Genomic DNA, 57671 nt, shown 5'->3' with positions numbered 1-57671 from the left:
GGGCGGGCGGCTGGCGGTGGGCAGTATCATGGGGGCTATGCCCACACTGGTCAGCGCCCTCGGGCGCTTGCGCCGCAAACAGCCGCAGCTGGCAGTGGAAATCGCCGAGAATACCAGCGCCAACCTGCTCGCCCAGCTGGACGAAGGGCGCCTGGACCTGGCCATCTGCCGGCCAGGGCTGGGCCGTAACGCGGCGGAATATGGCTTTGTCGAACTGACCCAGGAGCCGTTGGCGGTGGTCGCGCATCCGCAGCATCCGCTGGCCGGGGCGGCGGCACTCAAGATCAGCGACCTTAGCCATTATCGCTGGGTGGTTTATCCGGCCAACATGCCCATGCGCCAAGCGCTAGAACGCGAGTTGAGCGAGGCGGGGGTGGAGGTGTCACGGTATCCACTGGAGACCTTTTCCACCTTCGCCACCTTCATGCTGCTTGAAGATGACCCGACGTTGGTGGCAGTCATTCCCCGTGCGGTGGCGGCCTTTGCCGAGCAGCGCGGGTTGCTGGTGTCGCTGGCGGTGCCGCTCCGGGCGCTGAGCGAGCCGTTCGGCATCGTGCACCGGGTCGCGGCGCCGTTATCGCCTGCGGCACGATTGCTGGTGGAGGAACTGACGGCGGGTGAAGTGTGACGGTCCCCATTGATTTCCAGTCCGTTGCCGAAGCGCTGGCAGGGATAAGCGGCGGTTATCGGTGGATCAGTTCTTTTCATTATCGGTGGCCCTGTCCCGTCCTCTAGATTGCCCCGGCAGCGCCTGTCAGTCACCCCTGTCACCCTGATTGCATCAAGGAGCAAACCAATGGATCTAGGCATCACCGGCCGCTGGGCCATCGTCTGCGCGGCCAGCCAAGGCCTTGGCAAAGGCTGCGCCGAAGCGCTGGGCAAAGAAGGCGTCAACCTGGTCATCAATGCCCGTACCCAAGCCACTCTGGAGCAGACCGCCAGCGAGTTGCGCAGGGCCTGCCCGGGAATCGAGGTCCATACCGTGGCAGGCGATGTTGCCGATCCCAAGGTGCGCCAGGCGCTGTTGGCGGCCTGCCCGCAGGTCGACATTCTGGTCAACAACGCCGGTGGCCCGCCACCGGGGGACTTCCGTGATTGGGGGCGTGATGACTGGCTGAAGGCGCTGGACGCCAACATGCTCACGCCCATCGAGCTGATCAAGGCGGTGGTAGATGGCATGGCCGAGCGTGGTTTTGGCCGGGTGGTGAATATCACTTCCGGCGCGGTGAAGGCACCGATCGACATGCTGGGTTTATCCAACGGTGCCCGCAGTGGCCTGACCGGATTCATTGCCGGCCTGGCCCGGCAGCAGCGTCTGGCGGGCTGCAATGTGACACTCAACAACCTGTTGCCTGGGGCGTTCGACACGGCGCGCCTGCAAAAGACCTTGAAGGCTGCGGGTGGTGATGTGGAAGTCACTGCCCAGGCGCGGCGCAAGGCAATTCCGGCGTCGCGTTTTGGCGATGCCGCAGAGTTTGGCGCGTATTGCGCATTTCTGTGCAGCGCGCATGCCGGGTACATCACCGGGCAGAACCTGCTGATCGATGGCGGGGCGTACCCCGGAACCTACTGACGCCGTTGGCGCTATTGCTTGCAGTCGCCTTCGCCCTCATGCAGCGCCAGGCTCTGGCGCAATTGTTCAATCATGGCCGCGCGCAGCGCCTGCGGCGCCTGGATGCGGATCGACCCCGCCTGGGACAGCAGCCAGCCCATCAGCGCGCGGTTGTCGTCGACGGTGGCCACCAGCGCGGCGCCGCCACTAGCCTGCGGCGTCAGTTGCATATCGACGGACAGGGGGGATTGCTCCAGGCGGCGGGCCAGCGCGTCATCGACCCAGGCATAAAGTACGACGTGTGTCGGTGGGGTAAGTGCGTCGGGTTGCAGCTGCTGCGCTTCGCCCAGGCTCAAGCCCGGTTGCCAGTACCAGCCATAAGGCATGCCTTTACTGTTGCACTGAAGCGGGAACAGTGCGGCGAGCTCGACCAGGTCGCGCTCGACGGTGCGTTTGCTGGTGGTATGGCCCACGGTTGTCAGGGCAGCCTGCAACTGGGTGGAGCTCATTCCCGGGTGGCGGCCGGGCAGCAACTTGAGCAGTTGCCACTGGCGGGCGATGGTGTGGCGGGTCGGGTGGCTGGGCAAAGGGCTCGTCCTTGAGGGCAGGCACGAAGCCCGTCCGGATAGTGGCGTTTAGCTATTGCTCAGCATACCTTTTCCCGGAATGGGATCCAAGTTCTCGCACGCGCCCTTGGCTCGAGGCGTGGACGAGGCCTTTGTGGGAGATCGCCCAGCCCCTTTGACTGCGCCGTCGCGCAGAGAACTCAGCGTGCAAGCGGTCAGCGTACCCGGACAAAAAGGGCTGCCTTGCAGATGTATTACGTGCGACTCCGAACGCTTGCGGCCTGTTCAACCATAGGTTGAAACCTGACAGGGGTGTAATTGAAGTCTTTGGTTTTATAGATGTTTTTTTGCAAGATTTTGATTTTTGTGTATTGTTTGTCTTGTTGTGGCTTGGGTATCGTGCTGACGGTTCCGCTATACGCTTTTACGATTGTTCGGGTTATATCTGAAAAACGTTGGCCAAACGACAGTTGCCCGTTTGGTCCAGGTTCTCCAGAGTGACAAGCGATAATGTGTATTTTTTCGTAGCGCTCAAAGCTGATTTTTTGGGTGGATAGGTGTTCGTAAAGTGCATCTGCATCCATTCCGGCGACCTTGGAGTTTTCTCCGTCTGCATAGATAGTGAGCGTTTTCTTTTGCCAGAATCGTTTTCTGGATGTAAATACCCCCAAATTGTTCTCCCTCAGCAGAACCTTGCCTCGCATATGCCCCGTCGGATCAGAGGCATTTACAGGGTCCCCCGCCAGGTAAGCGTAGCAGTTGATACCACCAGCTCCGAATGGGCTCACTGAATCAGGGTTTGCGAATCTCATCAGCATTGGGTTGTAGCCGCGATAGCCGTTACCTAATAAGTAATATGAGGTAACAGGGTCGCAGTACTCTCCCTTGAACCCCGCAAGCATGCCCCCAGCCGCCTGAAAATATCCCCATGGACTGAAAACTACCCGTGCCGTGCTTTTGATGGTCAATAGCATCAAGGTCGAGCCTTTCACGTCACATGCTAGCAATTCTGTACGTTCGTTGCCCGATTGTTTATGTACAAAGAATAGAGCGTGAACGTTAGCTCGCAGAATCGAAGATGCACCGTTGTCTTGCAGGGTAGTGGTGATCTCATCATTGCTATATAGATATAACATTTCAGCGCTCCATTCCTTTGTTTTCTGGTTAATGATGGAGTCATTTATCTGATTCGAGCGTCATGCGCTACTGGTAAAAAAGCCAGGTGTTATTTCACCTTGCCATTGCGCCCCGCGGGGCGCTCCGGGGTGCATGGCTGGAAATGATGAAGTGCGGCGGGGAACCTTCGATATGAAGTAAGGGGAACAAACGAGGCGGACAGCGGCGCCCTTACAGGAAGGTGTGGCCCCAAACAGATGTGGAGCGGCTTTACATCCCACTCCGCCGCACATGCTTCACCAACACCTTCTCCAACAACTCCCACATCGCCGGGTCCGTACTGAACGCCACGTTGAACCGCATCCACCCGGTCGCCTTGGCGTCGACCATGAACAACTGCCCTGGGCCTAGCATGATGCCTTTCTCCAGCGCATCGTCCAGCAACGCGGCACTGTCGGGAATCGCCGGATGGCGGGTCCAGATGTACATGCCTTCATCCGATTCGGTGAACAATTCAAAGCCCAGTCGATGCAGATGCCGGCCAACTTCCTGATGCGCCTCGGCCAGGCGCTGGCGCAGGCGCTTGAGGTGCTTGCGCCAGCGCCCGTCGATGATCGCCGCATACACCACGCGCTCCATCACCTGCGAGGTGGTCAGGCCTGAGCGCATCTTCAGGTGCAGCAGTTTTTGCATCAGTTCGGGGTTGGCCAGCATGTAGCCGACCCGCACGTTGGGCGAAATGCTCTTGGAATAGCTGCCCACGTACACCACCTGCTGCAGATGGTCGAGGCTGGCCAGGCACGGCTGCGGCTCGGCGACCATGTCGGCGTACAGGTTGTTCTCCACCAGGCGGAAGCCATGCTGGCTAGCAAGCTGCAGCAGGCGGTGCAACTGCGGCAGCGGGGTGCGGGAGCACGTCGGGCTGTGCAGGTGCGGCTGGGTGAAGAACGCCGTCGGGCGGTGGTGGCTGAGCAGTTGCTCCAGCTGGTTCAGGTCGTAGCCGGCCGGTGTACGTGGCACGCCTACCAGGGTTGCGCCTTGGGTGCGCAGGATGCTCATGAGGTTCGGGTAGCCGGGGTCGTCCACCAGCACCACATCGCCTGGGCGCACCAGTGTGCGTGCGGCCAGGTCCAGGGCCTGGCTGGCGCCGTGGGTGAGCATCAGCTGTGCCGGGTTGGCGACGATCGACAGCTCTTGTTGCAGGTTCTGTGCGGTCAGTGCACGCAGCTCCATCAGGCCCATGGGGTCGCCGTACCCCGACAGCTCCAGCGGGCTGCCGGCCACCTGGCGCAGACCGCGGCGCAGGCCGTCTTCGTACATCCAGTCGTTGGGCAGCCAGCCGCACCCCGGTTTGTACGGCAACTGGCGGATTTCGAAAATCTGCTGCAGGTACCACTCGGAGTTGAACGTTGGTCGACTGGTGTCGGCCTCGGTGTTGTGCTGCTCCAGCAGTTCGCCCGCCGCACGGTTGACGAAGAACCCCGCATTGCCACGGCTCACCAGCAGCCCTTGGGCGACCAGGCGGTCGTAGGCCTCTACCACGGTGAAGGTACTCACCGAATAGCTTGCGGCAAAGGCGCGAATCGACGGGACCTTGGCGCCTGGCTTGAGGGTTTGGTTGTCGATCAGCTCGCGCAGCCCATCGATGATCTGGTTGACCAGCGGGGTAGAGGAGTCTGGATGTAATTCGAACATTCGGGGCCTTCAGGGTGCGTATCGCCTGGCGTCTGCAGGGTGTACTGCATGGGCGACCTATACAGTGCAGTGCGAGATTCATGCCACTGTGCATGGCTCTCTGCGTCGGACATTTTTACATTAGGTGTCGGATATCGCCACATAAAGCATGTTCAGTTCGCCTCAGGCAGTCGCCCTGGGGCGCGTCAGCAGGCCGCCATGGAAGGCCTGCGTGTGTAATTCACACCATCCTGCCCGCATTAGCACTGATGTACAGGTGAAATCGCCAGCCATCGGGGTTTCACAGTTTTCCTTGGATAAAAAGAAGCACGGGGTACACAACTGATGGACGCAACATCCACAACCACCACCGCGAAAAGCGGGCACGAGAGCAAGCTCAGTGCCTCGCTGAAGTCGCGCCACCTGACGATGATGTCGATCGCCGGGGTTATCGGCGGCGCCTTGTTCGTCGGTTCCGGCAGCGTGATCCACAGCGCCGGCCCAGCCGCTGTCCTGGCCTACCTGGCAGGCGGCATCCTGGTGGTGCTGATCATGCGCATGCTGGGTGAAATGGCGACTTCCTCGCCTGACACCGGCTCGTTCTCGACCTACGCCGACCGCGCCATTGGCCGTTGGGCCGGTTTTACCATCGGCTGGCTGTACTGGTGGTACTGGGTCATCCTCATGGCCTGGGAAGCCTATGTGGCGGGCAAGATCCTGCATGGCTTCTTCCCCGACGTCAGCGTCAACGTGTTCGTGCTGGCCACAACCCTGTTGCTGATCACCGTCAACTTCTTCAACGTCAAGCACTACGGTGAGTTCGAGTTCTGGTTCGCCTTGATCAAGGTGATTGCGATCGTCTGCTTCCTGATCGTGTGTACGGCTGCCGTGATGAACATCTGGCAGTTCGGTGAAGTGCGTGGCATCAGCCACCTCACCGCCGAAGGCTTCATGCCCAATGGCATCACCACTGTGATCGGTGCCTTGCTCGGGGTGATGTTCGCCTTCCTCGGCGCCGAAATCGTTACCATCGCGGCCTCCGAAGCCAAGGACCCGGCTGCGCAGATCGTCAAGGCGACCAACTCGGTGGTCTGGCGTGTGTGCCTGTTCTACGTCGGCTCGATCTTCCTGATCGTCTGCCTGGTACCGTGGAACGACCCGCACCTGGGTGTTTCTGGCTATGGCGCTTATCGCCGTACCCTGGAGCTGCTGGGGGTGCCGTATGCCGAGCTGTTGATGAACTTCGTGGTGCTGACTTCCGTGAGCAGCTGCCTGATCTCCGGCCACTACACCGCTTCGCGCATGCTGTTCTCCCTGGCCCAGCGTGGCGACGCGCCGTCGTTCTTCAAGATCACCCGCGCCGGTACCGGTGTACCGGTGTACGCGATCATGGGTTCGTGCGCCGTGGCCGTGGTATGTGCATTGATCAACTTCAGCGAGACCCTGCGCCCGAAAGACGTGCTGGACACCCTGATGAACACCACCGGCATGATCGCCCTGCTGGTGTACCTGGTCATCGCCTTCTCGCAGCTGCGCATGCGCCGCAAGCTGATTGCCGAGGGCAAGGAAGTACGCCTGAAGATGTGGCTGTTCCCGTGGCTGACCTACCTGGTGATCGCGTTCATCGTGGCTGCCCTGGTCACCATGGCCTTCATGCCTGACTACCAGATCCTGGTCATTTCCACCGGTATCGCTGCGGCGGTCGTGGTGGCGATGGGTGTGGTGCACCAGATCCGCTCTGGTAGCAAGCAGCACTAAGCGTCACTCGCCTCTGGAAACGGCCGGCTCCCTTGGGGACCCGGCCGTTTCGCGTTGTTGGGCCTGGGCTTTTTCTGCGGGCATGTGGAAACGCTGGTTCATCCACGGTGAACCGAGCAGGGCTGCCGCAGCGATCAGGGCCAGGATGGCGAGGGCGATGTAGGTCTTCACGGGCGTGCGCATGCAAGGACTGACTTCAAGCACAGGTGATCAGTTCCGGCGTAATCCGTTCGCAACCGTCCCGCCGGGCGACAGATGGCATATGCTAGGCACATAGTCCGCCCAAAGGAGCCGCACATGGCCTGGTCCGCCAACCAGTATTCCCTGTTCGAAGACGAACGCACACGCGCCGTACGCGACCTGATTGCCGCCATCCCGCCACGGCCGGTGCGCCACGCCACCGACCTGGGGTGCGGCCCCGGCAACTCGACCGAAGTGCTGCTGCAGCGTTACCCCGATGCCCAGGTGACGGCACTGGACAGCGACCCGGACATGATCGACAAGGCCCGTGAGCGCAAGCGGCTGTGCATCCCGCGTGTGCGCACGGTCATTGCCGACATTGCCGGCTGGACTGCCCCCGAGCCGCAGGACCTGATCCTGGCCAATGCCTCGCTGCAATGGGTACCTGACCACGCCTTGCTGTATCCGCACCTGGTGCGCCAGCTCAGCGAAGGCGCCAGCCTGGCCGTGCAGACCCCGGACAACCTTGACGAACCGGCCCACCGGCAGTTGCGCGAGATCGCAAGCCAAGGCCCCTGGGCGGCGAAGTTCGCCGACTTGCAGCTGCCGCCACGGCACAACGCGGCGTTCTACTACGATTTGCTCAGCCCGCTGTGCGCACGGGTGGACGTGTGGCGCACCACCTATCATCACCCGTTGGTGGGGGGCGCCGAAGCGGTAGTGGAATGGTTCAAGGGCTCGGCGTTGCGGCCTTATCTGGCCAGGCTTGATGAGCAGGAGCAGGCCGACTTCCTGCAGATGTACCTGCAGGCCATGCAGCGCGATTATCCGCCAGCCTCTGATGGCAAGGTCCTGTTGCCCTTCCCGCGGTTGTTCGTGATCGCTACCCGCTAGGGCGGCGCCAGCGCCAGGCCACGTAGCTGTAGATGCCGAGGTTCAGCGCCAGCACGAGGGTGCCCAGCAGCAGCTGGATCTGCGGGGTCAGGCCGGCGGGGTAGATCAGTTGCCAGACGTAGTGCTCGACGAAGCTGCCCTGGTAACCTGCGTCACCGGCGGCATTGCGCATGCGGTTTTCCCAGGTGGTGAGCGGGCAGCCCAGGTGCAGGCACTCCACCGCCAGGCCCCAGGCCAGGACCGGCAAGTGCAGCAACAGGGCAGGGCGCCAGCGCAGCACCAGCAGCCCGCCGAACAGCACCAGCAGGATGAAGGCCAGGTGCAGCAGCACCAGGGTGTCGGCGGCAAGGCGGTAGAGCATGGGTTGGGTGCCCGGGGATTGGGGTTATCCCAGCATAGTTGGGTTGCCTGATCTGGCCTACACCCCTTCCTCGACCATCTGCAGGAAAGTCGCCACCACCCGGCGCGTACGCTGCTCGCTCAGGCACACCAGGGTCTCGGTCAAATGCCGCTGGCAATCGACGATCGGCAATGCACACACCCGCGCATCGGCACCGAACTCCGCCGCCGACACCACGCCCACGCCAATGCCTACCACCACCGCTTCACGCGCCGCTTCCCGGCCTTCCACCTGGATCGCTGCGCGTATCCGCAGGCCGGCACGTTGCATCTCTTCCTCCAGCGTCTGCCGCGTCACCGAGCCGGGCTCGCGCAGCACCAGTGGCGTGTCGTCCAGGTCGGCCAGGCTGATCGAGCCACGGCTGGCCCATGGGTGGTTGTGGGAAACGAACGCCACCATCGGGTCACGACGCAGCGGCAGGCAATGCAGGCGCTCATCGTCGACATCGCGCCCCAGCAGGGCCAGGTCGGCCTGATAGCTGAACAGCCGCGCCAGCGATTCGTCGGTATTGCCGGTTTCGATCTTCACCTGGATGCCTGGATAGCGCTGGCAGAAGCGGGCGATCTGCGGCAGCACGTGCACCGGCGCATCCACTGCCAGCACCAGGCTGCCGGTCTGCAGCGCACGCGAGTCGTGCAGCAGTTCCTGGGCTTCGGCCTCGCAGGCGAACAGGCGCTGGCTGATGCCCAGCAGCCGCTCGCCAAGGTCGGTGAGCTGCACCGAGCGTTTGTTGCGGTGGAACAGCAATACGCCGAAGCGCTCCTCCAGTTTGCGTACCTGGTCGGACACCGCAGGCTGGGTAAGAAACAGCCTTTCAGCGGCGCGGGTAAAGCTGCCGTGCACGGCCACCGCGTGGAAAGCCTTGAGTTGAGCGTGGGAAACCGACATGACGACCTCAGTAACAAGCTGGGCTTATGTGTGTAATACGATAAATCGATTTTATTTATCTTACAGCAACTGTTTCCATGGATTTCAGCCCGACGCTGGCACCACGAATGCCGCCAAGGCCATGGCGCTCACACGGCGCCACCTGACCCGATGACAGCCTCGTCATCGCTGTGCGTAACACAAGAACAAGACAGGCGTTTCTTCACATTCTGCCGGCACACTTGAGCAAGAGGTCAGACTTACATGAATCAATCCCTAGCCGCGTTCAAACGCTGGCGCATTCAGATTTTCGCCATCACCTGGCTGGCTTACGCCGCCTTCTACTTCACCCGCAAAGCCTTCTCGGTGGCCAAACTGGGCATCGCCGAAGACCCAGGCTTCATGCTCGACAAGGCCGCCATGGCCAACCTGGATGCCATCTACCTGGCCGCCTATGCCGTGGGCCAATTCACCTGGGGCATGCTTGCCGACCGCTTCGGCCCGCGCGTGGTGGTGCTGGGCGGGTTGCTGATTTCTGCGGCGGCGGCAGTCGTGATGGGCAGTTACGCAACCTTCCCGATCTTCGCCACCTGCATGCTGGTACAGGGCCTGGCGCAATCCACCGGCTGGGCCGGCTTGTGCAAGAACATCGGCAGCTTCTTCCCGGCTTCGCAGCGCGGGCGGGTGCTGGGCCTGTGGAGTTCCTGCTATGCCTTCGGCGGCCTGGTGGCCTCGCCGTTCGCGGGCTGGTGGGCCTACACCCTGGTGGGCACCTGGCACGCGGCGTTCTTCTCCAGCGCGGTCGTGGTGGCGCTGGTGGCGGTGCTGTTCTTCTTCCTGCAGCGCAACAAACCCGAGGACGTCGGCTTGCCGGCGGTTGAGCCCGAGCCGCAAAGCATGGCCCCGGCCGACAACCTGTGCAGCGTGTGGGCACCCCTGAGGGAGATCCTGCGCAACCGCACGGTGTTGACCCTGGGCCTTGCGTACTTCCTGCTGAAGCCGGCGCGCTACGCCATCTTGCTGTGGGGCCCTGTGATCGTCTTCGAGCAGATGCCCTCGGTGGGCAAAGTGGGCGCGGCAATCATCCCGACTGCTTTCGAACTGGCCGGGCTGCTTGGCCCGATCATGATCGGCCTGGCCTCGGACAAACTGTTTGGCGCCCGGCGCATGCCAGCCTGCGTGATCAGCCTGGTGCTGCTGACCGTGACATTGGCGGCGTTCATGGCGGCCATGAACACCGGCAGCGTGCTGCTGGTGGTGGCCTTGCTGTTCGTCATGGGCCTGACCCTGTACGGGCCGGACTCGATGATCAGCGGCGCTGCAGCCATCGACTTCGGCACCGCCAAGGCCGGCGCCACCGCAGCAGGTTTTGTCAACGGCTGTGGCTCGGTGGGCGCGGTGCTGGGTGGGCTGCTGCCGGGTTACTTCGACGGCGTCACGGTATTCATCGTGTTCGCGGGCTGTGCGCTGTTCTCGGCGCTGGTGTTGCTGCCGCACTGGAACAGCCGCCCGGCCAGCAGCGCGCAAGGCACCGACGTGGCACCGAACACCAGCATGGCAATCAAGCCACTGCGTACTTAAAGGAAAGCGAGCGAATGAGACCCTTCTGGCTGCAACAGGCCCTGGATTCTGCGCAGGAGGCGGTATGCCCGCCGCTGCAAGGCGATACCCGTTGCGATGTGTGCATTGTCGGCGGTGGGTACACCGGCCTGTGGACGGCGCTGATGCTCAAGGAAGCGGTACCGGCCCTGGATGTGGTGCTGATCGAGGCCGACATCTGTGGTGCCGGTGCCAGCGGCCGCAATGGGGGCTGTGCGTTGTCCTGGTCGGCCAAGTACTTCACCCTCGAACGCCTGTTCGGGGGGGCGGAGGCGGTGCGGCTGGTGCGTGAGTCGGAGCGCAGCATTACAGACATCGGGGTGTTCTGCGCGGCCAATGGCATCGACTGCGACTTCCGCCTGGACGGCACGCTGTACACGGCCACCAACGCAGCCCAGGTCGGTGCCACCGACGCGGTGATCGCCGCGCTGGAGCACAAGGGCATCAACTCGTTCCGCCGCTTGCCGCTGGAGCAGGTGCAGCGCCTGGCCGGTTCTGCACGGCACCTGGAGGGCTGGTTCTCGCCGGCCGCCGCCACCGTGCAGCCGGGCAAACTGGTGCGCGGCCTGCGCCGGGTGGCCTTGCAGCGCGGCGTGCGCCTCTACGAAGGCACCGCCATGACCGGCCTGGAGCACGGCGCCCCGGTGCAGGTACGCACGGCCCACGGCACACTGCGCGCCGACCGTGTAGTGCTGGGCCTCAATGCCTGGATGGCGCGCGTCTTCCCGCAGTTCGAGCGCAGTGTGGCGATCGTTTCCAGCGACATGGTCATTACCGAACCGTGCCCCGAGCTGCTGCGCCAGATCGGCCTGGACAGCGGGATCAGCGTGCTCGACTCGCGTATTTTCGTGCACTACTACCACAACACCTCCGATGGCCGGCTGATGCTCGGCAAGGGCGGCAACACGTTTGCCTATGGCGGGCGCATATTGCCGGTATTCGACCAGCCGTCGCCGTATCGGCGGTTGCTGCGCGAAAGCCTTGGCGGCTTTTTCCCGGCCTTGGCCGAGGTGCCACTGGCGGCCAGCTGGAACGGGCCGTCCGATCGATCAGTAACCGGCCTGCCGTTCTTTGGTCGGTTGGATGGGCAGGGCAACGTGTTCTATGGCTTTGGTTACTCCGGCAGCGGTGTTGGCCCGTGCCACATGGGCGGGCAGATTCTTTCGTCGCTGGCGCTGGGGCTGGACAACCCGTGGACCCGGTCGCCGCTGGTCAAAGGGCCGCTGGGGCTGTTCCCGCCCGAGCCGATCCGCTACCTGGGTTCGCTGATGGTGCGCAATGCCATCCGCCGCAAGGAGCAGGCCGAAGATCGTGGTGTGCGCCCGCGAAGGCTGGACGTGCGGTTGGCGCGGTTTGCCGCAGCGGCGGGCAAGGCCGATAAAGGCTGATGAGATTTCTTGTCGATCCCATGCTCGAGGGCGTATAAAATGCACCCACTTTTGGCCGGTCGCTTCCTGAACCGGCCGCTGAAACAAGAGAGTCGACATGGGCGCACAGTGGAAAGCCAAACATAGAGAAACAGCGGCCAATGCCAAAGGCAAGATCATGGGCAAGCTGTCCAAGGAAATCCAGATCGCGGCCAAGTCGGGTGCCGATCCCGACATGAACCCGCGCCTGCGCCTGGCCATCGTGCAAGCCAAGAAGGCTTCGATGACCCGCGAGACCCTGGATCGGGCAATCCGCAAGGGCGCTGGCCTGGACGGTGATGCCGTGCAATACCATGCGGTGAGCTACGAAGGTTTCGCACCGCACCAGGTGCCGCTGATCGTCGAGTGCCTGACCGACAACATCAACCGCACCGTCGCGCAGATCCGCGTGCTGTTCCGCAAGGGCCAGCTGGGTGCCAGCGGTTCGGTAGCGTGGGACTTCAACCATGTAGGCCTGATCGAAGCCACGCCTGCGAGCGCTGACGCTGATCCGGAAATGGCCGCGATCGAAGCTGGTGCCCAGGACTTCGAGGAAGGTGAAGAAGAGGGCTCGACCCTGTTCATTACCGACACCACCGACCTGGACGCGGTGCAGAAGGCCCTGCCGGAGCATGGTTTCACCGTGACCGCGGCGAAAATTGGTTACACCCCTAAAAACCCGGTAAGCGCGGCCAGCCTGAGTGCTGAAGCGTTGGCCGAGGTCGAGGCGTTTCTCGAGGCGATCGACGAGCACGATGACGTGCAGAACGTCTATGTTGGCCTGACCGAGTAATCGTCGGGGCCGCGTTGCGGCCTGTTCGCGGGCAAGCCCGCTCCCGCAGGTTTTTCACGATGCTGAACCGTGTGAGAACCCTGTGAGAGCGGGCTTGCCCGCGAGAGGGCCCTTGAATTCCACCGCAGGGAGCCTGCATGAACCCCACCTTCGCCTCCCTCAGCCTCGCCCACCTGCGCACCCTCGACCACCTGTTGCAGCTTAAAAACCTCAGCCACGCGGCCGAGCGCCTGGGTGTCAGCCAATCGGCCCTGAGCCGGCAGCTGGCTCACCTGCGTGAAGCCTTCGATGATCCGTTGCTGGTGCGCCAAGGGCGTGGTTATGTGCTTAGCGAACATGCCGAAGCCCTGGTCGAGCCTTTGCGCCAGGTGCTCGAAGAACTGCACGCGCTGCGCCAGCCCGCCATCTTCGACCCGGCGCGCTGCGAGCGGCGGTTCTGCCTGGCCGCTTCGGACTATGTGGCCGAGCACATGCTGCCGCTGCTGGTGGCGGCGCTGGAGCGCGAAGCGCCAGGTGTGTCGCTGGAGTACCGCACCTGGCAGGCCGGCCAGTACGCCTTGCTGGCCAGCGGAGAAATCGACCTGGCGACCACCTTGTTCGACGAGTCGCCGCCCAACCTGCACGGACGGCTGTTGGGTGAGGACCGCGCGGTATGCCTGATGCGCCAGGATCACCCGCTGGCCGCGCAGGCCGCGCTCAGCCAGGCCGACTACCTGGCGTACAAGCATGTGCGCATTTCGGGCGGTGGCGACAAGGACAGCTTCATCGACCGGCACTTGCGTGCACAGGGCCTGCAGCGGCGGGTCAGCCTGGAAGTGCCGTTCTTCTGCGCCACGGTACAAGTGATTGCCAGCAGTCAGGCCGTGGCCACGGTCCCCGAGCACATCGCCCGGCAACTGAGCCGTTTGCATGACCTGGCCTGGCGACCACTGGGCTTCATCGACCACAGCCAGCGCTACTGGGTCGTGTGGCACCAGCGCCTGCAGGCCTCGGCCGAGCACCGCTGGTTGCGTAACCGGGTATTCGAGTTGTGGCGCCAGTCGCAGTTCGGGGTGCAGGGCGGGCATGCGGGTTCGCCATAGCAGCTATGCGGTAAGCGAGGTTATTCGGCTGGGGATAGGTGCCTAGACTGGGGCATTGTGTTGATTGTGCGGCTTCTTCGCGGCTGTAGGCGCGGGTTTACCCGCGAAAGGGCCAGCACAGGCAATGGATAACCCCCAGGAGAGCTAGCGTGACCCCCGAACAATTCCGCCAGTACGGCCACCAACTGATCGACCTGATTGCCGACTACCGCCAGACCGTGGGCGAACGCCCGGTCATGGCCCAGGTCGAACCTGGCTATCTCAAGGCCGCCTTGCCCGCAACTGCCCCTCAACAAGGCGAACCTTTCGCGGCCATTCTCGACGACGTCAATAACCTGGTCATGCCCGGCCTGTCCCATTGGCAGCACCCGGACTTCTATGGCTATTTCCCTTCCAATGGCACCCTGTCCTCGGTGCTGGGGGACTTCCTCAGTACCGGTCTGGGCGTGCTGGGCCTGTCCTGGCAATCCAGCCCGGCCCTGAGCGAACTGGAAGAAACCACCCTCGACTGGCTGCGCCAGTTGCTTGGCCTGTCTGGCCAGTGGAGTGGGGTGATCCAGGACACTGCCTCGACCAGCACCCTGGTGGCGCTGATCAGTGCCCGTGAACGCGCCACTGACTACGCCCTGGTACGTGGTGGCCTGCAGGCCGAGCCCAAGCCTTTGATCGTGTATGTCAGCGCCCACGCCCACAGCTCGGTGGACAAGGCTGCACTGCTGGCAGGTTTTGGCCGCGACAATATCCGCCTGATTCCCACCGACGAACGCTACGCCCTGCGCCCAGAGGCACTGCAGGCGGCGATCGAACAGGACCTGGCTGCCGGCAACCAGCCGTGCGCCGTGGTTGCCACCACCGGCACCACGACGACCACTGCCCTCGACCCGCTGCGCCCGGTCGGTGAAATCGCCCAGGCCAATGGGCTGTGGTTGCACGTTGACTCGGCCATGGCCGGTTCGGCGATGATCCTGCCCGAGTGCCGCTGGATGTGGGACGGCATCGAGCTGGCCGATTCGGTGGTGGTCAACGCGCACAAATGGCTGGGTGTGGCCTTCGATTGCTCGATCTACTACGTGCGCGATCCGCAACACCTGATCCGGGTGATGAGCACCAATCCCAGCTACCTGCAGTCGGCGGTGGATGGCGAGGTGAAGAACCTGCGCGACTGGGGGATACCGCTGGGCCGTCGGTTCCGTGCGTTGAAGCTGTGGTTCATGTTGCGCAGCGAGGGTGTCGACGCATTGCAGGCGCGGCTGCGGCGTGACCTGGACAATGCCCAGTGGCTGGCGGGGCAGGTCGAGGCGGCGGCGGAGTGGGAAGTGTTGGCGCCAGTACAGCTGCAAACCTTGTGCATTCGCCATCGACCGGCGGGGCTTGAAGGGGAGGCGCTGGATGCGCATACCAAGGGCTGGGCCGAGCGGCTGAATGCATCCGGCGCTGCTTATGTGACGCCGGCTACACTGGACGGGCGGTGGATGGTGCGGGTTTCGATTGGTGCGCTGCCGACCGAGCGGGGGGATGTGCAGCGGCTGTGGGCACGTCTGCAGGACGTGATCAAGGGCTGAAGCCTGTACGGTACCTGTATGAGCGGGCTTGCCCGCGAAGGGGCTGCAAAGCAGCCCCTGCAATCTATCAGTGGCTCACCGCCTGAAAGCTACCTTTACGGCTGGCTTCATAGGCTGCCTTTTCCATCGGCTTGGCGTCCGGGTTGCCCAGGTCTTCCATCGCCAGGCGGTGGGTTTCCGGGGCAATGTAGGCTGCCAGGGCACACACGCCGGTGATGAAGAAGGCCAGCCCACCGACTACCAGCGGAATGTTGTCCGAGCCGGGTGGGGCAACCATTGCGAACAGCGCGGGCAGCATGGCGGTCAGCATGGTGCCGATGTTCTGCGCGATGGCCATGGCGGTAACGCGGTAGCGGGTGTGGAACAGCTCTGGGTAGAAGCTTGGGAACACCGCGTTGTAACCCTGGTAGACCATGCCCCACATGACGATCGAGGCCGCGAACGCCATTGGCACGTTCTGGATGCTGATCGCATACAGGTAGACGAAGGCCAGCAGGCCAGAGCCCAGGCAGCCAGCGATCATGGTCGGGCGACGGCCGATCTTGTCCGACAGGTTGCCCACGAACGGGATCACCAGCACCGCGACGATGTTACCGACCACCGGAATCCACAGGTATACGCTCTTGTCGAAGCCGATGCCATACGCCGGCTGCACCGCGTAGGCCGCACCGAAGATGGTGGCAACGACCGGGATCACGTTCATCAGGGCCATGAACATCACCAGCACCATGTGCTTCCAGCTGTGGCGGAAGGCCTCGCTGATGGGCGACTTGGCAACCTTGTCCTGTTTCTCTTCTTGCACGAACGCTGGGGTTTCGTGCACTTCCTTACGGATGATGAAGCCTGCAATCAGCACGATGGCGCTCATCAGGAACGGAATGCGCCAGCCCCATTCGGTAAAGGCTTCGCTGGGCATGAAGTAAGCCAGTGGCAGGAATACCGCCGCCGCCAGAACCTGGCCCGCTTGCACACCTTGCAGGGTGAAACTGGCGTAGTAGCCTCTTCGGCCAAACGGCGCGTGCTCCATGATCATCGAGCTGGCACCGGAAATTTCCCCGGCCACGGCAAAGCCCTGGATCAGGCGCAACACCACCAGCAAGGCCGGTGCGAGGTAGCCGATGTCGTGGTAGGTGGGTAGCAGGCCGACAGCCATGGTCGACAGGCCCATCAGGAACATGCACAGCAGCAGGACGTTCTTGCGACCGCGGGTGTCACCCCAGTGGCCCAGTACGAAGGCGCCGATCGGGCGTGCCAGGTAGCCCACGCCATAGGTGGCCAACGAGGCAATGATGGCCATTTTCGGGTCGGTGTTAGGGAAGAAAATCTGCGGGAAAATCAGCGCAGCGGCCTGGGCGTAGATGAAGAAGTCGTAGTACTCGAGTGCCGAGCCTATCCATCCACTGGCGGTCGCTTTCTTTGCTTGCGAGCTGGAGTGAGCCATCGTTGTCTCCGTTGTTATTGTTGTTTGCGCAGGTTCCGCCAGAGGTTATGCCAAGGCAGGAGGCAACGGTCGGTGTGCCTGCGTCTGTGGTCCATGTTGACCACGGGCCCGCGGTCTAGCAATTCGCTAAAACGGGTTTTGTGCGATAATCGAACGCAAAACTAACCATTCCGTACAAAGAGATTGAAGCGACGACTTTACCTGCGAATAATCGATCGTGCCATAAACTGTGACAGGGGTTGTTTGCCCGAATGGCACCGTATTCCTCCAACAACAAGGAACTCCCGCCATGCAGCGTTCGATCGCTACCGTGTCCTTGAGCGGCACTCTGCCGGAAAAGCTCGAAGCCATCGCCGCCGCCGGTTTTGACGGCGTCGAGATCTTCGAGAACGATCTGCTCTATTACGCTGGCAGCCCGCGCCAGGTGCGCCAGATGTGCGCCGACCTGGGCATTGCCATCACCTTGTTCCAGCCTTTCCGCGACTTTGAAGGCTGCCGCCGTGACCGCCTGCAGAAAAACCTCGACCGCGCCGAACGCAAGTTCGACCTGATGCAGGAGCTGGGTACCGACCTGGTGCTGGTGTGCAGCAACGTCCAGGCCGATGCCCTGGGTGACGAGCAACTGTTGGTCGACGACCTGCGCCTGCTGGGCGAACATGCCGGCAAGCGTGGCCTGCGCATTGGTTACGAAGCGCTGGCCTGGGGCCGCCACGTCAACACTTACCAGCAAGTGTGGAACCTGGTGCGCCAGGCCGACCACCCGGCACTCGGGGTGATCCTCGACAGCTTCCACACCTTGTCGCTCAAAGGTGACCCCAGCGCGATCCGCGACATCCCCGGCGACAAGATCTTCTTCGTGCAAATGGCCGATGCGCCGATCCTGGCCATGGATGTGCTGGAGTGGAGCCGCCACTTTCGCTGCTTCCCGGGGCAGGGCGAAATGGACATGGCCGGTTTCCTGGCGCCGATCCTCGCCACGGGTTACCGTGGCCCGCTGTCGCTGGAAATCTTCAACGACGGCTTCCGCGCCGCACCGACCCGGCAGAATGCCGCCGACGGCTTGCGTTCGCTGCTGTACCTCGAAGAACAGACCCGCTTGCGCCTGGAGCAGGAGAACACGCCGATCGAACCTGGCGTGCTGTTCTCCCCGCCGCCGGCCAGCGCTTATGACGGCGTGGAGTTCCTGGAGTTCGCGGTCGACGAAGCCGTCGGCGCGCGCCTGGGCAACTGGCTGAAGCGCCTGGGCTTTGCCGAAGCCGGCAAGCACCGCAGCAAAGAAGTGCAACTGCTGCGCCAGGGTGATATCAACATTGTGCTGAACGCCGAACCGTATTCCTTCGGCCACAACTTCTTCGAGGCCCATGGCCCATCGCTGTGCGCCACTGCGCTGCGGGTCAAGGACCAGCAAGCGGCCTTGAAGCGGGCCACCGCCTTCCGTGGCCAGCCGTTCCGCGGCCTGGTCGGCCCCAACGAATGCGAAGTGCCGGCGGTGCGTGCGCCCGATGGCAGCCTGCTGTATCTGGTGGAGCAGGGCACTGCCGGCCACACCCTGTACGATACCGACTTCAGCCTGGACAACAACGCAACCGCTACCGGCGGCCTGCGCCGCATCGACCACATGGCCCTAGCCTTGCCGGCCGAGTCGCTGGACAGCTGGGTGCTGTTCTACAAGAGCTTGTTCGACTTCGCCGCCGACGACGAGGTGGTGCTGCCCGACCCGTATGGCCTGGTCAAGAGCCGCGCCTTGCGCAGCCAGTGCGGCACTTTGCGCCTGCCGCTGAACATCTCGGAAAACCGCAACACCGCCATCGCCCATGCGCTGTCAAGCTACCGTGGTTCGGGCGTGCATCACATCGCTTTCGATTGTGACGACATCTTCCGCGAAGTGGCGCGGGCCAAGCTGGCAGGGGTACCGCTGCTGGAAATCCCGCTGAACTACTACGACGACCTGGCGGCGCGTTTCGATTTCGACGACGAGTTCCTCAGTGAGCTGGCGTACTACAACGTGCTGTATGACCGCGACGCTCAAGGTGGCGAGCTGTTCCACGTCTATACCGAGCCGTTCGAGGAGCGTTTCTTCTTCGAGATCATCCAGCGCAAGGCGGGGTACGCTGGTTACGGCGCTGCCAACGTTGCGGTGCGCCTGGCAGCCATGGCCAAGGCCCGTAGCGGGGCGGCGCGCAAGCCGGTGCTGTAGTCGCCTGCACCGGCCTGTCTTGTGGGAGTGGGGTGAACCCTGCTTCCACAGGATTATTACGGCCCGATTCAGTGACGCTCAGCCACCATCAACAACGACTGCGGCACCGCGCTCTGCGGATGCTGCGGTTCCTGCAGACTGACCAGCCTCAACCCCGCCATGTCCAGCGCATTCAGCCAGCTGGCCAGGGTGCGGAAATACCAAGGCATCGGTTGCCAATCCCCGGCAAACCCGGCAAAAGACTCCTCTCGCCAGCCATCCTGATAATCCCCGTCGGCCACGCTCCACGGGTGCAGGGTCTGGATCACCAGCGCACCGCCTGGCACCAGCAAAGTACGCATGGCCGACAACAGTTCAATGATGTCCTGGTGCAACAGCGCGAAGTTGGCGCAGATCAGGTCATAGTCCTTGCCAACAGGCACCTTCGCCTCAGCCAACTGCGCATAGCTGGCCAGGTGCACCTCACCCGCGCCCGCAGCTCGCGCTGCATCCACCAGCGTTCTGTCGCCGTCGACGCCCACGGCCTCGATACCCCGGTCGGCCAGCGCGCGCAGCAGCCAGCCCTCACCGCAGCCCAGGTCGAGCACCCGTTCGGGCTGGCGGCCAAGGATGGCCAGCAGGATGGCCTGGTCAGTGACCTGGCGACGGCTTTCGATGGCGCCATGGCGTACGGCGTCGATCCAGGCCTGGGCGTTCTGGTGCCAACTGTCGAGCAAGGCGTCTTCAGGGTTGCGCATGATCGGCTCCATCAGCGGAAAAGGTGAAGGGCGAGCCCGGCAACGGCGCAGCCGATCAACACGTGTATCACCCCGCGCTTGTAGCGGAACAGCGCCACAGCCGCGGCGAGCGCTATCACCGCCGAGGACCAGTGGAACGCGCCATCGAACCCGTCCGGCCACAGCACGTGGTAGCCGAAGAACAGCGCAAGGTTGAGGATTACCCCCACCACCGCCGCAGTGATCCCGGTCAGTGGGGCGGTGAACTTCAGTTCGTTGTGGGTCGACTCCACCAGCGGGCCTCCGGCGAGGATGAACAGGAACGAGGGCAGGAAGGTGAACCAGGTCACCAGGCCCGCTGCCACTGCGCCCGCGAGGAACGCCTGGTGGGCGCCGAACATCGGCTGCAGGTAGCCACCGACGAAACCGACGAAGGCCACCACCATGATCAGCGGCCCGGGCGTGGTCTCGCCCAGCGCCAGGCCATCGATCATCTGCGTCGGTGACAGCCAGCCATAGTGGCCGACAGCCCCTTGATAGACATAGGGCAGCACCGCATAGGCACCGCCGAAGGTCAGCAGCGCCGCCTTGGTGAAGAACCAGCCCATTTGCGTCAGTGTGCCGTGCCAGCCAAAGGTCGCCATCAGCAGGCCCATGGGCAGAAGCCAAAGCGACGCAACCGTCAGCAGCAAGGTCACCAGGCGGCCCCAGCTGAAGCAGGCGTGCGCGGGTATCGGGGTATCGTCGTCGATCAGTGCCGGGCGCTGGCGGGCCCTGACTGCGCTGTGGCCCCCACCGGGCGCGAACTGTGCTGGCCGCAGCCGGCCGCCGACATAACCCAGCAGTGCGGCCGCCAGCACGATCAGCGGGAAGGGGACGTCAAGCGCGAAAATGGCCACGAACGAGGCCGCGGCAATGGCCCATAACCAGCCGTTCTTCAGCGCCCGCGTGCCAATGCGGTGGGCGGCATGCACGACGATGGCGGTCACGGCCGGCTTGATCCCTTCGAAAATCCCGGCGACCACCGGTACTTCGCTCCAGGTCAGGTACACCCACGACAGGCCGATCAGGATGAACAGCGACGGGAGCACGAACAGAGCGCCGGCAATCACCCCGCCCCAGGTGCGGTGCATCAGCCAGCCGATGTAGGTGGCCAGTTGCTGGGCTTCGGGCCCGGGCAGCAACATGCAGTAGTTGAGGGCATGCAGGAAACGCCGCTCACTGATCCAGCGGCGCCGCTCCACCAGCTCCTGGTGCATGATCGCAATCTGCCCGGCCGGGCCGCCGAAACTGACGAAACCCAGCTTCAGCCAGAACAGCAATGCCTGGCCAAGGCCGACAGAGGCGGGTGTTTGCCCGGCAGTTTCTTGCAGGTGTTCAGCCATGCGGTGTGCCCTTGCTTTCAGCCAGTCGCAGCGCGTTGGCGCTTGATTCGGTACATGTGCCCGTCAGCATGGCGCAGTAACATGTCGGCATCGTTGCCGTCTTCGGGAAAGCGGGCCACGCCAATACTGCAGGACGGTGCATCGATGCCGGCAAATTCGGCGTCGAGCGGTTCGGCCATAACCGCGAGAATGTGCTGTACGTGCGTGGCAATGGCCTCCGGCGACGGGCAGTCGGGCAACAGCACGGTGAATTCGTCGCCGCCCATCCGCGCTACCGTGCCAGCCGCCCCTACGCAGCGTTCCAGGCGGCGGGCCAGCGTGCACAGTACCCGGTCACCCACGCTGTGGCCGTGGTTGTCGTTGATCTGCTTGAAGTCATTGATATCGAGGAACAGCAAGGCCAGCCTGCGGTTGTGACGCCGGGCCGCGGCCAGGGCAGTGTCCAGCCGTTCATTGAACATGGCGCGGTTGGCCAGCCGGGTCAGCGGGTCATGATGGGCGAGGAAGCGCAGTTCGTCTTCGGCCTTGCGCTGGGCGGTAACGTCCCGCGCCACGCCGATACGCGCTTGGGCCTCCTCGGACCAGCAGGCCGCCCACAGAATGTGCACCACGCTGCCATCCTTGCGAAGGTAACGGTTGCAAAAGTCGTAGTGCGGCTGGCCGTTCATCACCCGCATGATCGAGGCGCGCGTGGCCGCGAGGTCGTCAGGGTGCATGTAGCGGGTAATCGGCGTGCCGATCAGTTCGCAGGCCTCGTAGCCCAGCAGTGTCTTGCAGGCATCACTGACGAACACGATCTGGTTGTCCCTGTCGACCACGAATACCGTGTCCAGCATCAGGTGGATCAGCCTGGGATACAACGCTTGCAGGTCTACGGGCATGGCTCAGGGTGTCCGCGGCAGGGTGACCGATCATAGCCTGAAGGAATACGTCGCAGCTACGGCAGCCTGCAGGGCGGGTGCCCCTTCCTTGAAACTGGCAACGACCGCATCGAAAGGTGCGGGGCTCGTGGATCGTTGCCACCGGTCAGGCCTGGCTGGCCTGTTCGCAGTACAAGGCTGCTCGTGCAGGGGCACTTCATAGCTTGAGGTCGCTATCAATTGCTGACTATCAGCTCCGGCCCCAGGTAATCATTGATCTGCTCGATATCATCATCCCCCAGGCTGCCCACCGACGAGGCCAGCCGCAGGCGCGACATCAGGTAGTTGAGCTTGGCCTCGAACAGGTCATGGCGGGCGTCATACAGCAGCTCCTCGGCATTGAGCACATCCGAGTTGGTGCTGGTACCACCTTCCTTGAAGCCCTTGCGGGTCGAGGTCAGCGAACGCTCGTTGGAGGCCACGGCCTTTTCCAGTGCCTGAATGCGCAGGGCGCCACTCTGCACGCCACGGTATTCGCGGGTCGTGTTGGAAATCACCTCCTGGCGAGTGGCGTCCAGCTCATCCAGGGCCTTGGAACTGTTGGCGCTGGCCTGGCGGGACAGGGCACTGGTGCTGCCACCGCTGTACAGCGGGATGTTCAGCTCCAGCCCGATCGAGCTGTAGTGGTTGCGCTGGTTCAGCTCGGAAATCGACTGGCTGCTGCCCGCGGTGTAACCCGCCACGAAATCCAAGGTCGGGTAATGCCCGGAGCGGGCGCGGTTGACTTCTTCCTCGGCCAGCGCGTAGCTGTGCCGGCGTGCATGAATCAGTGGGCTGTCAGCCTGGGCCTTGACCAGCCACTCCTGCAGGTTGCCCGGCATCAGCGGCGGGGTGCTGAAGCCCGCCTGCAGGGTGGTCAACGCCTGCGGGGTTTCACCAATGTATTCCTCCAGCTTGCGCCGGGCATTGACCAGGTTGTCCTGGGCGTCGATCAGGTCGGCCTCGGCCAGGTCGCGGCGGGCCACCGACTCGTCGACGTCGGTGATGGTGCCGGCGCCCAGTTCCATGCGCCGCTTCGCCGATGCCAGCTGTTCTTCGAAAGCGCTCAGCTTGGCCTTGGCCAGGGTGATGGTTTCGCTGGCCAGCAGCACGTCGAAGTAAGCGTCGGCCAGGCGCACCGCTGCGTCCTGGCTCTTGGCGTCGAACACCGCCACGCTGTAGTCGGCTCGTTGCTGGCCCTGGCGGTACTCGGCCATCTTCTGTTTGTTGAACAACGGCTGGCGCAGGCGCACGTTGGCGCCCTTGGAGTCATAGTCGAGGTCATTGTCCTGGCCATTCTGGCGCTGGCTGCCATTGACCTGGTTGAAGTAGGCCGAGGCGTTGATCTGCGGCAGCAGGCCGGCCTCGCCGATGGCGCGGTTTTCGCCACCGGCTTGTTTTTCATGCACGGCAGCGCGGTAGATCGGGCCCTGGTACTGCAACAGGTCCCAGGCTTGCTTCAGGTCCATGGCACTGGCCTGTACGGCAACTCCCAGCAGGCACACCATCAGGCATGGGCGTTTCATGTCATTGCTCCTTGAACGCGGCGTCCACACGTTCGAGCATTGGTTTGAGCAGGTAGCTGAGCAGGTTGCGCTCGCCGGTCTTGATGGTGACGGTGGCGGGCATGCCGGGGCGGATGTGGTTGCTGCCCAGCAAGCCCATGCCGGCCGGCGTCACTTCCACCTGGGCCAGGTAGAACGGCTGCTTGCTTTCTTCGTCGAGCAGCCGGTCGGCGGAAATGGTTTTTACCCGGCCGGGAATGTTCGGCGTCTGCGCATGGTTGAAGGCCGGGAAGGCGATGTCCACGGCAAGGCCTGGGACCATCTTGTCGATCGCCTGCACCGGGATCATCGCATCGACCTGCAGCGGCTGGTCGAGCGGTACCACTTCCATGATCTTGGCCCCGGGCTGGATGATGCCGCCGACCGTGGCGATGCTCAGGCCCTGGACCATGCCGTCGATCGGCGAGCGGATCACCGTGTGGGTCACTTCATAGTCCAGTGCGCGCAAGCGGTCGGCCAGGGTGGTGTTTTCCTTGGCGGTATCGGTCAGTTGCGACTCCACCTCCTTCAGGTAGTCGTGCTGGCGCTGCAGAATGCGCAGCTTGATCTCGGTGGCCTGGCTGCGCGCCCGGGCAATGTTGTTGAGGTTTTCGGCCTGGCCGGCGGACAGGTCGGCATTGCTGCGTTCCAGCTCCAGCAGGCGGTTGCGGGGTACATAACCTTCGGCGGCCAGGACCCGGGTGCCTTGCAGTTCCTGGTTGAGGAAGCCGATCTGCGAGGCGCGGGCGCCGTACACCTGCTGCAGGCCCTTCAGTTGCACTGCCGAGGCCGTGAGGTTTTCTTCAAGGATGCTCAGTTCACCGGCAAGGCCCGCGCGGCGGGTATCGAGCAGGCGCTGTTGCAGGTCCATGGCGGCCAGCAGGCGTGGGTCATTGGCGTAGTGTTCAAGCAGGGCGGGGTCGAACGTGACGGTATCGCGGCCATCGCGCTCGGCTTCCAGGCGGTTTTCCACGGTCTTGCTGACGATGTACTGGGCGCTGAGTGCGCCTTGCTCGGCCACCGCACGCAGGGCATCGAGGCGCACCACTTCCTGGCCTTTCTTCACCACATCGCCTTCGCGCACCATGATCGCTTCAACGGTGCCACCGCTCAGGTGCTGGACTGCCTTTCGGTTGCTGGTGACCTTGACCGTACCGGTGGCGACCACGCCGGCGTCCAGTGGCGCCAGGCAGGACCACAGCAGGAAACCGCCGAAGCCGGCGATGACCAGCCATACGCCCCAGCGTACCGGGCGGCCCGCGTCCAGATCGATCAGGTGGCTGCTCTCGGCGGGGATCAGTTCGGCATGTTGAGTCATCTGCATGGTCGGTTACTCCCGTACTTTGACCGAAGCCAGCGGTGCCGCAGCCGTTGCCGGAATCACCGCGGCCTTGCGCAGCGCGGCGAACACTTCGTCGCGGCTGCCAAGCATGTGCACACCCCCGTCGCGCAGCATCAGTATCTGATCGACCGCGCACAGCACATTGGGCCGGTGGGAAATCAGCACCACCGTGGCGCCGCGTGCCTTGAGCTCGGCAAGGGCATCGACCAAGGCTTTTTCACCCACGTCATCGAGGTTGGCGTTGGGTTCGTCCAGCACCACCAGGTTGGGCTCGCCATACAGGGCGCGGGCCAGCGCGATGCGTTGCTTCTGGCCGCCAGACAATGGGCTGCCATCGGCGGCCAGGCGGGTGTCGTAACCCTGCGGGAAGCGCAGGATCATGTCGTGTACACCGCTGCTGCGGGCGGCACGGATCACCGCGTCGCTGTCCACCTCGGCAAAGCGGGCGATGTTTTCGGCGATGGTGCCTTCGAACAGCTCCACGTCCTGCGGCAGGTAGCCCAGCCACGGGCCCAGTTCGGCCTTGTTCCAGGTGAAGATATCGGCGCCGTCCAGGCGCACCTTGCCGGCCTGGGCCGGCCACACGCCTACCAACAGGCGGGCGAGGGTAGACTTGCCCGAGGCCGAGGGGCCGATGACACCCAGGCTGTCACCCGGGGCCAGGCTGAAGCTCACCCCGCGTACGATGCTGGTGCTGCTGCCTGGGGCGCCGGCGATCACGTTCTCCACGGCCAGCATGCCCATTGGCCGCTGCAGCGACATGCTCGGTGGCCGTTGCGGGTAGTCCTGCAGCAGGTCATTGAGTCTGCCCCAGGCCAGGCGGCAGCCCAGCAGTTGCTTCCACGCAGCAATCACCTGTTCCACCGGGCCTAGGGCTCGGCCGGTAAGGATCGAGCAGGCGATCATCATGCCGGGGGTGATCGTGCCCTCTATCGCCAGCAGCGCGCCGGTGCCGAGGATCAGCGACTGCAGGGTGATGCGCACGAAGCGCCCGATGCTGCTGATCAGCGCCGCGCGGTCGGAGGCCAGGGTCTGCATCTGCAGGATACGCAAGTGGCCCTGATACCAGCGCTTGCCGATTGACGGCAGCATGCCCATGGCTTCGATCACTTCGGCGTTGCGCAGGTTGTTGTTGGCGTAACTGGCCGACGACATGGCTGCCTGGTTGGCTTCGGCCAAGGGTTTTTGCGTGGCCTTTTCAGTGAGGTAGGCCAGGCCGACGAGGATCAGCGAGCCAATCGTGGTGACCAGCCCGAGCCACGGGTGGATCAGGTAGCAAACCAGCAGGTAGATCGGTGTCCAGGGGGCGTCGAAGAACGCGAACAGGCCGTTACCGGTGAGAAACTGCCGTACCTGCGCCAAGTCCTGCAGGGCCTGGGCCGGGTTACCGCCGGCACGGCTGAGGTTGCGTTCGAAGGCAGCGCTGAAGATGCGCCGGTTCAGGCTCATGTCCAGGCCGTTGCCCACCCTTATCAACACCCGGGTGCGAACCATCTCCAGCGCCGACATCAGCAGGAACAGGCCGACCACCAGCAAGGTGAGCATGCCTAAGGTGGTGACGTTGCGGCTGACCAGGGCGCGGTCATACACCTGCAACATATAAATGGCTGGCGTCAACATCATGACGTTTATCACGCCGCTGAAGGCGGCTAGGGCGTAGAAGCTGCGGCGCAAGTGAAACAGCACGTCGGCCAGTTCGGAGCGGGTGCGTGGTGGCTTAGGCATCGGAGGCCTCCCTTTATCACAAAGCGGGAAGCCCTTGCGGCGCCCCGTACAACGGCTGTTGTGGATTTTTGGTCGGCTCGCAGGCGGGTCGCACTGATGGCGATATTGCCCAAACGCTGCGTTGCTCCCACAGACAGCAGCGTAGGTTGCAACGAAACATCCAGTAATATCATTTCGCTCTATAAATACTTTGAACTTTTTATAAGTTACAGAAAAACAGTGAGTTGCATCGCATTATCAGCGGCTAAGATTTTTTTGACGAAATATTGACAAGCTTTTGGCCTACGACTTTAGTCTGAAGTATTCGGGGCCCTGTGCGAGCTGGGATCGATGCACGTGCGTTACACCTGTTGCGCACGGTTTACAGGGCCCCTCCGCAACGGGGTGCCTGCTTGCCAAGAAGAGGTCAGAGCTTTCAGCACACGAGTGCTGCGCTACTGAGCCCGGTACACCCAACCAGATTCTGCGCACGTCAACACTGACTGGGCGCGGGAAGGACCCTGTTGCCCTGTGTCATCTCCGGACAGATCGAGGGCAACTGCAATGGCCAATTTCAGCAAGTCGGACCTTGAATTCATTCTCAAACAGATCTTCATCGCTGAGGCACACGCCGATGGCGCCAGCCTGATCGACCTGTTGCCCAACAGCCAGGTACCCTTTGGCCTGCGCACGGTGGATGGCAGCTACAACAATCTGGTCACCGGGCAGAGCGAGTTCGGCGCAGCCGACAACTCGTTCCTGCGCCTGCTCGAAGCGTCTTACCGCGCCAACTATGTCGGCACCGGCAATGTCGTCGATTCGCAACCGCGCACCATCAGCAACCTGATCGTCGACCAGACAGCCAACAACCCGGCCGCAGTCGAGGCCAACGGCGGTGCCGCGCCGGTGATGAGCCCGGGTATCGACGGCGTATTTGGCACCGCTGACGACAAGCCTGTGTTCTTCATCCCCAATGTGTCACCAGACGCCGGGCTGACTGCCGGCTTCAACGCCTGGATGACCTTCTTTGGCCAGTTCTTCGACCACGGCCTGGACCTGGTCAGCAAGAGCAGCACCGACATCGTGTTCATCCCGCTGCGCCCGGACGACCCTCTGTTCGTGGCCGGCAGCCCGACCAACTTCATGGTGCTGTCCCGCGCCGTGCGCACCGCCGGCGCCGATGGCGTGGTGGGTACCGCCGACGATAGCCAGCCCAACACCACCTCGCCCTTCGTCGACCAGAGCCAGACCTACAGTTCACATCCCTCGCACCAGGTGTTCCTGCGCGAATACACGGTCAACGCCGCAGGTGACCCGGTGGCTACCGGGCGCCTGATCACCAACCGTGATCTGGGCGCCGATGGCAAGTTCGGCACCGCCGACGATGGCAACGGCGAAAGCGGTGGCATGGCCACCTGGGCGGTGGTCAAGGCCCAGGCCCGCGACCTGCTGGGTATCAACCTGACCGATGCCGACGTGCATAGCGTGCCGCTGCTGGCCACCGATGCCTACGGCAACTTCCTGCGCGGACCCAACGGCATGCCGCAGGTGGTCATGCGCGTGAACAACGGCGCCGATGGCATTGCTGGCACCGCCGATGACGTCACCCAGCTGGTCGAGGGCGACCGCAATGCACCGATCAGCCTGGCCAATGCCGTGAGCACCGGGCATGGCTTCCTTGACGATATCGCCCACAATGCCGCACCGGTGGTGGTCGGGGGGGCGCTGCAGGCGGACGCCGACACCCTGGTGGGTAACGCGCAGCCGGTCGGGCAGGGTGGCAACAACCTGACCTACGACAACGAATTGCTCGACGCGCACTACATCGCCGGTGACGGCCGGGTGAACGAGAACATCGGCCTGACCGCCGTGCACCATGTGTTCCACTCCGAGCACAACCGCCTGGTGCAGCAGACCAAGGACACCCTGCTGGCCGCGGGCGACCTGGCGTTCCTCAATGAGTGGCTGATCGACGACGTAACCGCCATCCCCACCACGCCTGCCGACATCGCCGCGCTGGTGTGGGATGGCGAGCGGCTGTTCCAGGCCGCCAAGTTCGGCACCGAGATGCAGTACCAGCACCTGGTGTTCGAAGAGTTCGCCCGCACCATCCAGCCGCAGATTGACGAGTTCCTCGCCCCCAACGGCTACGACACCTCGATCAACCCGGCGATCCTCGCTGAGTTTGCCCATGTGGTGTACCGCTTTGGCCACTCGATGCTGACCGAAACCGTCGACCGCTACGACCCGGCGTTCAACCCGGTTTCTGCCGACCCGGCCAACCCCGACCAGCAGTTGGGCCTGATTGCCGCGTTCCTCAACCCGCTGGCGTTCGCCGGTAGCGGGGCCACGGCCGATGAAGCGGCGGGCGCAATCATCCGCGGCGTTACCCGCCAGGTGGGCAACGAGATTGACGAGTTCGTCACCGAAGCCCTGCGCAACAACCTGCTCGGCCTGCCACTTGACCTGCCTGCGCTGAACATCGCCCGCGGTCGTGATACCGGCATCCCCAGCCTGAACGAGGCCCGCCGCGAGTTCTATGCCGCCACCGGCGACAGCCAGCTCAAGCCCTACATGAGCTGGGTCGACTTTGCCGACCACCTCAAGCACCCGGCGTCGCTGATCAACTTCATTGCCGCCTACGGCACCCACAGCAGCATTACCGGGGCCACCACCGAGGCCGCCAAGCGCGCCGCCGCCGTGGCACTGGTACTTGGCGGTGACGGCGCACCCCTCGACCGCCTCGACTTCCTCAACGGCACCGGTGCCTATGCCAACGTGACGCTGGCCGGTGCGGACGGCATCGCCGGCACGGCCGACGACATTGCCGGGGTGACCGTGACCGGGGTCGACGCCATCGACTTCTGGGTCGGCGGCCTGGCCGAGAAGAAAATGCCGTTTGGCGGCATGCTCGGCTCCAGCTTCAACTTTGTCTTCGAAACCCAGCTGGAAGCGCTGCAGAACGGTGACCGCTTCTACTACCTGTCGCGCACGGCAGGCATGAATTTTGGTACGGAGCTGGAAAACAACTCCTTTGCCAAGCTGATCATGGCCAACTCCGACGTCACCCACCTGTCCAACACCGTGTTCCTCACTCCCACGTTCACCCTGGAAGTGAACCAGGCCAACCAGTTCACCGGGCTGGGTGCCGACGGCAAGGCCGACCCCACTGGCGGCATCGAGATCAACGGGGTTGAAATCGTCCCATTGGTGATCCGCGATAACCCCGATACCGTCGGGCCAGACAGCAACTTCCTGCATTACACCGGTGAAGACCATGTGGTGCTGGGTGGCACCGCGGGCAACGACATCATCATCTCCAGCGAAGGCGACGACACCCTCTATGGCGATGCCGGTGATGACCTGCTCGAAGGCGGCGCCGGCAACGACGCGGTGCTGGGTGGCGCGGGCGACGACATCATCACCGATTCGTTCGGCGACAACCGCCTGGAAGGCAATGCCGGCAACGACGTGATCGTCGCTGGCAGTATGGGGGTTGCCGGTAACCTGATCCTGGGCGGCGATGGCCAGGACTTCATCATCACCACCGAGGACATCAGCACCACCTTCGGTGGCCTGGGCGACGACTTCATCCTCGGCGCCAAGACCAACCTGCCACCTACCGGTAACGAGGGTGACGACTGGATCGAGAAGGGTACCCAGGACGGCGCACCTGGCGACAACTTCGCACCCTTGCTGGGTGACGAAGTCATTGGCAACGACATCTTCGTCGGGGGCGGCGGCTTCGACGAAATGATCGGTGAGGGCGGCGACGATATCTTCGTCGGCAGCGATGCCCAAGACAAAATGGATGGCATGTCCGGTTTCGACTGGGTCACCAACAAGAATGATCGCGTCGGTGTCACCGTGGACCTCAGCCTGGCCGCCTTGGCTCAGCCCCATGGCAACGCGCCTAACCAGAACGCTGGCGTGTTCAACCCGGTGGGCGCTTCGCCTGCCTCGATTCTGGACAGGTTCGCTGAGGTCGAAGGGGTGTCCGGTTCGGCCTACGCCGATGTGCTCAAGGGCGACGACGTCGATGCCGTGACCATTCTCAACCATGGCGGCGCCACCGGCAGTGCGCTGACCAACGTGGCGCTGATACGTGGGCTGCAGCAGTTCCTGGCGGATGCCGGCTTGCCCACCACCGGCTTTGCCACCGGCAACATCATGCTCGGCGGCAATGGCAGCGACCTGATCGAAGGCCGGGGTGGCGATGACCTGGTCGATGGCGACAAGTGGCTCAACGTGCGCATCGCCGTGTACGCCCCTGGCGACGTCAACCACACCGGCCCGGAAATCGCCAGCTTCGACAGCATGGCCGACATGATTCCGTTCATGCTTGACCGCACCTACAACCCCGGCCAGCTCAAGGCCGTGCGCGAAATCCTGCCCGGCACTTCGACCGGCGGGGCCGCCTTCGACACGGCAGTATTCTCTGGGCTACAGAGCGAGTACGTGGTGACCCAGAACACCAAGGGCACCGCCGATGTTGCCGATGACGTCTGGACCGTGACCGATACCGTGGCCGGCCGCGATGGCGTCGATACCCTGTTGCACATCGAACGCCTGCAGTTTGCCGATAGCCAGCGCGTACTGGTGGAGGGGGTGAACGCACAACCCACCGGCAGCCCGACCCTGCTCGACGGCAACGGCGGTGAGATTACCGTGGGTGACATGCTTACGGTGAGCGTGGCCGCCGTGCGCGACGCCGACAATATCAGTGCGGGCAACCCGGCTGGGTCGCTCGCCGACCGTTCGGTGTCCTACTACTGGCAGTTCGAGGCCGACCCGGGCAGCGGTGTGTTCCAGGACATCATCCTGCTACCGGCCGGCGACCTGGCCTTCCAGAGCGCTGATGGCACTTCGTTCAAGGTGTCGCCAGACCTGGCCGGGCTGAGCCTGCGGGTCAAGGCGATCTATCAGGATGCCCATGGCACCACCGAAGTGCTGTACTCGCAGCCTACCACCGTGGTGCAACCGGGCGCGCCCGTGGTGCCGACAGTGGCCACCCCGGTGGTGGATGCCAGTGACGGCGGTGCCGGCCTGCACATGGTGCGCTCCGACCTGAACTTCATCCTCGCGCAAATCAAGATTGCCGAGGCCGATGCCGCCGGGCAGGACATCCTCTCGCTGATCCCCAACGTCCGTGCAGCCATGGGCCTGCGTGCGGTGGATGGCTCGAACAACAACCTGATGAACCTGAACGGCAACAACAACACCCAATACGGTGCCGCCGACAACGTCTTCCCGCGCGTGACCGACCCGGTATTCAACCCGGCCGAAGGTGCGCCAGCCGGTTTCTTCGGCCCAGGTTCCCCCGCGATCCCGGGCTCGTCGTACCAGCAGACCAGCGGCCCGGTGTTCGATTCTCAGCCACGTACCATCAGCAACCTGATTGTCGACCAGACCTCCAACAACCCGGCAGCCTATGCCACCGCGTATGACCCGGGTGCCGATGGCGTGCTCAACTTCGGCGCCGCAGGCAACGACGACGTGCTCAAGGATGGCGTGCGCATCGTCGCCAGCCCGGGCATGGACGGCCAGTTCGGCACCACCGACGACCATGACGTGTACCTGTTCGAGAACACCGCTGCCGATGCCGGGCTGTCTGCGCCGTTCAACGCCTGGATGACCTTCTTCGGGCAGTTCTTCGACCATGGTCTGGACCTGGTCACCAAGGGCGGCTCCGGTACCATCTACATCCCGCTGCAACCGGATGACCCGCTGTACGTGGAGGGTGGCTTCACCAACTTCATGGTGGTAACTCGTGCCACCAACCTGCCTGGGCCGGACGGCATCCTCGGCAACGCCGACGACATCCGCGAACACACCAACACCACCACGCCGTTCGTCGACCAGAACCAGACCTACAGCTCGCATCCCTCGCACCAGGTGTTCCTGCGCGCCTATGTCATGACTGACGACGGCCCGGTCGCCACGGGCCGGTTGATCACCAATCGCGACCTGGGCGCTGATGGGCGGTTCGGCACGGCCGACGACACCGAGATCGGCGGCATGGCCACCTGGAAGGTGGTCAAGGCCCAGGCCCGCGACCTGCTCGGCATCAACCTGACCGATGCCGACGTCGACAACGTGCCGCTGCTGGCCACCGATGCCTACGGCAACTTCATCAAAGGCCCCAACGGCTACCCGATGGTGGTGATGAAAGGCCTGGACGGTATTGCCGGCACCGCTGATGACCAAGAGGTCGAAGGCAACCCGCTGGCACCGCTCGACTTGACCAACGCCGTGCGTACCGGGCACCAGTTCCTTGCCGACATCGCCCACAATGCCGTGCCGGTGTTCAGTGGCGGCGTGCTGGCGCCGGATGCCGACAACGTGGCCGGCAATGCCGTGCCGGTCAACCCGCAGACCGGTGCCAACCTGGCCTACGACAACGAACTGCTGGACGCGCACTACATCGCCGGTGACGGCCGGGTCAACGAGAACATCGGCCTGACCGCCGTGCATGCGATCTTCCACTCCGAGCACAACCGGCTGGTGGCGCAGACCATGGACACCGTGCTCGACTCGGGTGACCTGGCCTTCCTCAACGAATGGCTGCTCAACCCGGTCAGCGCCTTGCCGGTCACCCCGGCCGAGATCGGTGCCCTGGTGTGGAATGGCGAGCGGTTGTTCCAGGCGGCCAAGTTCGGCACCGAAATGCAGTACCAGCACCTGGTGTTCGAGGAGTTCGCCCGCACCGTGCAACCTCGGGTCGACCTGTTCTTTGCCCCGACCCAGGTATACGACGTCGACCTCGATGCCTCGATCGTGGCCGAGTTCGCCCACACCGTATACCGCTTCGGCCACTCGATGCTGACCGAGACTGTCGACCGCTTCGACATCGACTTCAACGTCATCCAGGACCCGGCCAGCGCCAACCCCGACCAGCAACTGGGGCTGATCGCGGCCTTCCTCAACCCGCTGGCTTATGCCGCCAGTGGCGTTACCCCCGAGGACGCCACCAGCGCCATCGTGCGCGGGGTCACCCGCCAGGCCGGTAACGAAATCGACGAGTTCGTCACCGAGGCGCTGCGCAACAACCTGCTCGGCCTGCCACTGGACCTGCCAGCGATCAACATCGCCCGTGGCCGCGACGTCGGTATCCCTTCGCTGAACGCTGTGCGCCGCGAAATCTACGGGCAAACCGGCGATACCCAGCTCAAGCCGTACACCAGCTGGGTCGACCTGGTGCAACACCTGAAGCACCCAGAGTCGCTGATCAACTTCATCGCGGCCTACGGCACCCACAGCACCATCACCAATGCCACCACCCTGTTGGAAAAACGCGCCGCGGCCATGGCCCTGGTGTTCGGTGGCGATGGCGCACCCGCCGACCGCATGGACTTCCTCAACAGCAGCGGCGCCTGGGCCAACGTGACCCTGCCCGGCAAGGACGGTGTACTGGGTACTGCCGATGACCTCAAGGCAGTCACCGTGACCGGTGTCGATGCCATCGACCTGTGGATCGGCGGCCTGGCGGAAGCAAAAGCGCCATTTGGCGGCATGCTCGGCAGCACCTTCAACTTCGTGTTCGAGAACCAGATGGAAAAACTGCAGGACGGCGACCGCTTCTACTACCTGGAGCGCACGGCGGGCCTGTCGATGAACGCCGAGCTGGAAAGCAACTCGTTCGCCAAGCTGATCATGGCCAACAGCTCGGCCACCCACCTGCCAGGCCTGGTGTTCTCCGACCCTGGCTTCTACCTGGAACTGGACCAGACCAAGCAGTACAACGAGGGCCTTGGCAGCGCCGATCCGCTGGGCGAAAACGGCGAGCAGGTGGTGTTCCGCGACAGCCCGCTGACGGCTGGCCCAGACACCCACTACATCCGCTATGCCGGTGCCGAGCACATCGTGCTGGGCGGCACCAACGGGGACGATATTCTGGTCTCCAGCGAAGGCGACGACACGGTCTGGGGTGATGCCGGCAACGACCGCATCGAGGGTGGCGACGGCAACGACCAGCTGCGCGGTGGGGCCGGCGACGACATCATCAGCGACATGGGCGGTGACGACAACATCCAGGGCGGCGACGGCAACGATGTGTTGCACGGCGGTAATGGCGTCAACCTGATCATCGGCGGTTTCGGCAATGACTTCATCGTCACCGGTGAGGACGCCTCCGAAGCCATCGGCGGCCAAGGCAATGACTTCATCCTCGGCAGCAAGGCCAACGAGCAGGACATGGGCAACGAAGGTGACGACTGGATCGAGAAGGGCACCTCGGACGGCGCGCCTGGCGACAACTTCGACCCGCTCGGCAACGACCCGATCATCGGTAACGACGTATTTGTCGGCGGCAACGAGAACGACAAGTTCAACGGTGAAGGCGGCGACGACATCATGGTCGGCAGCCTGGGGTTCGGCGACCGTTACATTGGTGGCTCGGGCTACGACTGGTCAACCTTCAAGGACCTGGCCCAGGGCGTGTCCATCGACATGAGCGACCGCTTCTTCGATGTGCCACCGGTACCGGGTTCGGGCGCTTCGACGCTGGTGCGGTTCGACATCATGGAAGGCCTGTCGGGGTCGGCGCATGGCGACTTCCTGCGCGGTGACAGCGAAGACGCCACCTCGCTGCCTACTGCAGGCGCTACCGGCAGCGTGCTGACCAACATCAGCCTGATCGACGGCCTGGCCGGCCTGCTGGCGGCCGGAGCGACCTTCTATGACGGCGGCAACATCATCCTCGGCGGCAGCGGCAGCGACTTGCTCGAAGGCCGGGGTGGCGACGATATCCTCGACGGCGACAAGTGGCTGAACGTGCGCATCAGCGTACGCGCCAACCCTGATGGCACCGGCCCGGAAATCGCCAGCTTCAACAGCATGGAGCCGATGGTGCCGTTCATGCTCAATGGCACCTACAACCCCGGCCAGCTGGTGATCGTGCGGGAGATCCTCAGCGGCACCGACCACTACGACACGGCGGTGTACTCTGGGGTGTCCACCGACTACAGCGTGGTGGTCGATGGCAACTCGGTGACCGTCACTGACCTGGTGGCCGGTCGCGATGGCGTCGACCACCTGACCGGCATTGAGCGCCTGCAGTTCTCTGACAGTTCGCAGGCCTCTGGCGTCGGTACGGCAGTCAACGCCGGCCCCACCGGCCACCTGGCGATTCTCGATGCTACCACCGGCCTGCGCGATGATACGCCAGTCAGTGGCCAGCTGCTGAGGGTCAGCAACCTCGCCGTGCATGACGCGGACAATGTCAGCGCAACCAATGCGACCGGTGCGGTGAACGGCCCCGTGGCCTACTACTGGCAAGTCGAGGCGCTGCCGGGTTCCGGGGTTTATGAAGACATCACGGTAGTGGCCGCTGGTGAAGCGACACGGGCCACCGGTACGACCTACCGCGTCACGGACGATGTCGCCGGCCTGAACATCCGCGTGCGTGCGGTGTACCAGGATGCCAAGGGCACGCTGGAAATCGTCGATTCGTCGCCGAACAGCGCGCCGAGCGCCGGGCCGACCGTGACCGGGCTGCTGGTGCAGAACCAGACGCTCACCGCCAACCCGGCCACCATCGTCGATGCTGACGGCCTGAGCAACCCTCAGTTCAGCTTCCAGTGGCAGTCCAACCGGGGTGTCGGTTGGGTCAACATCGCTGGCGCCATCAGCAGCACGTTCGTCCTGACCCAGGCGCAAGTGGGGCAGAACATGCGCGTGATGGTCAGCTACGTGGATGACTTTGGCGTGCAGGAAAGCGTGGCCTCCGACATCCTCGACCCGGTGGCCAACGTCAACGATGCGCCGACCGGTGCGTTGCTGATCAGTGACACCACACCCGACCAGGGCCAAACGCTGACTGCGCTCACCGGCGCAATTGCCGACATCGACGGCCTGGGGGCCTTCAGCTTCCAGTGGCAGCAAGGTACCGGCGGCACCTTCGCCGATATCGCCGGGGCTACGGCGGCCACCTTCACCCCTGGCTTCGCCCAGGGCAACCAGCAGCTGCGGGTGATCGTGCGCTACACCGACGGCTTCGGCACACTGGAGTCGCTGACCTCGGCGGCGACCGCCGCAGTTACCGTGCCACCGGGTGTAGTCCTGGTTGGCACCAATGCGGCCAACACCCTGACCGGTACAACAGGCAACGACGTGATTTCGGGCCTGGGTGGCAACGACACGCTCAACGGCCTGGGCGGCAGCGACCAGCTGTTCGGTGGCATTGGCAACGACATCCTCAATGGCGGTGACGACCCCGACTTCCTCAATGGCGAGGATGGCAACGACACCCTCAACGGCGGGCTTGGCGCAGATGCCATGAACGGCGGCGCCGGCAACGATACCTTCCTGGTCGACAATGCCGGGGATACCGTCACTGAGGCACTCAATGGTGGCACGGACCAGGTGCAGACCAGCCTGGCCAGCTACACCCTGGGCGCCAACGTCGAGAACCTGACCTATACCGGCAGCAGCGCCTTTACCGGTACCGGTAACGCGCTGGCCAACACCCTAACGGGTGGTGCCGGCAACGACCTGCTCAACGGCGGTGCGGGTGCTGACCGCTTGGTGGGTGGCGTGGGCAACGACACCTATGTGGTGGATGACGCCGGGGATGTGGTGGTCGAGGCGACGGGGGCCGGTACGGACCTTGTGCGTACCACGCTGGCCAGCCACACCATGGCGGCCAACGTCGAGAACCTGGCCTATACCGGGGTGGGCAACTTCACCGGCACGGGTAACGGGCTGGCCAACATCATCGACGGTGGGGCAGGTAATGACACGCTCAGCGGCGACGGCGGTAACGATGTGCTCAACGGCAATGCCGGCAACGACACCCTCAACGGCGACGCCGGGAACGACCAGCTGTTCGGCGGCCTGGGTGACGACCAACTGCGCGGTGGAGGGGGGGACGACAGCCTCGATGCCGGTGGCGGCAACGACACGTTGCTGGGGGAGGCCGGTAACGACAACCTGAACGGGGGCGCTGGCGATGACAGCCTGGATGGCGGCAACGGCAATGACACCCTGCAGGGCGGCGATGGTAACGACACATTGTTCGGCGACGTGGGTACCGACACCCTGATCGGGGGGGCCGGCAACGACTTCCTCAACGGTGCGGCAGGTAACGATACGGTGGTGGGTGGGGCCGGTAACGACACCATGATCGCCACCGATGGAAACGATGTGTTCCAGTTCGCTGCAGGCTTTGGCAACGACCTGATCATCAATTTCGATGCCATTGCGGCGGGTGGCCAGGACCGGCTGGATATCACCGCCCTCAACATCACCGCAGCCACCTTTGGTGCCAGTGTGACCATCGCCGATGTTGGTGCGGACACCTTGGTAAGCATCGGTGCTGCCGACTCCATACGTTTGGTGGGGGTGGCAGATGCAACCACGGTGACCGCCGCAGACTTCATCCTGGCCGGTTGAGGGGGCGCTGGGGTTAGCTGTTACGGGTACAGCAGGGGGCTGCGCAACAGCCCCCTTTTCCCGCGCAAGGGGTCGCCGAATGTTGCCCCGGGCTTGTCCAGCGACCACGGCAGTTGCTTCGCGTTATACTCCGCGCCTTTTGCCCGTGCCGGAATCCGCCCATGCGCCAGGTTTTGCTCATCGTCGATGTTCAGTCCACCTTCAGCCCGCCCGAGTGGCTGGTCGATGGTTTGCGGCGGTTGTCAGCGAACATTCCCACCATAGCCTCGGTCGAGTTGCACGATGAACAGGTCACGCCGTTCGAGCGCCAGCTCGGCTGGCACCCGGCGGCCGAGGACGAGAGCCTGGTCGAGGCCGACCAGGTGTTCGTCAAGCATGGCTATGGGCAAAGTGCCGAAGCTATCGAGTACATCCGGCAACTGGGTGTAGAGCGGGTGCTGGTGTGTGGGCTGCAGACCGAAACCTGCGTGCTGGCCGCCGGCTTTGCCCTGTTCGATGCAGGGCTGATGCCCACGCTGGTGACAGACATGACAATAGGATCGTCGCTGGACCGCTCGGGCAAGCTGGGTACCGACCTGTGGAAGCACCACTTCCGCCAGGTCACCACCTCGGCCCAGGTGCTGGCTGAACTGGCCGGACGCGAGTAGTGCATGCGCTGGCGGGTCATCTTCGTTCAGGCAGAGGTGGCGCGTTCAGCTGGATCGGCTCCACGCGCCTGATGCTGCTTGCGCCTGCGGGTAAACAGCAGACGCAACAGGGTGTTCCAGCAATAGCTCACCAGTACCCCTCCAGCGAGTGCCAGGGCTATCTCGAACAGCGGGTGCCTGAAAACATGCTCCGCTACCGACTCGAACTGGAAATGCGTCAGGTAGATATACAAGGTTGACGAAGCGATCACCGCACCTGCCCGTGCAACCAGGGCGGGTACTGGCACCGAGCGGAACCAGACAAGTGCCAGCATCGCTGGCAGGGCGATGTCGACATAGTGTGTAAACGCTTGCCAGCCAACACCGGCAAGCGCCATCAGGTCCAACTCGCCAACCACCAGCACGGCCACTGCACTGGCCACCCATTTGCGTGAGATCGTGTCGGCATGGTGCACGGCCATGCCCAGTACCATCACCGCCAGGAAGTGCTGGGGCACCCGGTTGAGCAGGGCGCTGGCGTCGAATACGAACTGGTTGAGGAGCACATCCAGCGCCACCAGTGCACAGGCAGCGATGATCAGCCAGCGAAACGGGTCGGCAATCAGCACCTGGCGCACGCGCCTGATCGACAGCACCAGGCCAATGATCACGATCATCTGCACCAACACTTCGATGTACCAATAGTTGAACAGGCTGACCTCGCTGGCGGGGAACCAGTTGGAAACCAGCAGCAGCGATTGCCAGTGCAGCCGGGCGAATACCAGCTGGATCAATGCGCTGTACAACAGGGTTGGCACCACGATGGCTGTCAGTGGCCTGAGCAGCGTGCGTGCATCGCCACGCGCTTCGATGGCCTTGAGCTGAAAGCGCGCCAGGGCGATGCCGGAGACCAGGAACAGCACCGAGGTTTCGCCGAGTATCGGCCAGTGGTCGAAATCACCCAGGTGGCCGACCACAATCAGGATGATGGCGAGCATGCGGATGAACACCGGCATTTCCATTACCCGCCACGCGCCTTTGGGCGGCGCACTCAGCTCGGCCAGCTGGCACACCGGCAGGGTTTCCCAACGTTCAGGCAGGTGACCGATAAGCGCCTCCAGCACACGCGAGGCCTGCACGAACGACAGCGAGTCGCCCCCCAGTTCGACAAAGCTCAACCTGGCGTCCAGGCGCGGTACCTGGAGGATGCGGGCCCAGGCTGTACTCAGCTTTTCAGCCAAGGGTGACAACGGTGGGTTGATACTGTCGTCAAATGCCGCAGGCAGCGCGCGTTTGTCGACCTTGGCGTTGGGGGTGAGCGGCAGGGCATCAAGGAACACGAACAGCGCCGGAACCATGTAGTCAGGCAGCTGGCCGCTGAGGGCCTGGCGCAGTTCGTCAGCACGGATGGCCTGCTGCGCGACGCAATAAGCCACCAGCCGGGTCGATGCACCCTCGTGGTTGGTCAGGACAACGCATTGCCCTATGTGCGGGTGACGGCAGATGGCGTTCTCGATTTCTGCCAGCTCGATGCGATGCCCCCGGATTTTCACCTGGCTGTCAGCACGCCCCAGAAAACGGGCGCTGCCATCGGCCAGATAGGTGCCCAGGTCACCCGTGCGGTAACAGCGGTCGGCCGTGTCAGCGGTGAACGGGTTGGCGATGAATTTGGCTTCGGTCAGCCCCGGGTCGTCCCAGTATCCCCGCGACAGGTAGGGGCTGCGGATCAGGATTTCGCCTGTCTCGCCCTCGCTGACCAGCTGGTTGGCCGGGTTTATCACCAGCAATTGTGCATCGGCAATGCCTTTGCCCAAGGGCACCCGGGCATTGTCCATTTCCGGGTCGAGGGTATGGAAAGCCATGGCCTGTGGGGTTTCGGTGGTGCCGTAGAAGTTCACATTGACGGCATTCGGTGCGATGGCGCGGACCTGCTGATACTGCGTCGGGCTGAGTGCATCGCCCCCCCAGAACAGGTAGCGCAGGTGGTCGAGAATCTGGCCGTTCAGGTGTGCGCCGGTTTCGATCAGCTTGCCCAGCGGCGGGGTGAGGTGGATCACGCTCACACCGTGCTGGTGAAGCCAGCTGGCCAGCCGTGAGGGTTCGGTCAGGGTCGACTGCGCCGGGCAGGCAATGGTCGCGCCAAGCGACAGTGGCGTGAACACGTCGCGGTATACCGGGTCGTGGCCCAGGCCAGAAAGCAGCGAGAAGGTGTCGGCCTGGGTAAAACCGTGCTGGCGCACATGCCAGTCGATGAAGTGCACCAGCGGTGCGTGGTGGGTAACGATGCCCTTGGGTTCACCGGTGCTGCCCGAAGTGAAGGTGATGTAGGCCGGCTGCTCAGGGCTGACAGCGGGCAGCGCGACAGGTTGGCGAGGGAAGGCCTGCAGCGCCTCAGCGAGGGCTTCAGGCACCGTGACGACCATGGGCTGGCCGACGTCGACGCTTGCCTCGGCACAGCGCAGTATCACCGCAGGCTTCAAGGTGTTGACGATTTGCTCGATACGCGCGGCTGGGTAAGCGGCGTCAGCCACGGTGAAGGCCAGACCGGCACGCAGGCAGCCGAGCATGGCGTATACCAGGGCGGCGCTGCGGCGGCTGACGATGACCACACGATCGGTGCCGCTGGCGGCGTTTTTAACCAGAAACGCGGCAATGCCCGCGCTGATCTGCTCCAGTTGGGAGTAGCTGCAGGTTGCGTGCTGGCCAATGATGGCAATGGCCGCCGGGCAGCGGCTGGCCTGCTGGATGAATGCGTGGTGAATGGGCTGTTCGGCACGGTACTCCAGGCACAGCGTCGGGTTCGGGCGCAGGTCTGGCATGATGATCGAGTGCTCCGCAGGAACGTTGGGCTGGCTGGTAGCACAACGCTAGTGCAGGCTGGCTGATGGCGCCAATATTTGAAGGCTGCCTTGCGATAGCCGGGCAGGTCCAGGGCCGCAAGCGTGCCCCCATAAAACCCTGCTAACCCGACGGGTTAGCGGTTGTTCCATGGGAGATCACCCAGCCCTTCCGGGCTGCGCTGTCGCACAGCAAACAGGATGCGCATGACGTCAGATCTGCACTGACATCGAGATCTAGAAAAGCATTCGCCGACTGATCCGGGTAGGTCAGCCGCCGAATACTTTGCTATGGTTCCCAATGCGCGGGAAAGAGGCCGTAGACCGCACTGGTGTGCTGCTTTGCTCCCGAATGAGAGAGTGGCCCAAATGGCATCGGCGTTAATCCCTGTCGGCACAGCTTGCTGTGACCACGTATAGAAGAGTGAACACTTCGCCGCCATTGACCCCGCGCGCCTGTTTTTTTCGCTAGAAAGAACAGTGGGTTATCTTTTGTTTGATAGAAGCCGCCTTGCGCTGCGACATGGATTGTCACAGGCCTGGTTTTCAGGCCACATCCACGAGCACGATCTCGCTGTCCTCGATGGCGGTCACCCGCAGCACCGCTTCCTGCTCGATCGCCACGCCATCGCGCGCCTTGGCCCGCAATCCGTTGATCTCCACCAGCCCCTTGGCCGGCACCAGGTAACCCCGGCGTTCGGCATCGAAGCGGTACTCGGCGGTTTCACCGGCTCGCAGGGTGGCAGCCACCAGGCGGGCATCGGTACGGATCTGCAGGCTGTCCTCGTCACCCGCGCGGCCGCTGGCCAAGGTCACGAAGCCCTCACCGCGCTCGCCTTTGGGGAACGGCCGGCTACCCCACTGCGGTGCTTCACCGGTGCGCTCCGGCACGATCCAGATCTGGAAAATACGTGTATCGATATCTTCCAGGTTGTACTCGCTGTGCACGATGCCGGTACCGGCGCTCATGACCTGAACATCACCGGCTTCGGTACGGCCCTTGTTGCCCAGGCTGTCCTGGTGGCTGATCGCGCCTTCACGCACATAAGTGATGATTTCCATGTCGCGGTGCGGGTGCGGCGGGAAGCCGCTGCCGGCTGCGATCAGGTCGTCGTTCCAAACCCGCAGGTTACCCCAGTGCATGCGTGCCGGGTCGTAGTACTCGGCAAACGAGAAATGGTGGTGGGCATCGAGCCAGCCATGGTTGGCGTGGCCGAGGCTTTCGAAGGGTCGCAGTTGCAGCATGGTCGTGCTCCTTGAATCAGTGGAATGACGCCATGATGCGCTAAAGAAACATCGAAAATAAGCGTAAATATCGGCTTAAAACAATCTATTTCATAGATGTTTTTTCTGCGGCGTTTTATTCGCTTCATCGCCTAATCCACTGATCTGCAAGCATTCGCTGGCGATTTTTTGTCGATGCGGCGAACATGCCTGCTGTTTTGATTTTCAACGGAGTGACCGTGGCCCACGAGCAACCCTTGGCCCCCGCCGACCTTACCCCTCCTGCCCAGTTGCCCTGGTTTCGCCGCCTGGCCGCCCGCCTGCTGGGGCGTGGCCTGACCCGCCTGCAAGCCCAGCACCGCGACTCATGGTTCCTCGGCCACGCCACAGGCCAGCGCACTGGCCATGCCGATGGCGTGCGTGAAGGGTTCGAGCGTGGTCGGGTGGAGGGCTTTGAAGCGGGGCGCCAGGTGCTGGTGATCCGCGATACGCGCCCCGACAGCGCCGCTGTGCCAGGCCAGGATGACAACTTGTTCGACGACTGGCGCCTGCCGTTGACGGCCGAGTTGAAGAAGCGCTTCAAGGCCGATGTCGCCCAGCGCCTGCCCGCCGAAGCCCAGCCCAGCGCCGCGCAATGGAAGCTGATCTTCAGTGACACCCCGTCTACCTGCGTGGTGGCAGGCGCCGGGGCAGGCAAGTCCACGTCGCTGGTGCTGCGTATCCTGCTGCTGCGTCATTACCTGGGTTACGAGCTGGATGCAATGACCGTGGTCACCTTCACCCGCGAATCGCGCAAGGACTTCATCAAGCGCCTGCTGCAGGTGTTCGCCCTGTGGCAGATCAACCTGCAGCCTGTGCAGGCCCGCGAGCTGGTGCGCACGTTCCATTCGCGCATCCTGCCGCTCGTGCGCAGCCTGCCGGGCTTCGGCCAGGTGCGTGCATTTGAAACACTGGGCCACGAGATGCCTGCCGGGCGTGAGGCCGAGGCCGACAGCAACCCGTTCGACCTGCGCCTGAACGATGCCCAGCGCCAGCAGCTGAACCAGTGCTACAGCAGCTTGCTGGGCGAGAGCCCGCGTTTTGCCGAGCTGGTCGGCCAGTTGCGCAGCGAAGCCTTGCAACTGAAGCCGCTGGACCCGAATAACCCCGATGTGCAGAAGCGCGCACAGGTGACCCAATTGGCCGCCCAGCGCGACGAAGAACTGTGCGACGTGATCGAGGACCTGTGGTTTGCCGCCGGCGTCTGGCCGATCAAGGGCATCGAGCCCTGCCGCGAAACGGTCGACATCCGTGGCAGCCGCTTCCATGTGCATGGCCGCCTGGAAGGCCAGGGGCCTTTGGTGGTGCTGGGCTTCGACCCCGCACAAAGCGCGCAATACCAGCGCCCCGGCGCCAAGCTGACCGTGCGTGCCGAGTGGGCGGTCAAGCGCACACTGTTGCAGGCGTTCTGCGACAGGCCGCTGATCTGGCTCGACAACTACGCCATGGCCAGGCGCCTGGCGGCATCGTTGGCGGGCGATGCCGTGGCCGGTCCTGGCTTCGAGTACAAGGTCAAGGGCGAACTGGCCCCGGCGCCGCTGCTGGATGCGTTCGTCAGTGCCGCCAATTTCATCGAAAACCTTGGGTTGGAGGTGAACAATGCGGTGGCGGCGATGAGCTTCCCGTCCGGCGATAGCGATGCACTGTTCTTCGAGGCCCTGGCGCTGTACTGGAAGGCCCTGGAAGCGCACCTGCTGGATCAGTCGCCGCCGGTGATGAGCTACAACCGCATGTTCGCCCTGTTTGGCGAGAACAACCCAGAAAACCTGCACTTACTGCCCGATCCGTTGCTGCGGCCGCTGGCGCACCTGATGATCGACGAGTTCCAGGACGTGTCGCCGCAGATCGTCAGCTGGTTGCGTGCCTGCCTCGCTGAAATACGGCGCCGCGGCCCGGCCATGCACACCGGGCGCCATGCCCAGCATTCGTCGTTGCTGTGCGTGGGTGACGACTGGCAATCGATCTACGGCTGGCGTGGCAGTTCGCCCAAGTATTTCATGGAGTTCACCAAGGCGTTCCCGTCGCCGGCCAACACGCGGGTGATGCTGGTCGACAACTACCGCTGCCAGCAACAGGTGATCGATGCGGCCGAGCACCTGGTCAAGGGCACCCCGGCGATTGCCGGCAAGAAAGCCCGCGCCAGTGGCCCGGCGGCCGAGTTGCCCGGCTCGCCGGTCAAGGTGTTCGACCGTGACGAGGCTGCGTTGGGCGAAACGCTTGTCGAGCACTACCAGCGGGGTGAGACGGTCATGATGCTGTACCGCAAGGGCAGTGACCGGGCCTTGATGAACGAGCACCTGCAAAGCGTGCTGCACGCCGAGGCGGCGCTACCGGCCGAACAGCGCCGGCTGCGCCAGCTGACCTATCACAGTGCCAAGGGTTTGCAGGCCGATGCGGTGTTCATGCTGGGTGACTGCCAGTACCTGACCAGCTCACCCTACAAGAACCAGGTATACCGCCAGGCCGGGCTGGGCAAGGCAGGTGATGCCCAACCGTTCGATACGGCACAGAAGGAAGAAGTGCAGCGCTTGGCCTACGTGGCGGTGACCCGTGCAGTACAGCACTGCTATTGGCACGTGGAGGCCGCCAATGGTGACGCCGCAGCGGCCCCACGGGCGTCCAGCCACGTGGACGGCAAGCAGGCCTTCTTCGAAGACCTGCGCGGGCAGTGAGTGGGGTCAGCGGCCGATTGTTTGCGTCTGGCGGGTGAGGCTGATCAGCAGACCGGTTTCAACCTGCTGCTGCTCGGCAGTCAGCGCGTCAACGCCCTGGCGATACTGCTGCTCGTTGAGCACTACGCGACGTAGCCTGCCGTCAGCATCCACCGGGCTTTCAGGCATGACCCTGGCCAAGGCTCGTCGCACCGAGCTGTCCAGGGATGTCACCGGCTCGGCGGTTTCATCTAGGCAGTAATAGAGGTAATCAAGGCCTGGCCGCCAAAAGTCGGTGATCAGGCTGAACTGGGCCGCATGCTCTCGTTTCAAGTACTCGACCCAGCCCGGCTGCTGGGTCAACCATTGCTCCCGAGCGATGGCATCCCTGTCCAGGGAAAGGACCGCAGCTTTCACCATTTCGATGATTGTGTCGTTGATTCTGGCCGTATTGCGGTACAGCATGCCTCGGCTCGGCTCGGGGTAGTCCAGCGCGCTGGCCAACGACTGGCGCAAGGCCAAACGTACCTCCACATCGTCCACCAGCCCCGTTTGAAGTTCGCTGTCCGGAAAGGCTGAGGGGTCGTCGAGCTCATCGTAGGGGGGGAGGTTTTCATCGAAGGCCCCGTCGAGCAGCGCCTGTTTGCGCAAGGACCTTCTCCAGCTGATGCGATCGGCCAGTTGATTGACCTGACTGCGTCGATACAACTTGCCATACAGGCTCAGTAGATCAGCCGGCCGACTGCCGGCGACGGCTGCAGCTTCGTGGGCCAGCACTTCTATCTCCAAGGCACTGAACGCGTCGGCACCCGCGTCGCCACAGGTTGGCGGGAAGTCGCCGGCCACGGTGGCGAGGCGCTCACGCAGCACGGTGTCGTGGGCAGCGTCATCCAGCAGCTTCCAGACGCGCGTCCTCAGGGCCTCGCCATCACGCTGCGCTTCTGCCGACTGGGCAAGACGTTCGAGTACGCCCAGCAGCGCTGCGTTTTCACCTTGGTCGAACAGATCGCTCCACAGCTGCTCCTCGGCATTGCTCGCCTCGCCACGGAAAACGCCTTGCCACAGTGGCACGTCTTCTGCGTGTTCGAAGACGTTGACGCCGCTGCTGCCCAGGCGTGCACGTGTCTGGGCTTCCAGGGTGTTGTAGTTGAACAGCCAACGGCGCTCCGGCAAGTGCGCGGCGACATCGCGGGCAAACGGGGTACGCAGCACACCAGGCAAGTCTGGCAGGGTACGAATGCGGTTGGACGAAAGGTTCAGATAGCGCAGTTGGTACTGGGGCTGGCTCATCAGGACGGTCAGGCTGTCGGGCCACTGCTGCAGTTCGCAACGCTCAAGCTCCAGGTGGACAAGACGGGCCATGAAGCGCAGGTCGGGTGCCAGTTGCAGTGGGTTGCCTGACAAGTGCAGTAGTACGGGGTGGATCATGTCCTGAAACTGGGCGGCAAGGCTTTCGTCGAGGGTGATTTGATTATGGGCCAGGCCGAGGGCATCCAGGGGCAGGCGCGTCAGGAAGCCCAAACTGGTGGTGTCGAGTTGCAGCCGGTTGCGACTGAGCCACAGGAGTCGCAAGCCGGGCATTGCCCCGATGGCCTGTTGGGCGGTGGGTGAAAGGGTGGTCAGGCCATTGTCTGTCAGGCCCAGCTCGCGTAGCCGCGGTGCCGACCTCAGCGCCTCGAACAATGTTTCTGCATCGATGTCCGGGTTGCCGACGATTTCCAGGGTTTCCAGGTTAGGGAAGTTCGTCAGGAAGCTGCCCTCCAGGCGCCGCATCTGCAGCCCCTCGAGCCTGAGATTGCGAATATGCGGCATGCGTGCAGTGAAAGCGGGTAGCGCTTCGAGCTGCATACGGTCCAGTACCAGTGTTTCGGCTTGCGCGCCACCTTCACGGCGGGAAGCGCTCATCAGTCGCTCGGTGCATTGCTGGCGATCAAAGCGCTCTTCAAGGGTGCGGGCGGTGCTTACCCAACGGTTGAGATCTCGGTTGAGAGTACGCTGCTCGACCTCCAGCTGGTTGATCGCGCTACCCAGGTCGCCTCCTCGAGCCAGTTCGGCTTGTAGCCCGGTGATTTGCTCGCTGCTGAGTTCGGGGTAGAGCGCCCGGAGTCGACGTGCAGCCGGCAAGGCGCGTCCTTGCAGGCCTCGGCCGCTCAGGGGATAGCCCAGCCGGCCGTTGGCCAATCGCAAAGGGGAGCGGAACCTGGGGTTGATGGGCTGTTGGCCAAGCAGTGAGGCGCAGTGCTGGCGATCACCTAGGGCGAGTTGCAGCAACCGGGCCGGTTCAGCCTGCGGGTGCGCGGCTTGCAGCGCCTGCTTGATGCGTAGACTGTCGTCGTTGGCCAGGCTGGGCCTGAACAGGCCGAGGAGGGCACGATCAAGCCGCGCTCGAGCTTGCAGAAGGCGTGCTTCCTCGGCAATGCGAAGCGGCACTCGTCCGTTTGTCAGACGTTCCCGTTCGGCGTTGCTGATGTTGGCAAGCAACTCTTCAAGCGCGCTGTCCGGCAGCCCGGGAAACTGCCGGGCGAGGGTTTGTGCAGTGGGTGGGTGTGTGGGACGGCGTCTTTGTTGCAGGCTCTCGAACAGCGCCTCGCGATGCTGTTCCAGGTGTTGCGCGAGTTTGTTGTTCAGTGCGGACGCTCGGTGCTCGGTTGGTGTGTCACCGAGCAACTGCTCAATGGCTTCTTCATCCATCTGATCCAGCACGGTTTGGCTCAACTGGCCATTGTCCAGGTCGGTACGGGTAATTTCGATTTCTGTCTGGCCCAGCGTGTGAGGGGGGCCGTAGCGCACCGATTCGCCCCAGGGTTCTGGCCCTTGGTAAACCTTCAGCACGTTCCCCTCGGGCCACCCCGGCAGGCGCAGCAACTCAGGCAAGGCAAAGTTCTTGTACGCAGCCAGCGGCAACCCATGGCGTACGCAGTTGATGATCTGTTGTGTCTGATTGTCCAGTTGCAACCGCTGCAGCGTGTCGATCAACAAAGCGGGTGGAGGCAGGCCCGCTGCCTGGGCACGGCGCAGCACGTCTGGATCGGTACCGGTAGTGCGCATGGCATGGTCCAGTTCGCTGTCGTCCAGGCCTGCGCTATGGCTGCCGAGGCGGCGCGCAAGCTGTTCACGTTCCCATTCCAGAGGCTGTTCATGGGCCAGTTGCCAGCGGGCGTTACCATGATGCAGCAAGCGTGGGGCATAGGCCTGAGCGTCATCAGGGTGGCGCACGCGCCATTGCTGATCAGCGCCCTGAAACACCTCGTACAGGGTCCCATCCAGCTTCAGGTAGGTCTTTCCATCGACGTGCACATGGCCGAGCAAATCGGGTTGAGCCCCCTCAGGAATAGCCGCCGTGCTCGCATAGGGTTTCATGTCGGGGTGCCAGAGCACCTCCTTGTCTTCATGCCATACACTTTTCAGTGCATCAACAAAGCCAGACGCCTGGACGATCCTGGTGCCCACTGCAAAGCCGGCAATCACGCCCGCGTTGATGGCCAATGATTCCAGCTGCGCCAGTGCCTGCCGGGTATCACCTTCTTCCCAGGCCTCGAACCCGGTAAAAACAGAGCTCATCAGGTCGTAAGCAAAAACGCCTAGCATGACCGTGTTCAACCCCGGCACGAAGAACGCGGCGACATTCAGCACGTTCATCCCCAGGTCGAACCAGTACTTCAGACGCTCATTGCGGGCGTTGGCGTCGACTTCGGCGGTAGGGACTGCAATGGTTTTTGCGTCGGCCTTCATGCGCGCAAGGTGTGCGTTGTATAGGTTCGTCCAAGGGTCGGTTCGGATTGGCGAGAGCGTGAAAGGGATCACTGGCATGATTCGGGGTTTGCGTATGCCCGCTTCATCCTCTTCGAACAGCGCAATTTCCAGCTTAACGGCAAGTTCTTTTTGCCTGTCCTTGTAGGCGAAATGCACCAAGGCGCGGCGAAACTCGCTTTGCAATAGCCGGCTGCGCAGGTGCTTGCCCGCTTCCTGACGAGAAGCGAACTCCCTTACCGGGTGCTCGCTGTCGCCAGGGACATACACAATGCAGGGGTTAGTGCGGTAAGGGTTGTCTGGCCCGATGAACAGTACTTCGTGGACGGGGACATCGAAGAGGTTGAAGTTCCAGCAATGCAACGCCTCGTTGTCATAGGTGGGGTGAGGGCTGCCGTCGCACAGCTGCGCAAGCGCATCGAGCCCGGCCTTGCTCAGCAGGCCTTTGAGCCTGGCGATCAATGCCTGGACCCTCAAGGCCTCACGGTTCGCTGCAATCGACAGGCGCTGGATTTCAGCGCGATTGGCGCCTTCATGGGTTGCAAGCAGATGGTCTTGATAACGTTTGCCAAGGTCCAGCGCCCGACAATGCCTGACGAAGTCCGCCATCGTCAGGCCTGCCAGGGGCGTGTCGCTGCCAGCGGCGTTGGTGAGCCTGCTGTAAGGACCGACTTCGTCCAGCCCCTCGAAGTTGTGCAGGGCAGCCTCCAGCAAACTGCGTGTTTGCGGCTGGCCTACGGGGCGGGTGGCCAGCACATCCGCTTCCACGTCCGGGACCAAAGGCGTTTCCACATCGGGAACGCCAACCCAGATGTTGGCCTCTGACTCAAAGGGCTGGAAGACATACTGCGCTCTGTCTACGGGTACATTCAGCTTCAACCGCTCGGTCAACAGTGGGCCGCAGAACGCGATGATGTCCTTGAACTCGCCTAGCGCCTGTTTGACTTGCGCCAGCCGTTTGTTACGGGTTTGCAATGCGTTGTGCAACTGCTCACGCGTTGGCTCATCGGCAGTGGCATACCACGCGTAAGGGCTGCCATCTTCATCGAGATATTCCTTGTACAGGCTCTGCACCACCTTGCGCGTATGCGTCGGATGGAGCGCCTTGCTCCATTTCGGTAATGAGCGTGTTATCTGGTTTTGATGCAACGGTGTCGGGGTTGTCATGGTCACCATCTCTTTTGTGGGGGGAGATAGTCCACGCTGATCAAGGCGCCGGGGTGCGGTAGATAGTTGTTGGCCGCGGTCGGTCCTGCGTATGCGCGGGTCGGTGGGGGGCTGGCAGCGAGGGAGCATCTGCGAGAGGGTGAGGCAGGTCATGGTGCAGGCTTCAGCCAAGGAGAATTGCAATGCGTTCGCTGTGCAGTCCGAAAGATCACCTGCTAGACCTCGATGGCGTTGAAATAGCGGTTCGCACCTGGGGGGCAGAAGACGGTATTCCCATATTGGCCTTGCATGGCTGGCTGGATAACGCTGCCTCGTTCGAGCGCCTGGCACCGATGCTGGACGGCTGCTTCGTGGTGGCCCCCGACCTGATCGGCCATGGCCGTTCTGGCCATCGTCGCCACGACAGCGGCTATTACCTGTGGGAGCATGCCGAAGACATGCTGGCGGTAACCGACAGCCTGGGCCTGGCGCAATTTCATGTGCTGGCCCATGGGATGGGCACCGGTATAGCATCGCTGCTGGCGGCCATGACCAGTGGCATTGCCAGCATGACCTTCCTCGACGGCATGGGGGCACCGTTCACGGTGGCCGAGGATGACCGGGTGCAGCACCTGGCGCGGGCCTACCGGCTCAAGCGCATGGTACAGCGCAGCCAGTTGCCGGGTTTTGCCGAGCCGGATGTTGGTCGCTTCGACGACCTGGACAACGCCCTGGCGCAACGCCGCGAGCGGCTGGACACCGAACTGTCGGAAGGTGCCGCTCGGCTGCTGGCGCTGCGCGACCTGCTACAGCTGGACGATGGCTATTGCTGGCGCCACGACCCGCGACTGGTATTGCCCGAACCCATGCCACTGACCGAGCGCGAAGCCTGCGACCTGCTCAGCCAGATCCGCTGCCCGTTGTACCTGCTGTTCGGCCGCCAGGGGGCCTTCACCGGCGAGGCCTTTACCCGGCGTCAGGCCGCCTTGCCCAGCCAGGCGAAAGTCTCCTGGCACCCAGGTGGGCACCACTTCCACCTGGATGCGCCGGACCGGGCGCTGGTCGACCAGTTGCTGCGTATCCTGACGCGCCATGAAGGGGGCGTACTGCAACGCTTGGTGAACGAGTAGCTGATTCTGGTCACGCCGGGTGAACCTGGGCTATGGTGGCGAACGTATTCACAAACACGCCACAGGGAGCCCGGCATGCGGCCTTTCACCATCAAGCACATCGACCACCTGGTGTTGCGGGTCAGCGACCTGCCGCGCAGTGTTGCCTTTTACACCGAACTGCTTGGCTGCACCGTCAGCCGCGTGCGCGAAGACCTGGGCATGGTGCACCTGGCCACGGGCACGGCGATGATCGACCTGGTAACCCTGGATGGCCCGCTGGGGCAGCCAGGCGGAGCTGCACCGGGCGTGGAAGGGCGCAACCTGCACCATTTCTGCCTGCGCATCGAGCCGTTCGACGAGGCCGCGTTGACGGCCTATCTGGAAGCCGCCGGGGTAAAGGTGGAGCCTGCCGAGAAGCGTTATGGTGCCGAAGGGGAGGGGCTTTCGCTGTACTGCTACGACCCGGATGGTAATCAGGTCGAGTTGAAGGGGCCGGTAGTGCCTGGCGGGTGAAACCGCCCCCGCCAAAATCGTCAGCCAACCCGCTATCGCCCGGCACCCCGGTGCTGCGTGTCGTCCAGGCCGCCCTCTCGTGCAGGGCCCGGCGGGTGGATATCCAGCCAATCCCGATTATGCTTCATGAACCTTGCTGCGATCCGAGGCGGCCCGCCTCGTCGTGCTTCGCGCAACCAAAGCAAGCGCCAGGGCCTGGGTGCGACGGTGAAGTGGTTGTGAGGTGCTCCGGCCTGTATGACAACATGACGGAGGCAACCCATGGCGGTTCTCGACAGCACATCCACGGGCAGCGCGCCCCAACGCGGTATCACCAAGGAGGAGCGCAAGGTCATCTTCGCCTCGTCCCTGGGCACGGTATTCGAGTGGTACGACTTCTACCTGTACGGCTCACTCGCCGCGATTATCGCCAGGCACTTCTTCGCTGGCGTCAATGAAACCACCTCGTTCATCTTTGCCTTGCTGGCCTTTGCCGCCGGCTTTGCCGTCCGACCGTTCGGCGCCATCGTGTTCGGCCGCCTGGGCGATATGATCGGGCGCAAGTACACCTTCCTCATCACCATTGTCATCATGGGCCTGTCCACCGCAGTGGTGGGGCTGCTACCGGGCTACGCCACGATCGGTGTGGCCGCGCCGATCATCCTGATCACCCTGCGCTTGCTGCAGGGGCTGGCGCTGGGCGGTGAGTACGGCGGCGCGGCCACCTACGTGGCCGAGCATGCGCCCAAGGGCCGCCGCGGCTTTTTCACTGCCTGGATCCAGACGACTGCCACCCTGGGGCTGTTCCTGTCGCTGCTGGTGATCATGGCCTGTCGCACGGCCATGGGGACGGAAGCGTTCGAGGCCTGGGGCTGGCGGATACCGTTCCTGCTGTCGATTCTGCTGCTGGCGATTTCGGTGTACATCCGCCTGCAGCTGAACGAGTCGCCAGTGTTCATGAAGATGAAGGCCGAGGGCAAGGCATCCAAGGCGCCCCTGACCGAATCGTTCGCCCGCTGGGACAACCTCAAGGTGGTGATCATGTCGCTGCTCGGCGGCACCGCCGGCCAGGCCGTGGTGTGGTACACCGGGCAGTTCTACGCGTTGTTCTTCCTGTTGCAGACGCTCAAGATCGAGGCGCAGACCGCCAACCTGCTGATTGCCGGTTCACTGTTGATCGGCACACCATTCTTCATTTTCTTCGGCAGCCTGTCCGACCGGATTGGCCGCAAGAAAATCATCATGGCCGGCTGCATCATCGCCGCGCTGACCTACTTCCCGATCTTCAAGGCACTGACCGAGTACGGCAACCCGGATGTATTCGTTGCCCAGGAGCAGAACCCGGTTGTGGTGGTGGCCGACCCGGGCCAATGTGCATTCCAGTTCGACCCGGTGGGCAAGGCCAAATTCACCAGCTCCTGCGACATTGCCAAAAGCCTGCTGGCCAAGCGCGCCATCCCGTATACCAATGAAGCGGCGGAACCCGGCAGCGTGGCACAGATCCGCATTGGCGAACGGGTATTGCCGAGCTTTGATGGCAGCAGCCTGGCGGCGGCCGACTTCAAGGTACAAAGCGAAGCGTTTACCGCAACCCTGAGTGGTGCATTGAAAGAGGCGGGCTACCCGGAAAAGGCCGACCAGGCGAAGATCCACTACCCGATGGTGCTGTTGCTGCTGACCATTCTGGTGATCTACGTGACCATGGTCTACGGGCCGATTGCCGCCTGGCTGGTGGAGCTGTTCCCGGCGCGCATCCGCTACACCTCGATGTCGCTGCCTTACCACATCGGGAATGGCTGGTTCGGTGGCTTCCTGCCGACCGTGGCGTTTGCCATGGTGGCAGCGACCGGGGATATCTATTACGGCTTGTGGTACCCGATCGTGATTGCCGTGATGACAGCGGTGCTGGGGATCTTCTTCCTGCCTGAGACCAAAGATCGGGATATCACTCACACCTGAAGGTCGAGTTTGCCTGTGCCGGCCCCTTCGCGGGTGAACCCGCTTCTATCAAACAAAAGATAACCCACTGTTCTTTCTAGCGAAAAAAACAGGCGCGCGGGGTCAATGGCGGCGAAGTGTTCACTCTTCTATACGTGGTCACAGCAAGCTGTGCCGACAGGGATTAACGCCGATGCCATTTGGGCCACTCTCTCATTCGGGAGCAAAGCAGCACACCAGTGCGGTCTACGGCCTCTTTCCCGCGCATTGGGAACCATAGCAAAGTATTCGGCGGCTGACCTACCCGGATCAGTCGGCGAATGCTTTTCTAGATCTCGATGTCAGTGCAGATCTGACGTCATGCGCATCCTGTTTGCTGTGCGACAGCGCAGCCCGGAAGGGCTGGGTGATCTCTCATCAAACAAAATGCAACCCATTGTTTTCTAAGCACTCAAGCGGCCACCAGTTGATACCCCAGTTTCCGGGCTTTGCGAAGCAAAGCCCGGACCTGCCGGTCTTGGCTTCTGGCTTCGAACTCCTCAAGACCTTGTTCAACATAAGCCTGCTTCTTGGTTAACAGGTTGTACACCAGACGTGCCAACTGATGCGCAGTGGCTTTGATGGCGCAGCTGGTATCCATTCGAGTCAGTCTGGCTCGGTGCGATGCGCCAATGAAACCCTTGTCGTTACGGGCATTGGATGCAGCCTGCTTGAGTGCTTGCGCTGCTCGATTGACTATTTTGGGCCCACCACCTGCCAGTCGATGACCGCCGGAAATTCGGGTAGGGGGAGCCAGTCCCAACCAAGAGCAGAAGTGCTGTGAGGACGGGAAGCGTGATAGATCTGTACCGATCTCCCCTGCCAGCACTAATGCAGTGTCCACCCCAATGGTTGGAATTGCGGTTAGGTCCACGCCAAGAACTTTCCACAAAGTCTGATGCAATACAGTCTGTTGGGCGCCGTTTCGGTGTGGGCTCCGTAAAGGCTTCTTGGATGGCTCTGGCTTGTTTTGCAGCACCGGCAACTGCTCTAACGCGGCTTTTATGGCGTCGTCACAATCTGCAATTTGCTGCTCCAGGAAGTCATAGGCAGCCAATTCCTGAGTTAGCGCATGCAAATGCTCGCGCCGCCAATTGCCATGAAGACTCCGAGCGACAGCCTCCTTGCCTGCCTTGATGCGGCGGTCGGTTAGTTCAGCCAGTTGCACTGGGTCCCGTTCACCTGCGCAGATGGCCCGCAAAATCTTCATGCCAGTTACACCGGAAATATCACTGATGACATTGGCCAGCTGGATGTTCATTTGGCTCATGGCCTTTTGCATCCGGTTCAGCGTCTGCGCCTGGTCTTTCACTTTGGAAGCACGCTGCCTGACCAATGACCGGACGCAGCAGGTCAGATCATCGGGGCGGAATGCGCCTCTGAGCAGTCCATGAGTCATCAGCTGCCAGATCCACTGGCAATCCAGCACATCTGATTTACGGCCCGTGATTTGCCGAGTTGCTCTGGCATTGACGAGATAAACGTCAAAACCGCGCTCGCTGAGAATCTCGTAAATTGGAATCCAATAAACCCCCGTGGATTCCATGGCAACGACCTTGATCCCCAGGCTTTCAAGCCAGTTAGCCATCTTGAGCAGGTCGTCAGTAAAGGACGTGAACGACTGGACGGGATTTTCGTGCCGGGGATCGACCGCCACGAAATGCTCTCGACCACCGACATCGATCGCCGCGCAATCGGGATGGACGACGGTAAAGCGTTGCTTGGAAGGCTTGCGCGCCATGATGAATCCTCGCAGGATAAAGGGCGCGCGGGGCACACGGTGGCGAAAGGGTTCACTCTCTCATACGTGGTCACAGCTGAATCAGCTGATGCCTACAGGGACTTCACGCCGATACCGTGCGGATCACTCTCCTACGCGGGTGTGCAGACACACACCAGTGCTGGCTACGATCTCTGTCCCGCGCACACGAACCCTAACAAAGCAAAAGGCGGCTGGCCCTACCGGGCCAACCGCCTTTTCTTTTTCAAAATGTCAGCGTCGCTGCGGAACTGAAGCCGTACACCTCATGTTTGCTGCGCGACAGCGCAGCCCGGAAGGGCTGGGTGATCTCCTACAGGTACTGCTGTAGGAACGGGTTCACCCGCGAAAGGATCAACACAGGCCTCGAAAGCTTTGTAGGAGCGGGTTCACCCGCGAAGAGGCCGGCACAGGCGATCAATCAGTCGAAGTAGCCACGAAGCCCGAATGCATACCCGGTATCCACAGCTGTCGCCTCACCCCGGCTCCAGCGCTTCTTCAGCACGAACTCGAATGCCGGCTCGTACAACCCGTCGCGCACCAGTGCCCCCGCCAGCACCTCCACGTCGTACCAGCCATTGTCCAGTTCGATGATCGGCCGCCCTGGCACCTGGTAACGCGCCATCAGGTCACCCAGGGTCTTGGGCGTGAAGTGCTGCAGGATGCGCCAGGTGTACAGCATCAGCGCACCGTGCTCGACCCGCAGTACATAGCCATTGCGCCGGTGCTTCAGGCGGCTGCCGGCCTCGCGCAGGGCCGGGGTGTGGTTATCGAGGGTGAACAGGATGCGGTAGGGCAGGTTGTCGACACCGGCCAGCGGCAGCACGATGCCTTCGCGCACCGCCTGGTCGCCGCTGTCACCGTGGGTGAACGCACCGGCCAGGTCGTCGGGCAGTTGATGGTCTTGCTTGAAGCGCTCGAGCAACTGGATATCGCCGAGCAGAAAGTAGTCGACCAGGTCGTTGAGCACTTCGCTGAATTCGTGGCGCATCTTTTTTCCTTGTGGGTGCGCATTGGGGTAAGGGCAACCGGCTAGTGCTTCTGGGCAATCTGGATCAAGTTGCCGCACGTGTCATCGAACACCGCCACGGTAACCGGCCCCATTGGGGTTGGTGGCCGGATGAACTGCACACCGGCTGCACATAGCCGGGTGTATTCGGCCTGGATATCGCGCACGCCGAACGAGGTGGCGGGGATGCCATCCTGCTTGAGCGCGGCCTTGTACACCTTGGCCGCCGGGTGCGCGTCAGGTTCCAGCAGCAGTTCGACGCCATTGGGGTCGTTGGGCGAAGTCAGGGTCAACCAGCGGTGCCGGCCCATGGGGATGTCGTGCCTGGGCTCGAAACCGAGTACGTAGTGGTAGAAAGCCAGGGCCTTGGCCTGGTCGTCGACGAGGATGCTGGTGACCACGATCTTCATAAGCGCACACCGTTTACCTGGGGCCGATGACTATCAGTAAAGACGTTCGGGCGTTTTTGACCAGTGGTTGCAGTGCCACGGGGGCCCGTTACAGGTGCAAGCGTGGTGCGGCGCCGGTTTGCGCAGGCCTGTGAGACGAGGTACTGGCAGACCCTACAAAAAACCTGTTCAATGCATAGGTAAATCCTTCAGCGCTCAGCCCCCGCAGAGCGGCAGCCAAGGGTAAAGTGTGGGCCGTGATCCCAGCCTGCCAAGACCCGCGTCAGAGAGGTACCCTGTGGCTGCCTATACCTTGCGACAACTGAAGTACTTCGTCACCACCGTGGAAGCGGGCAGTGTGGCCGAAGCGTCACGCCAGCTGTACATCGCCCAGCCGTCCATCTCCACGGCCATCAAGAGCCTGGAGGAAAGTTTCGGTGTGCAGCTGTTCATCCGCCACCACGCCCAGGGTGTGTCATTGACGCCCAGCGGCAAACGCTTCTACGCCAAGACCAAGTCGCTGCTGCAGATGGCCCATGAGTTCGAACAGAACGCCCTGGCCGACAACGATACCGTCGCCGGGCAAATCGAC

36 protein-coding genes (2 of these 36 only partly in view) are annotated in these 57671 nt (G+C 63.0%); 17 read left to right on the top strand and 19 right to left on the bottom strand.

Annotated elements, in window-relative coordinates; genetic code table 11:
- Both LU682_RS17935 and LU682_RS17930 read left to right on the top strand, forming a co-directional pair.
- Window positions 1–628 carry the 3' portion of a LysR family transcriptional regulator gene (locus LU682_RS17935; protein WP_010953469.1) on the top strand. The gene continues 299 nt to the left of window position 1, outside the view, so only the last 628 of its 927 coding nucleotides appear in the window; its start codon lies off the left edge, out of view; its stop codon occupies window positions 626–628.
- 168 nt (window positions 629–796) lie between these two features.
- Window positions 797–1573 carry an SDR family oxidoreductase gene (locus LU682_RS17930; protein WP_010953470.1) on the top strand — a complete coding sequence of 259 codons (777 nt, stop codon included), beginning with the start codon at window positions 797–799 and terminating at the stop codon, window positions 1571–1573.
- Window positions 1574–1584: 11 nt separating this feature from the next.
- On the opposite strand, the gene LU682_RS17925 is transcribed toward LU682_RS17930, so the two are convergent.
- The 3 genes from LU682_RS17925 to LU682_RS17915 all read right to left on the bottom strand — a co-directional run bounded on the left by LU682_RS17925 (window position 1585) and on the right by LU682_RS17915 (window position 4929).
- Window positions 1585–2139 (bottom strand): WYL domain-containing transcriptional regulator, encoded by a 555-nt coding sequence (locus tag LU682_RS17925; protein WP_010953471.1) that lies wholly within the window; start codon window positions 2137–2139, stop codon window positions 1585–1587.
- Window positions 2140–2372: 233 nt separating this feature from the next.
- Window positions 2373–3254 carry an RHS repeat-associated core domain-containing protein gene (locus tag LU682_RS17920; protein ID WP_051122553.1) on the bottom strand — a complete coding sequence of 294 codons (882 nt, stop codon included), beginning with the start codon at window positions 3252–3254 and terminating at the stop codon, window positions 2373–2375.
- A 250-nt stretch (window positions 3255–3504) separates the two neighbouring features.
- Window positions 3505–4929 carry an aminotransferase-like domain-containing protein gene (locus tag LU682_RS17915; protein WP_010953472.1) on the bottom strand — a complete coding sequence of 475 codons (1425 nt, stop codon included), beginning with the start codon at window positions 4927–4929 and terminating at the stop codon, window positions 3505–3507.
- A 324-nt stretch (window positions 4930–5253) separates the two neighbouring features.
- On the opposite strand from LU682_RS17915, the gene LU682_RS17910 reads away from it, so the two are divergent.
- Window positions 5254–6666, top strand: a complete 1413-nt coding sequence (locus tag LU682_RS17910; protein WP_004575400.1) for an amino acid permease — start codon at window positions 5254–5256, stop codon at window positions 6664–6666.
- A gap of 3 nt (window positions 6667–6669) precedes the next feature.
- Here the strand turns inward: LU682_RS17910 and LU682_RS17905 are convergent, their stop codons facing one another.
- Entirely contained in the window at window positions 6670–6849 is a 180-nt protein-coding gene (locus LU682_RS17905) for a hypothetical protein (RefSeq protein ID WP_049587168.1), read from the bottom strand.
- 114 nt (window positions 6850–6963) lie between these two features.
- Here LU682_RS17905 and tam point away from each other — a divergent pair, with 114 nt between their 5' ends.
- Window positions 6964–7740, top strand: coding sequence for a trans-aconitate 2-methyltransferase (gene tam / locus LU682_RS17900; RefSeq protein ID WP_019438830.1), 777 nt, complete (start codon window positions 6964–6966; stop codon window positions 7738–7740).
- Here the strand turns inward: tam and LU682_RS17895 are convergent.
- Window positions 7730–8101 (bottom strand): DUF2784 domain-containing protein, encoded by a 372-nt coding sequence (locus LU682_RS17895; protein WP_010953475.1) that lies wholly within the window; start codon window positions 8099–8101, stop codon window positions 7730–7732. The two genes, tam and LU682_RS17895, sit on opposite strands and share 11 nt — an antisense overlap.
- Before the next feature lie 57 nt (window positions 8102–8158).
- Window positions 8159–9028 carry a LysR substrate-binding domain-containing protein gene (locus LU682_RS17890; protein ID WP_010953476.1) on the bottom strand — a complete coding sequence of 290 codons (870 nt, stop codon included), beginning with the start codon at window positions 9026–9028 and terminating at the stop codon, window positions 8159–8161.
- Between the two features lie 243 nt (window positions 9029–9271).
- On the opposite strand from LU682_RS17890, the gene LU682_RS17885 reads away from it, so the two are divergent.
- From LU682_RS17885 to LU682_RS17865, 5 genes are all read left to right on the top strand, one after another.
- Window positions 9272–10588, top strand: coding sequence for an MFS transporter (locus LU682_RS17885; protein WP_010953477.1), 1317 nt, complete (start codon window positions 9272–9274; stop codon window positions 10586–10588).
- A gap of 14 nt (window positions 10589–10602) precedes the next feature.
- Window positions 10603–11994 carry an FAD-dependent oxidoreductase gene (locus tag LU682_RS17880; protein WP_010953478.1) on the top strand — a complete coding sequence of 464 codons (1392 nt, stop codon included), beginning with the start codon at window positions 10603–10605 and terminating at the stop codon, window positions 11992–11994.
- 97 nt (window positions 11995–12091) lie between these two features.
- Window positions 12092–12805, top strand: a complete 714-nt coding sequence (locus tag LU682_RS17875) for a YebC/PmpR family DNA-binding transcriptional regulator (RefSeq protein ID WP_004575404.1) — start codon at window positions 12092–12094, stop codon at window positions 12803–12805.
- A gap of 137 nt (window positions 12806–12942) precedes the next feature.
- On the top strand, window positions 12943–13887 hold the full coding sequence (locus tag LU682_RS17870) for a LysR family transcriptional regulator (protein ID WP_010953479.1): 945 nt from the start codon (window positions 12943–12945) through the stop codon (window positions 13885–13887).
- 149 nt (window positions 13888–14036) lie between these two features.
- Window positions 14037–15449 (top strand): DOPA decarboxylase, encoded by a 1413-nt coding sequence (locus LU682_RS17865; RefSeq protein WP_010953480.1) that lies wholly within the window; start codon window positions 14037–14039, stop codon window positions 15447–15449.
- Between the two features lie 67 nt (window positions 15450–15516).
- Here the strand turns inward: LU682_RS17865 and LU682_RS17860 are convergent, their stop codons facing one another.
- Complete coding sequence (locus LU682_RS17860) at window positions 15517–16890, bottom strand: MFS transporter (protein WP_010953481.1); 1374 nt, start codon at window positions 16888–16890, stop codon at window positions 15517–15519.
- 289 nt (window positions 16891–17179) lie between these two features.
- Here LU682_RS17860 and quiC point away from each other — a divergent pair, with 289 nt between their 5' ends.
- On the top strand, window positions 17180–19087 hold the full coding sequence (gene quiC, locus LU682_RS17855; protein ID WP_003250790.1) for a 3-dehydroshikimate dehydratase QuiC: 1908 nt from the start codon (window positions 17180–17182) through the stop codon (window positions 19085–19087).
- Between the two features lie 68 nt (window positions 19088–19155).
- Here the strand turns inward: quiC and LU682_RS17850 are convergent, their stop codons facing one another.
- From LU682_RS17850 to LU682_RS17825, 6 genes are all read right to left on the bottom strand, one after another.
- Window positions 19156–19824, bottom strand: a complete 669-nt coding sequence (locus LU682_RS17850) for a class I SAM-dependent methyltransferase (RefSeq protein WP_049587171.1) — start codon at window positions 19822–19824, stop codon at window positions 19156–19158.
- A gap of 11 nt (window positions 19825–19835) precedes the next feature.
- The gene (gene chrA, locus LU682_RS17845) at window positions 19836–21188 is read right to left on the bottom strand and encodes a chromate efflux transporter (protein ID WP_010953483.1); all 1353 of its coding nucleotides are present in this window, start codon (window positions 21186–21188) and stop codon (window positions 19836–19838) included.
- Window positions 21189–21205: 17 nt separating this feature from the next.
- Window positions 21206–22069, bottom strand: a complete 864-nt coding sequence (locus LU682_RS17840; RefSeq protein ID WP_010953484.1) for a sensor domain-containing diguanylate cyclase — start codon at window positions 22067–22069, stop codon at window positions 21206–21208.
- Between the two features lie 215 nt (window positions 22070–22284).
- Window positions 22285–23613: a TolC family outer membrane protein gene (locus LU682_RS17835; protein WP_049587173.1), complete on the bottom strand. Its 1329-nt coding sequence runs from the start codon at window positions 23611–23613 to the stop codon at window positions 22285–22287.
- Window position 23614: 1 nt separating this feature from the next.
- Entirely contained in the window at window positions 23615–24955 is a 1341-nt protein-coding gene (locus LU682_RS17830) for an HlyD family type I secretion periplasmic adaptor subunit (RefSeq protein WP_010953486.1), read from the bottom strand.
- A 6-nt stretch (window positions 24956–24961) separates the two neighbouring features.
- Window positions 24962–26698: a type I secretion system permease/ATPase gene (locus tag LU682_RS17825; RefSeq protein WP_010953487.1), complete on the bottom strand. Its 1737-nt coding sequence runs from the start codon at window positions 26696–26698 to the stop codon at window positions 24962–24964.
- A gap of 543 nt (window positions 26699–27241) precedes the next feature.
- Here LU682_RS17825 and LU682_RS17820 point away from each other — a divergent pair.
- Complete coding sequence (locus LU682_RS17820; protein ID WP_049587176.1) at window positions 27242–38068, top strand: peroxidase family protein; 10827 nt, start codon at window positions 27242–27244, stop codon at window positions 38066–38068.
- 161 nt (window positions 38069–38229) lie between these two features.
- Window positions 38230–38715, top strand: coding sequence for an isochorismatase family protein (locus tag LU682_RS17815; protein WP_010953489.1), 486 nt, complete (start codon window positions 38230–38232; stop codon window positions 38713–38715).
- Window positions 38716–38741: 26 nt separating this feature from the next.
- Here LU682_RS17815 and LU682_RS17810 read toward each other — a convergent pair whose 3' ends face one another.
- Both LU682_RS17810 and LU682_RS17805 read right to left on the bottom strand, forming a co-directional pair.
- Window positions 38742–41513 (bottom strand): amino acid adenylation domain-containing protein, encoded by a 2772-nt coding sequence (locus LU682_RS17810; RefSeq protein ID WP_010953490.1) that lies wholly within the window; start codon window positions 41511–41513, stop codon window positions 38742–38744.
- 564 nt (window positions 41514–42077) lie between these two features.
- A complete protein-coding gene (locus tag LU682_RS17805; protein WP_010953491.1) occupies window positions 42078–42776 on the bottom strand; it encodes a pirin family protein in 699 nt (232 codons plus the stop codon).
- A 185-nt stretch (window positions 42777–42961) separates the two neighbouring features.
- On the opposite strand from LU682_RS17805, the gene LU682_RS17800 reads away from it, so the two are divergent.
- Window positions 42962–45466, top strand: a complete 2505-nt coding sequence (locus tag LU682_RS17800; protein WP_049587178.1) for a UvrD-helicase domain-containing protein — start codon at window positions 42962–42964, stop codon at window positions 45464–45466.
- A gap of 6 nt (window positions 45467–45472) precedes the next feature.
- Here LU682_RS17800 and LU682_RS17795 read toward each other — a convergent pair whose 3' ends face one another.
- Window positions 45473–50362, bottom strand: a complete 4890-nt coding sequence (locus LU682_RS17795) for an NEL-type E3 ubiquitin ligase domain-containing protein (protein ID WP_061405628.1) — start codon at window positions 50360–50362, stop codon at window positions 45473–45475.
- A gap of 182 nt (window positions 50363–50544) precedes the next feature.
- Here LU682_RS17795 and LU682_RS17790 point away from each other — a divergent pair, with 182 nt between their 5' ends.
- The 3 genes from LU682_RS17790 to LU682_RS17780 all read left to right on the top strand — a co-directional run bounded on the left by LU682_RS17790 (window position 50545) and on the right by LU682_RS17780 (window position 53904).
- Window positions 50545–51471: an alpha/beta fold hydrolase gene (locus LU682_RS17790; protein ID WP_010953494.1), complete on the top strand. Its 927-nt coding sequence runs from the start codon at window positions 50545–50547 to the stop codon at window positions 51469–51471.
- Between the two features lie 75 nt (window positions 51472–51546).
- The gene (locus LU682_RS17785; RefSeq protein WP_003250810.1) at window positions 51547–51966 is read left to right on the top strand and encodes a VOC family protein; all 420 of its coding nucleotides are present in this window, start codon (window positions 51547–51549) and stop codon (window positions 51964–51966) included.
- Window positions 51967–52227: 261 nt separating this feature from the next.
- Window positions 52228–53904 (top strand): MFS transporter, encoded by a 1677-nt coding sequence (locus LU682_RS17780; protein ID WP_010953495.1) that lies wholly within the window; start codon window positions 52228–52230, stop codon window positions 53902–53904.
- A 430-nt stretch (window positions 53905–54334) separates the two neighbouring features.
- On the opposite strand, the gene LU682_RS17775 is transcribed toward LU682_RS17780, so the two are convergent.
- The 3 genes from LU682_RS17775 to LU682_RS17765 form a co-directional block, all read right to left on the bottom strand.
- On the bottom strand, window positions 54335–55663 hold the full coding sequence (locus LU682_RS17775) for an IS110-like element ISPpu9 family transposase (RefSeq protein ID WP_010953496.1): 1329 nt from the start codon (window positions 55661–55663) through the stop codon (window positions 54335–54337).
- A 439-nt stretch (window positions 55664–56102) separates the two neighbouring features.
- Entirely contained in the window at window positions 56103–56672 is a 570-nt protein-coding gene (locus tag LU682_RS17770; protein WP_003250813.1) for a hypothetical protein, read from the bottom strand.
- A gap of 41 nt (window positions 56673–56713) precedes the next feature.
- Window positions 56714–57100, bottom strand: a complete 387-nt coding sequence (locus LU682_RS17765; RefSeq protein ID WP_003250815.1) for a VOC family protein — start codon at window positions 57098–57100, stop codon at window positions 56714–56716.
- A gap of 277 nt (window positions 57101–57377) precedes the next feature.
- Here LU682_RS17765 and LU682_RS17760 point away from each other — a divergent pair, with 277 nt between their 5' ends.
- Window positions 57378–57671, top strand: the 5' end (the start) of a protein-coding gene (locus tag LU682_RS17760) for a LysR family transcriptional regulator (protein WP_010953499.1). 618 nt of this gene lie beyond the right edge of the window; only the first 294 of its 912 coding nucleotides appear in the window; the start codon lies at window positions 57378–57380; its stop codon lies beyond the right edge, outside the window.

Origin of the sequence: Pseudomonas alloputida, from assembly GCF_021283545.2 — a bacterium.
Lineage (GTDB): Bacteria > Pseudomonadota > Gammaproteobacteria > Pseudomonadales > Pseudomonadaceae > Aquipseudomonas > Aquipseudomonas alloputida.
Note: the sequence above shows the minus strand (reverse complement) of the source record. Positions and strands in the feature narration are given on the sequence as shown.

Excerpts from the sequence above, each read along its gene's own strand:
- LU682_RS17795 (WP_061405628.1), bottom strand. The coding sequence starts at position 50,362 with ATGACAACCCCGACACCGTTGCATCAAAACCAGATAACACGCTCATTA.
- LU682_RS17770 (WP_003250813.1), bottom strand. The coding sequence starts at position 56,672 with ATGCGCCACGAATTCAGCGAAGTGCTCAACGACCTGGTCGACTACTTT.
- LU682_RS17765 (WP_003250815.1), bottom strand. The coding sequence starts at position 57,100 with ATGAAGATCGTGGTCACCAGCATCCTCGTCGACGACCAGGCCAAGGCC.
- tam (WP_019438830.1), top strand. The coding sequence starts at position 6,964 with ATGGCCTGGTCCGCCAACCAGTATTCCCTGTTCGAAGACGAACGCACA.
- LU682_RS17885 (WP_010953477.1), top strand. The coding sequence starts at position 9,272 with ATGAATCAATCCCTAGCCGCGTTCAAACGCTGGCGCATTCAGATTTTC.
- LU682_RS17915 (WP_010953472.1), bottom strand. The coding sequence starts at position 4,929 with ATGTTCGAATTACATCCAGACTCCTCTACCCCGCTGGTCAACCAGATC.
- LU682_RS17810 (WP_010953490.1), bottom strand. The coding sequence starts at position 41,513 with ATGCCAGACCTGCGCCCGAACCCGACGCTGTGCCTGGAGTACCGTGCC.
- LU682_RS17850 (WP_049587171.1), bottom strand. The coding sequence starts at position 19,824 with ATGCGCAACCCTGAAGACGCCTTGCTCGACAGTTGGCACCAGAACGCC.
- LU682_RS17785 (WP_003250810.1), top strand. The coding sequence starts at position 51,547 with ATGCGGCCTTTCACCATCAAGCACATCGACCACCTGGTGTTGCGGGTC.
- LU682_RS17830 (WP_010953486.1), bottom strand. The coding sequence starts at position 24,955 with ATGCAGATGACTCAACATGCCGAACTGATCCCCGCCGAGAGCAGCCAC.
- LU682_RS17815 (WP_010953489.1), top strand. The coding sequence starts at position 38,230 with ATGCGCCAGGTTTTGCTCATCGTCGATGTTCAGTCCACCTTCAGCCCG.
- LU682_RS17905 (WP_049587168.1), bottom strand. The coding sequence starts at position 6,849 with ATGCGCACGCCCGTGAAGACCTACATCGCCCTCGCCATCCTGGCCCTG.
- LU682_RS17840 (WP_010953484.1), bottom strand. The coding sequence starts at position 22,069 with ATGCCCGTAGACCTGCAAGCGTTGTATCCCAGGCTGATCCACCTGATG.
- LU682_RS17805 (WP_010953491.1), bottom strand. The coding sequence starts at position 42,776 with ATGCTGCAACTGCGACCCTTCGAAAGCCTCGGCCACGCCAACCATGGC.
- quiC (WP_003250790.1), top strand. The coding sequence starts at position 17,180 with ATGCAGCGTTCGATCGCTACCGTGTCCTTGAGCGGCACTCTGCCGGAA.
- LU682_RS17800 (WP_049587178.1), top strand. The coding sequence starts at position 42,962 with ATGCCTGCTGTTTTGATTTTCAACGGAGTGACCGTGGCCCACGAGCAA.
- LU682_RS17870 (WP_010953479.1), top strand. The coding sequence starts at position 12,943 with ATGAACCCCACCTTCGCCTCCCTCAGCCTCGCCCACCTGCGCACCCTC.
- LU682_RS17875 (WP_004575404.1), top strand. The coding sequence starts at position 12,092 with ATGGGCGCACAGTGGAAAGCCAAACATAGAGAAACAGCGGCCAATGCC.
- LU682_RS17780 (WP_010953495.1), top strand. The coding sequence starts at position 52,228 with ATGGCGGTTCTCGACAGCACATCCACGGGCAGCGCGCCCCAACGCGGT.
- LU682_RS17820 (WP_049587176.1), top strand. The coding sequence starts at position 27,242 with ATGGCCAATTTCAGCAAGTCGGACCTTGAATTCATTCTCAAACAGATC.
- LU682_RS17860 (WP_010953481.1), bottom strand. The coding sequence starts at position 16,890 with ATGGCTCACTCCAGCTCGCAAGCAAAGAAAGCGACCGCCAGTGGATGG.
- LU682_RS17880 (WP_010953478.1), top strand. The coding sequence starts at position 10,603 with ATGAGACCCTTCTGGCTGCAACAGGCCCTGGATTCTGCGCAGGAGGCG.
- LU682_RS17790 (WP_010953494.1), top strand. The coding sequence starts at position 50,545 with ATGCGTTCGCTGTGCAGTCCGAAAGATCACCTGCTAGACCTCGATGGC.
- LU682_RS17910 (WP_004575400.1), top strand. The coding sequence starts at position 5,254 with ATGGACGCAACATCCACAACCACCACCGCGAAAAGCGGGCACGAGAGC.
- chrA (WP_010953483.1), bottom strand. The coding sequence starts at position 21,188 with ATGGCTGAACACCTGCAAGAAACTGCCGGGCAAACACCCGCCTCTGTC.
- LU682_RS17930 (WP_010953470.1), top strand. The coding sequence starts at position 797 with ATGGATCTAGGCATCACCGGCCGCTGGGCCATCGTCTGCGCGGCCAGC.
- LU682_RS17920 (WP_051122553.1), bottom strand. The coding sequence starts at position 3,254 with ATGTTATATCTATATAGCAATGATGAGATCACCACTACCCTGCAAGAC.
- LU682_RS17775 (WP_010953496.1), bottom strand. The coding sequence starts at position 55,663 with ATGGCGCGCAAGCCTTCCAAGCAACGCTTTACCGTCGTCCATCCCGAT.
- LU682_RS17895 (WP_010953475.1), bottom strand. The coding sequence starts at position 8,101 with ATGCTCTACCGCCTTGCCGCCGACACCCTGGTGCTGCTGCACCTGGCC.
- LU682_RS17825 (WP_010953487.1), bottom strand. The coding sequence starts at position 26,698 with ATGCCTAAGCCACCACGCACCCGCTCCGAACTGGCCGACGTGCTGTTT.
- LU682_RS17835 (WP_049587173.1), bottom strand. The coding sequence starts at position 23,613 with ATGAAACGCCCATGCCTGATGGTGTGCCTGCTGGGAGTTGCCGTACAG.
- LU682_RS17890 (WP_010953476.1), bottom strand. The coding sequence starts at position 9,028 with ATGTCGGTTTCCCACGCTCAACTCAAGGCTTTCCACGCGGTGGCCGTG.